This window comes from Streptomyces sp. NPDC102278, assembly GCF_044766345.1.
Taxonomy (GTDB): Bacteria; Actinomycetota; Actinomycetes; order Streptomycetales; family Streptomycetaceae; genus Streptomyces.
In genome coordinates this window covers 239,684-296,232 of the sequence record NZ_JBIWLV010000006.1, presented here as the reverse complement: position 1 = coordinate 296,232, position 56,549 = coordinate 239,684, and the positions used below count along the sequence as shown (strand labels likewise).

The 56,549-nt window shown below is 72.9% G+C and carries 51 protein-coding genes, 1 tRNA gene and 2 pseudogenes (1 of these 54 cut by a window edge); 32 read left to right on the top strand and 22 right to left on the bottom strand.

Annotated features, from left to right (window positions below):
- A protein-coding gene (hmgA, locus tag ACIRO3_RS18200) for a homogentisate 1,2-dioxygenase (RefSeq protein ID WP_366148553.1) crosses the window boundary here: on the bottom strand, positions 1-175 show its 5' end (the start). Its footprint begins 1,154 nt before the window's first position; the window shows 175 of its 1,329 coding nt (coding positions 1-175); it begins with the start codon at positions 173-175; the stop codon falls past the left edge of the window.
- Positions 176-436: 261 nt separating this feature from the next.
- Between hmgA and ACIRO3_RS18195 the strand changes: the two genes are divergently transcribed.
- The 8 genes from ACIRO3_RS18195 to ACIRO3_RS18160 all read left to right on the top strand — a co-directional run bounded on the left by ACIRO3_RS18195 (position 437) and on the right by ACIRO3_RS18160 (position 12,861).
- Complete coding sequence (locus ACIRO3_RS18195; protein WP_404137624.1) at positions 437-2,890, top strand: right-handed parallel beta-helix repeat-containing protein; 2,454 nt, start codon at positions 437-439, stop codon at positions 2,888-2,890.
- A 107-nt stretch (positions 2,891-2,997) separates the two neighbouring features.
- Positions 2,998-3,870, top strand: coding sequence for a hypothetical protein (locus tag ACIRO3_RS18190; protein WP_404137799.1), 873 nt, complete (start codon positions 2,998-3,000; stop codon positions 3,868-3,870).
- Entirely contained in the window at positions 3,867-5,489 is a 1,623-nt protein-coding gene (locus ACIRO3_RS18185) for a hypothetical protein (RefSeq protein ID WP_404137622.1), read from the top strand. The genes ACIRO3_RS18190 and ACIRO3_RS18185 overlap by 4 nt, the downstream gene beginning before the upstream one ends.
- 35 nt (positions 5,490-5,524) lie before the next feature.
- Entirely contained in the window at positions 5,525-6,145 is a 621-nt protein-coding gene (locus ACIRO3_RS18180) for a TetR family transcriptional regulator (RefSeq protein ID WP_404137796.1), read from the top strand.
- 113 nt (positions 6,146-6,258) lie between these two features.
- Positions 6,259-8,457, top strand: a complete 2,199-nt coding sequence (locus ACIRO3_RS18175) for a molybdopterin oxidoreductase family protein (protein ID WP_404137619.1) — start codon at positions 6,259-6,261, stop codon at positions 8,455-8,457.
- 73 nt (positions 8,458-8,530) lie between these two features.
- On the top strand, positions 8,531-10,147 hold the full coding sequence (locus tag ACIRO3_RS18170) for a citrate:proton symporter (RefSeq protein ID WP_404137616.1): 1,617 nt from the start codon (positions 8,531-8,533) through the stop codon (positions 10,145-10,147).
- Between the two features lie 108 nt (positions 10,148-10,255).
- Entirely contained in the window at positions 10,256-11,668 is a 1,413-nt protein-coding gene (locus ACIRO3_RS18165; RefSeq protein WP_404137613.1) for an aldehyde dehydrogenase family protein, read from the top strand.
- A 113-nt stretch (positions 11,669-11,781) separates the two neighbouring features.
- A complete protein-coding gene (locus tag ACIRO3_RS18160; protein ID WP_404137610.1) occupies positions 11,782-12,861 on the top strand; it encodes a Zn-dependent alcohol dehydrogenase in 1,080 nt (359 codons plus the stop codon).
- Here the strand turns inward: ACIRO3_RS18160 and ACIRO3_RS18155 are convergent.
- Positions 12,851-14,326 (bottom strand): HEAT repeat domain-containing protein, encoded by a 1,476-nt coding sequence (locus ACIRO3_RS18155; protein ID WP_404137607.1) that lies wholly within the window; start codon positions 14,324-14,326, stop codon positions 12,851-12,853. The genes ACIRO3_RS18160 and ACIRO3_RS18155 overlap by 11 nt on opposite strands.
- A 182-nt stretch (positions 14,327-14,508) precedes the next feature.
- The gene (locus ACIRO3_RS18150) at positions 14,509-15,156 is read right to left on the bottom strand and encodes a TetR/AcrR family transcriptional regulator (RefSeq protein WP_365999487.1); all 648 of its coding nucleotides are present in this window, start codon (positions 15,154-15,156) and stop codon (positions 14,509-14,511) included.
- 76 nt (positions 15,157-15,232) lie between these two features.
- Between ACIRO3_RS18150 and ACIRO3_RS18145 the strand changes: the two genes are divergently transcribed.
- The 3 genes from ACIRO3_RS18145 to ACIRO3_RS18135 all read left to right on the top strand — a co-directional run bounded on the left by ACIRO3_RS18145 (position 15,233) and on the right by ACIRO3_RS18135 (position 17,622).
- On the top strand, positions 15,233-16,384 hold the full coding sequence (locus ACIRO3_RS18145; protein ID WP_404137603.1) for an acyl-CoA dehydrogenase family protein: 1,152 nt from the start codon (positions 15,233-15,235) through the stop codon (positions 16,382-16,384).
- A 95-nt stretch (positions 16,385-16,479) separates the two neighbouring features.
- Positions 16,480-16,797 (top strand): YiaA/YiaB family inner membrane protein, encoded by a 318-nt coding sequence (locus tag ACIRO3_RS18140; RefSeq protein ID WP_404137600.1) that lies wholly within the window; start codon positions 16,480-16,482, stop codon positions 16,795-16,797.
- 186 nt (positions 16,798-16,983) lie between these two features.
- Positions 16,984-17,622, top strand: coding sequence for a TetR/AcrR family transcriptional regulator (locus ACIRO3_RS18135; protein WP_404137597.1), 639 nt, complete (start codon positions 16,984-16,986; stop codon positions 17,620-17,622).
- A gap of 177 nt (positions 17,623-17,799) precedes the next feature.
- Here ACIRO3_RS18135 and ACIRO3_RS18130 read toward each other — a convergent pair whose 3' ends face one another.
- Positions 17,800-18,261 (bottom strand): MaoC family dehydratase, encoded by a 462-nt coding sequence (locus ACIRO3_RS18130; protein ID WP_361775345.1) that lies wholly within the window; start codon positions 18,259-18,261, stop codon positions 17,800-17,802.
- 106 nt (positions 18,262-18,367) lie between these two features.
- Between ACIRO3_RS18130 and soxR the strand changes: the two genes are divergently transcribed.
- Positions 18,368-18,817 (top strand): redox-sensitive transcriptional activator SoxR, encoded by a 450-nt coding sequence (soxR, locus tag ACIRO3_RS18125; RefSeq protein ID WP_361775342.1) that lies wholly within the window; start codon positions 18,368-18,370, stop codon positions 18,815-18,817.
- Here soxR and ACIRO3_RS18120 read toward each other — a convergent pair.
- From ACIRO3_RS18120 to ACIRO3_RS18105, 4 genes are all read right to left on the bottom strand, one after another.
- Entirely contained in the window at positions 18,792-19,715 is a 924-nt protein-coding gene (locus ACIRO3_RS18120; RefSeq protein WP_404137593.1) for a 3-keto-5-aminohexanoate cleavage protein, read from the bottom strand. The genes soxR and ACIRO3_RS18120 overlap by 26 nt on opposite strands.
- On the bottom strand, positions 19,712-20,311 hold the full coding sequence (locus ACIRO3_RS18115; RefSeq protein ID WP_053679312.1) for a hypothetical protein: 600 nt from the start codon (positions 20,309-20,311) through the stop codon (positions 19,712-19,714). The genes ACIRO3_RS18120 and ACIRO3_RS18115 overlap by 4 nt, the downstream gene beginning before the upstream one ends.
- Positions 20,312-20,460: 149 nt before the next feature.
- Entirely contained in the window at positions 20,461-21,765 is a 1,305-nt protein-coding gene (locus ACIRO3_RS18110; RefSeq protein ID WP_404137590.1) for a serine-threonine protein kinase, read from the bottom strand.
- 325 nt (positions 21,766-22,090) lie between these two features.
- Complete coding sequence (locus ACIRO3_RS18105; RefSeq protein WP_404137588.1) at positions 22,091-23,356, bottom strand: exo-beta-N-acetylmuramidase NamZ domain-containing protein; 1,266 nt, start codon at positions 23,354-23,356, stop codon at positions 22,091-22,093.
- A gap of 179 nt (positions 23,357-23,535) precedes the next feature.
- Here ACIRO3_RS18105 and ACIRO3_RS18100 point away from each other — a divergent pair, with 179 nt between their 5' ends.
- The 4 genes and pseudogenes from ACIRO3_RS18100 to ACIRO3_RS18085 all read left to right on the top strand — a co-directional run bounded on the left by ACIRO3_RS18100 (position 23,536) and on the right by ACIRO3_RS18085 (position 26,916).
- Entirely contained in the window at positions 23,536-24,300 is a 765-nt protein-coding gene (locus ACIRO3_RS18100; protein WP_404137585.1) for an SDR family oxidoreductase, read from the top strand.
- Positions 24,301-24,405: 105 nt separating this feature from the next.
- A pseudogene (locus ACIRO3_RS18095) lies at positions 24,406-24,474 on the top strand (hypothetical protein); the annotation flags it as partial.
- Positions 24,471-26,240: a class I adenylate-forming enzyme family protein gene (locus ACIRO3_RS18090; protein ID WP_404137794.1), complete on the top strand. Its 1,770-nt coding sequence runs from the start codon at positions 24,471-24,473 to the stop codon at positions 26,238-26,240. The pseudogene ACIRO3_RS18095 and the gene ACIRO3_RS18090, both read left to right, overlap by 4 nt.
- A 67-nt stretch (positions 26,241-26,307) precedes the next feature.
- Positions 26,308-26,916 (top strand): TetR/AcrR family transcriptional regulator, encoded by a 609-nt coding sequence (locus ACIRO3_RS18085; RefSeq protein ID WP_404137582.1) that lies wholly within the window; start codon positions 26,308-26,310, stop codon positions 26,914-26,916.
- A 167-nt stretch (positions 26,917-27,083) separates the two neighbouring features.
- On the opposite strand, the gene ACIRO3_RS18080 is transcribed toward ACIRO3_RS18085, so the two are convergent.
- The 8 genes from ACIRO3_RS18080 to ACIRO3_RS18045 all read right to left on the bottom strand — a co-directional run bounded on the left by ACIRO3_RS18080 (position 27,084) and on the right by ACIRO3_RS18045 (position 33,761).
- A complete protein-coding gene (locus ACIRO3_RS18080) occupies positions 27,084-28,283 on the bottom strand; it encodes a S8 family serine peptidase (RefSeq protein WP_361775320.1) in 1,200 nt (399 codons plus the stop codon).
- Between the two features lie 189 nt (positions 28,284-28,472).
- The gene (locus ACIRO3_RS18075; protein ID WP_404137578.1) at positions 28,473-29,702 is read right to left on the bottom strand and encodes an acyl-CoA dehydrogenase family protein; all 1,230 of its coding nucleotides are present in this window, start codon (positions 29,700-29,702) and stop codon (positions 28,473-28,475) included.
- Between the two features lie 11 nt (positions 29,703-29,713).
- Positions 29,714-30,757: a phosphotransferase family protein gene (locus tag ACIRO3_RS18070; protein ID WP_404137575.1), complete on the bottom strand. Its 1,044-nt coding sequence runs from the start codon at positions 30,755-30,757 to the stop codon at positions 29,714-29,716.
- A 202-nt stretch (positions 30,758-30,959) separates the two neighbouring features.
- On the bottom strand, positions 30,960-31,871 hold the full coding sequence (locus tag ACIRO3_RS18065) for an MBL fold metallo-hydrolase (RefSeq protein ID WP_404137572.1): 912 nt from the start codon (positions 31,869-31,871) through the stop codon (positions 30,960-30,962).
- Between the two features lie 223 nt (positions 31,872-32,094).
- On the bottom strand, positions 32,095-32,391 hold the full coding sequence (locus ACIRO3_RS18060) for a hypothetical protein (protein ID WP_361775308.1): 297 nt from the start codon (positions 32,389-32,391) through the stop codon (positions 32,095-32,097).
- A 105-nt stretch (positions 32,392-32,496) separates the two neighbouring features.
- Positions 32,497-32,835 carry a DUF202 domain-containing protein gene (locus ACIRO3_RS18055; protein WP_365999497.1) on the bottom strand — a complete coding sequence of 113 codons (339 nt, stop codon included), beginning with the start codon at positions 32,833-32,835 and terminating at the stop codon, positions 32,497-32,499.
- Positions 32,832-33,230, bottom strand: a complete 399-nt coding sequence (locus tag ACIRO3_RS18050; RefSeq protein ID WP_365999498.1) for a DUF202 domain-containing protein — start codon at positions 33,228-33,230, stop codon at positions 32,832-32,834. The genes ACIRO3_RS18055 and ACIRO3_RS18050 overlap by 4 nt, the downstream gene beginning before the upstream one ends.
- A gap of 9 nt (positions 33,231-33,239) precedes the next feature.
- A complete protein-coding gene (locus tag ACIRO3_RS18045; protein ID WP_404137567.1) occupies positions 33,240-33,761 on the bottom strand; it encodes an NUDIX hydrolase in 522 nt (173 codons plus the stop codon).
- Between the two features lie 84 nt (positions 33,762-33,845).
- Between ACIRO3_RS18045 and ACIRO3_RS18040 the strand changes: the two genes are divergently transcribed.
- Positions 33,846-35,501, top strand: coding sequence for an FAD-binding dehydrogenase (locus ACIRO3_RS18040; RefSeq protein ID WP_404137564.1), 1,656 nt, complete (start codon positions 33,846-33,848; stop codon positions 35,499-35,501).
- A 1-nt stretch (position 35,502) separates the two neighbouring features.
- On the opposite strand, the pseudogene ACIRO3_RS18035 reads toward ACIRO3_RS18040, so the two are convergent.
- Positions 35,503-35,859: pseudogene (locus ACIRO3_RS18035) on the bottom strand (ASCH domain-containing protein); the annotation flags it as partial.
- A gap of 221 nt (positions 35,860-36,080) precedes the next feature.
- Between ACIRO3_RS18035 and ACIRO3_RS18030 the strand changes: the two are divergent.
- The 5 genes from ACIRO3_RS18030 to ACIRO3_RS18010 all read left to right on the top strand — a co-directional run bounded on the left by ACIRO3_RS18030 (position 36,081) and on the right by ACIRO3_RS18010 (position 42,411).
- Entirely contained in the window at positions 36,081-37,022 is a 942-nt protein-coding gene (locus ACIRO3_RS18030; RefSeq protein ID WP_404137561.1) for a hypothetical protein, read from the top strand.
- A 37-nt stretch (positions 37,023-37,059) separates the two neighbouring features.
- The gene (locus tag ACIRO3_RS18025; protein WP_404137558.1) at positions 37,060-38,604 is read left to right on the top strand and encodes an APC family permease; all 1,545 of its coding nucleotides are present in this window, start codon (positions 37,060-37,062) and stop codon (positions 38,602-38,604) included.
- Positions 38,605-38,821: 217 nt separating this feature from the next.
- Complete coding sequence (locus tag ACIRO3_RS18020; RefSeq protein ID WP_361775285.1) at positions 38,822-40,261, top strand: amino acid permease; 1,440 nt, start codon at positions 38,822-38,824, stop codon at positions 40,259-40,261.
- A 148-nt stretch (positions 40,262-40,409) separates the two neighbouring features.
- Positions 40,410-41,150, top strand: a complete 741-nt coding sequence (locus ACIRO3_RS18015; RefSeq protein WP_404137554.1) for a FadR/GntR family transcriptional regulator — start codon at positions 40,410-40,412, stop codon at positions 41,148-41,150.
- Positions 41,143-42,411: a CynX/NimT family MFS transporter gene (locus ACIRO3_RS18010; RefSeq protein WP_404137551.1), complete on the top strand. Its 1,269-nt coding sequence runs from the start codon at positions 41,143-41,145 to the stop codon at positions 42,409-42,411. Before ACIRO3_RS18015 ends, ACIRO3_RS18010 begins: the two co-directional genes overlap by 8 nt.
- Before the next feature lie 94 nt (positions 42,412-42,505).
- Here ACIRO3_RS18010 and ACIRO3_RS18005 read toward each other — a convergent pair.
- Positions 42,506-42,593 (bottom strand) — tRNA-Leu (locus ACIRO3_RS18005).
- A 171-nt stretch (positions 42,594-42,764) separates the two neighbouring features.
- On the opposite strand from ACIRO3_RS18005, the gene ACIRO3_RS18000 reads away from it, so the two are divergent.
- From ACIRO3_RS18000 to ACIRO3_RS17990, 3 genes are all read left to right on the top strand, one after another.
- Positions 42,765-44,090, top strand: coding sequence for a M20/M25/M40 family metallo-hydrolase (locus ACIRO3_RS18000; protein ID WP_266951209.1), 1,326 nt, complete (start codon positions 42,765-42,767; stop codon positions 44,088-44,090).
- A 137-nt stretch (positions 44,091-44,227) separates the two neighbouring features.
- Positions 44,228-44,461: a chaplin ChpH gene (gene chpH / locus ACIRO3_RS17995; RefSeq protein ID WP_053678804.1), complete on the top strand. Its 234-nt coding sequence runs from the start codon at positions 44,228-44,230 to the stop codon at positions 44,459-44,461.
- Between the two features lie 171 nt (positions 44,462-44,632).
- Entirely contained in the window at positions 44,633-45,421 is a 789-nt protein-coding gene (locus tag ACIRO3_RS17990; RefSeq protein ID WP_404137548.1) for a chaplin family protein, read from the top strand.
- 39 nt (positions 45,422-45,460) lie between these two features.
- On the opposite strand, the gene ACIRO3_RS17985 is transcribed toward ACIRO3_RS17990, so the two are convergent.
- Positions 45,461-45,649 (bottom strand): DUF5703 family protein, encoded by a 189-nt coding sequence (locus ACIRO3_RS17985; RefSeq protein WP_361775272.1) that lies wholly within the window; start codon positions 45,647-45,649, stop codon positions 45,461-45,463.
- 47 nt (positions 45,650-45,696) lie between these two features.
- Between ACIRO3_RS17985 and ACIRO3_RS17980 the strand changes: the two genes are divergently transcribed.
- Entirely contained in the window at positions 45,697-46,353 is a 657-nt protein-coding gene (locus ACIRO3_RS17980) for a hypothetical protein (RefSeq protein ID WP_361775269.1), read from the top strand.
- 75 nt (positions 46,354-46,428) lie between these two features.
- Here ACIRO3_RS17980 and ACIRO3_RS17975 read toward each other — a convergent pair whose 3' ends face one another.
- A complete protein-coding gene (locus ACIRO3_RS17975) occupies positions 46,429-48,681 on the bottom strand; it encodes an ATP-dependent RecD-like DNA helicase (protein ID WP_404137545.1) in 2,253 nt (750 codons plus the stop codon).
- Positions 48,678-49,670, bottom strand: coding sequence for an aldo/keto reductase (locus ACIRO3_RS17970; RefSeq protein WP_366148526.1), 993 nt, complete (start codon positions 49,668-49,670; stop codon positions 48,678-48,680). The genes ACIRO3_RS17975 and ACIRO3_RS17970 overlap by 4 nt, the downstream gene beginning before the upstream one ends.
- 101 nt (positions 49,671-49,771) lie before the next feature.
- On the opposite strand from ACIRO3_RS17970, the gene ACIRO3_RS17965 reads away from it, so the two are divergent.
- Both ACIRO3_RS17965 and ACIRO3_RS17960 read left to right on the top strand, forming a co-directional pair.
- Complete coding sequence (locus tag ACIRO3_RS17965) at positions 49,772-50,821, top strand: LLM class F420-dependent oxidoreductase (RefSeq protein ID WP_361775259.1); 1,050 nt, start codon at positions 49,772-49,774, stop codon at positions 50,819-50,821.
- Between the two features lie 191 nt (positions 50,822-51,012).
- Positions 51,013-51,801 carry a ferritin-like domain-containing protein gene (locus ACIRO3_RS17960; protein WP_404137541.1) on the top strand — a complete coding sequence of 263 codons (789 nt, stop codon included), beginning with the start codon at positions 51,013-51,015 and terminating at the stop codon, positions 51,799-51,801.
- 39 nt (positions 51,802-51,840) lie between these two features.
- On the opposite strand, the gene ACIRO3_RS17955 is transcribed toward ACIRO3_RS17960, so the two are convergent.
- Positions 51,841-52,833 (bottom strand): magnesium and cobalt transport protein CorA, encoded by a 993-nt coding sequence (locus ACIRO3_RS17955; protein WP_361775253.1) that lies wholly within the window; start codon positions 52,831-52,833, stop codon positions 51,841-51,843.
- A 54-nt stretch (positions 52,834-52,887) separates the two neighbouring features.
- On the opposite strand from ACIRO3_RS17955, the gene ACIRO3_RS17950 reads away from it, so the two are divergent.
- The 4 genes from ACIRO3_RS17950 (at position 52,888) to mshC (ending at position 56,409) form a co-directional block, all read left to right on the top strand.
- Entirely contained in the window at positions 52,888-53,595 is a 708-nt protein-coding gene (locus ACIRO3_RS17950; RefSeq protein WP_361775250.1) for a histidine phosphatase family protein, read from the top strand.
- An 83-nt stretch (positions 53,596-53,678) separates the two neighbouring features.
- The gene (locus tag ACIRO3_RS17945; RefSeq protein WP_361775247.1) at positions 53,679-54,269 is read left to right on the top strand and encodes a DUF3090 domain-containing protein; all 591 of its coding nucleotides are present in this window, start codon (positions 53,679-53,681) and stop codon (positions 54,267-54,269) included.
- Positions 54,270-54,274: 5 nt separating this feature from the next.
- Positions 54,275-55,069, top strand: coding sequence for an SCO1664 family protein (locus ACIRO3_RS17940; protein ID WP_404137537.1), 795 nt, complete (start codon positions 54,275-54,277; stop codon positions 55,067-55,069).
- A 110-nt stretch (positions 55,070-55,179) separates the two neighbouring features.
- On the top strand, positions 55,180-56,409 hold the full coding sequence (gene mshC, locus ACIRO3_RS17935; RefSeq protein WP_361775241.1) for a cysteine--1-D-myo-inosityl 2-amino-2-deoxy-alpha-D-glucopyranoside ligase: 1,230 nt from the start codon (positions 55,180-55,182) through the stop codon (positions 56,407-56,409).
- Positions 56,410-56,549 lie beyond the last annotated feature (140 nt).

Genomic DNA, 56,549 nt, shown 5'->3' with positions numbered 1-56,549 from the left:
CGCTGCCGCTGAGCTGCTCGGCGTAGAGGCCGAGGGGCGCGCGCTGGGGCGAGTTCCGGCCATGGGGCAGCGCACCCGGAACGGCCTCGGAGCTGTGCTCGTTGCCGAAGCCGGTGAGGTACTCCAGCGCCTCCGCGGTCTTCCTGGCCTGCTCGCTGGTGTCGCCGTCACTCATGGAACGCTCCCGGTCTGCCGTAGGAATCCTATGGGTGACAGTAGGATTCCCGGGTCCCCGCGTCAACGGTGACCTTCCGGCCGGCCCGCGCGCCCCGCCGAACAGCTCCCTTTCGGCCTCCTTCGGCCCCGTTCGGTCCTGCTCGGCCATGCCCCCGCGTCACCCCCTTGTCGCGGGCGGACCGACGGGTTCCGGCGACCGGCGCACCGATTCCCGCCGAGGGGGATCCCAAAAGGTGAACATTGCTCTACTCTCTCGCGCATGTCGTGGACCCGCAGGTTTCCTGCCGTGCCGGCGGCGCTCCTCGCCGCCCTCCTCGCGTTCCTGTCCCTCCTCGCCGCCGCGCCCGCCGCCCGCGCGCACGAGGAGCGCCCCGTCACCCTCCCCGACGGCAGCGGCTCCGTACCCGAGTACCGCAAGGCCGCGCCCGACCTCCTGGTGTGCAAGACCGACCGGCCCGCCTTCGAGCGCCGGATATCGGCCTTCCCGCAGGAACTCAGAGAGCGCAACCTCGCCCTCTACGCACAGTGCGAGAAGACCGGCTTCCGCCACCTCCAGGAGGCCGTGGACGCGGTGGACCGACCGGGGATGAACATCGCGATCCTGCCCGGCCTGTACGAGGAGGAGCCCTCGCTCCCCAAGCCCACGGGGGAGTGCGCCACGCTGAAGGCGCCCAACTCCTCGCTCGGCTACCAGATCCTGTCCTACGAGCAGCAGGAGCGGTGCCGGCACAACCAGAACCTCGTCGCGATCCTCGGCAAGACCAACCTCCAGATCGAGGGGACCGGCGCGTCCCGCCAGGACGTGGTCATCGACGCCAAGTACCAGAAGCTGAACGCCATCCGGGCCGACAAGTCCAACGGCATCTACTTCCGCAACTTCACCGCCCAGCGCACCACCTTCAACTCGCTGTACGTGCTGGCCGGCGACGGCTTCGTCATCGACGACGTACTGACCCGCTGGAACGACGAGTACGGCTTCCTGACCTTCGCGAGCGACCACGGGCTCTACAAGAACTGCGAGTCCTACGGCAACGGGGACTCCGGCATCTACCCCGGCAGCGCCTCCGACATCAACGACGGCCGCGGCTACGACGTCCCCCGGTACTCCATCGAGATCACCGGCTGCCGCAGCCACCACAACATGGTCGGATACTCGGGCACGGCCGGCGACTCCGTCTGGGTCCACGACAACGAGTTCGACCAGAACATGGGCGGCGCCTCGATGGACAGCGCCTTCCCCGGACACCCCGGACTCCCACAGAACCACGCCAGGTTCGAGCGGAACCTGATCCACGACAACAACCAGGACTACTACCGCCACGTCGCCGACGGCACCTGCGCCAAACCACCCATCGAGCGGGGCTACGAGCAAGGCGTGGTCTGCCCGCAGATCTCGATGCCCCCGGGCACCGGCATCATCACCGCCGGCGGGAACTGGAACCTGTACGAGGGCAACTGGGTGTACGGACACCAGCGCGCGGGATTCTTCCTGAGCGCCGTGCCCGCCTTCATCCGCGGCGAGGAGGCGTGGGCCAAGCAGGCCGACACCTCCCACCACAACCGTTACGCCGCCAACATCCTCGGCAAGGACAAGTCCGGGGCCTCCCGCCCCAACGGCATGGACGTCTGGTGGGACGGGCAGGGCAGGGGCAACTGCTGGCAGGACGGCCCGGACGGTTCCACCCCCGGCACCCTGCCCGAGTGCGGAGAGCGCCGAGGCGCCGTCTCCGGCGGCTCCGCACGGCTGGCCGGCGAACCGGTCAAGCTCGTCCAACTGCTGGTCTGCGCCGACTACAACGTCCAGGCGCGCAAACTCCCGGCGGGCTGCGACTGGTACGGCGCCCGAGGCCTGGAGCGGGTCGAGACCCAGATCGCGCTGGCCGTCGCGGCCGTGCTGCTGCTGGTCGGCGGAGTCCTGTGGTGGCGCCGACTGCGCGCCTCCCGGTGGGGAACGATCGCCACGCTGTCGGGCCTGGCCGGGCTGGTCCTGGACGTGGCCGGTTCCACCATGTCCCTCACCCCCACCCTCGTACCGGCCCTGGCCCTGCTCCTCCTGGGGCTGTGGTGGACCGGGGTCGGGCTGGTCCTGCGCGCCGACCGGCCGTGGCTCGCCCGGCTCACCCTGCTGCTGGCCGCCCTGACCCTGCTCGACGCCTTCGACCGGGCCGTCGTGATGATCCCTTGGATCCCCCTCGGCCCCGCCTGGGCACGGGGCCTCATCGCGGTGGTGTGGGTGCTCTGGGCGGTCATCGCCTCGGCCCGCCCGGGCGCGCCGACCCACCCGACCGCCCCCGCCGGCCCCCCGGACCCACACCGCGCCCCGGCCCTGGACGGCCCGACCCCGGCTCCGGCAGCGGACGGCCCGACCCGGGCCCCGGACGGCCCGGCCCCGACCCCGGGCGGCCCGGCTCCGACCCCGGCTCCGGACGGCCCGACCCCGGCCCCGAGCACGGCAGCCACCACCAAGCCCCCGGCCGGGAGCGGGGGCCCGGTTGCGAACGGGGGCACGGTCGCCACCGAACGCCCGGCCGGGAGCGGGGGCCCGGCCGCCACCGAACGCCCGGTTACGACCGAACCCCCGGCCGTGAACGGGGGACCGGTCACGACCGAACCCCCGGCCGCCACGGAACCGTCGCCCCGGAACAGAGGGGCGAGGGAGACCGAAGGCCCGGCCGCCACCGAACCCCCGGCCGCGAACGGAGGCCCGCGGTGAGCCGAGACCACGCCGACCGCGTCCGCTGCGACGTCTGCGCCGCGCCGCCCCGCGCGACCCACCCCCGCCCTGCCCACCCGCGCCGCCGTACTGCCCGCACCGCGGGCCTGGTCGCCCTCCTCCTGTTGCTCGCCGGCGGCACGGCGACGGGTTGCGGTGGCCGGCCCACCACCCACCACAAGCCCGGCACCACCCACGAACAGGCCTCGGGCGACGTGGGCGCCCTGCTCGACACCACGGACGGCGCCGGCCACCGCCTCCGGCAGGTCCCGGCCCGGGGTGCGCCGGAGGTACGGCTCACCACCCGCCCCGACTCGGAGGACGGCTGGAACCTCCAACTGGTCGTGAAGAACTTCCGCTTCACGCCCGACAGCGCCGGCGGCGCGGCCCTCCCCGGCGCCGGCCACGCCCACCTGGAACTGGACGGGCGCAAGCTGGCCCGGGTGTACGGCCCCTGGTACCACCTGCCCGCGGCGCAGGTGCCCCAGGGCACGCACACCCTGACCGTCCGCCTGTACGCCGACGACCACACCGTCTGGGCCGTCGGCGGAAAGGCGGTCGAGGCCACCGCCGAGCTGACCGGTGGTCCCCCGGGCCAGGGGTCCCACAGTCACGCCACCCCCACACCGACGGCGCCACCCCAGGGGTCCCAGGCGCCCCGGACGCCGCAGAGCTCCGAGAGCGCCCAAGGCCCGGAGGCCACCCGGACCGCGGAGGTCGACCGGACGGTCACCGTCGCCGTCCGGGACGGCAAGGTCGTTCCCGCCCCCGGCCGCGTCGAGGTGGGACGTGGCGAGCGGGTGGCCCTGCGCGTCACCAGCGACCGCGCGGACACCTTGCACGTCCACGGCTACGACAAGGAACTCGCCCTGCCCGCAGGCCAGGAGGCCACCCTGATCCTTACGGTCGACCGCAGTGGGCTCTTCGAGGTCGAGACCCATGGGAGCGACCTCGTCCTCACCCAACTCCTCGTCCGATGACCCCACTCCGACTCGCCCCGGACCTGCCCCTCGCCTCCGGGCCGGGCCTGCCCTTCACCCAGGGCCTGCCCCTGGGCTCCGGGTCGGATCTGCCCTTCGCCCCGGACCTGCCCCTCGCCCCAGGCCCGCCCCTCGCCCCGGGTGTCAGCGTCGGCGCCGGCGTCGGCCTCGGCGCCTGCCCGGGCCCGTGCGCGGGGGGCGGCCACTCCGGCCAGGACGTGGTCCCGTACCTGGCCGATCCGTCGACCACCCTGCTCGCACACGGGATCGGGTCGCAGCACGATCTGCCGATCTCGCCCTTCTACGCCTTCGCGGGCGCCTTCGCCGCGCTGTTCGTCTCCTTTCTCGCGCTCGGTCTGCTCTGGTCCACGTCCCGCTTCCGGGGCGACCGCTCGGGCCTCGCCCTGCCCGCCCGGTTCCAGCGGGTGGCCGACGCGCCGGCCACCCGCACCACCCTGCGCGGCCTCGGTCTCGTCGCCGCCCTCGCCGTGCTGCTCCACCTCCTCCTCGGTCCCGACGACCCCGCCCGGAACCCCGCTCCTGGCGCCGTCTACGTCCTGCTCTGGGTGGGACTCGTCCCGGCCTCCCTCCTCCTCGGCCCCGTATGGCGCCTCCTCAACCCGCTCCGCACCCTGCATCGCCTCCTCGCTGTCGTCCTGCGCCGCCGCGCCCCCGACCGGCTGCGGCACGACCGCCGGCCTTCGCCCGACCGGCCCCCGCCCGACCGGCTGCGGCACGACCGCCGGCCTTCGCCCGACCGGCCCCCGCCCGACCGTCCACTGCCCCCATGGCTCGGCCAATGGCCCGCCGCGGTCGGGCTGTTCGGCTTCACCTGGCTTGAGCTCGTCTCCCCTGATCCCGCATCCACCACCACCCTCCTGATCGCCCTCGGCTGCTTTGCCGCCGTCCAACTGGCCCTCGCCGCCCGCTTCGGCGAGAACTGGTTCGCCGACGCGGACCCCTTCGAGGCCTACTCCGATCTCCTGGCCAGACTCTCCCCCCTCGGCCGCCGCGCCGACGGCCGACTCGTCCTCCGCAACCCGTTCCACGGACTCGACGCGACGCCCGAGCGGCCCGGACTCGTCGCCATCGTCTGTGTCCTGCTCGGCTCCACCGCCTATGACGGCTACTCCGACAACCCTTCCTGGATCAACGCCATTCAGACCTCCCCTCTCGGCCGCATCCCCACGGCCACCCTCGGACTCCTCGGTTCCATCGCCCTCGTCGCCGCCCTGTACTGCCTGTGCGCTGCGGCCACCCGCCTCGTCAGCGGACCGCACCCCGGACCGCTGACGGCCTTCGCGCACTCACTGGTGCCGATCGCGCTCGGCTATCTCGTCGCCCACTACTTCTCCCTTCTCGTCACCGAAGGACCACGCACAGTAATCATGGCAGCGGGCACTGACAACGCCCCCGAACCCTTGCCGCCACTGGGTCCCGGCGCTCTCGCGGCCCTCCAGGTGATCGCCGTCGTCACCGGACACGTACTCGGAGTGATCGCGGCACACGACCGGTCCGTGCGCCTCTTCCCGCCCACCAAGGCCGTGGCCGGCCAGCTGCCCCTGCTCGCCCTGATGATCACGTACACCATCGGTGGTCTCAGCCTCCTGCTGAACTGAGTCCGCCGGACCGAGCGGAAGCCAGGAACGGCATGATGGACCCCGTGCCTCCCGCCCACCCCATGCGCCGGACCCCGATCCAGCAGCGCAGCGCCGACCGGCTCGCCCGGATCCTCGACGCCTGCGCGGAACTCCTGGACGAGACCGGGTACGAGAACCTCAGCACCAGGGCCGTCGCCCTGCGCGCCGGAGTGCCCATCGGCTCGGTCTACCGCTTCTTCGGCAACAAGCGCGCCCTGGCCATCGCCCTGGCCCACCGCAACCTCGACCGCTACGCCGACGGCATCGAGGAACGGCTGGCCGGCCTGCCGGCCACCGATTGGCGGCCCGTCGTCGACGCCGTCCTGGACGAGTACCTGGCGATGAAGCGCAGCGTGCCCGGGTTCGCGCTCGTCGACTTCGGCGTGCCCGCGCCGCCTCCCGATGGCCCGGCCGCCGACCCCAACCACCTGGTCGCCGCACGGCTCACCGAACTGCTGTCCCGCCACCTCGGCCGCACCCGCGACGCCGCTCTCGAACGGGCCGTCCTGGTGGCCGTCGAGGCCACCGACGCGCTCATCCAGTTGGCCTTCCGCGTCGATCCCGCCGGGGACCCCGGGATCGTCGCCGAAACGCGGGCGATGATGCAGGCCTACCTGGCCCGCGTACTGGACTGAACTCCCTCAGCCCGCAATCCTCCGCGAACGCACCCCTCCCCAACCTCCCTACCGGTCGGTATGCTCGACCCGCCCGTGTGCCCGCACCGCAGCCTGCCGTCCCAGGAGCGACCATGCCCCGCACCGCCCTGCGCATCTGCCCCCTCTGTGAAGCCACCTGCGGCCTCACGCTCGCCATCGAGGGCACCACCGTCACCGGCGCCCGCGGCGACCGGGACGACGTGTTCAGTCGTGGCTTCATCTGCCCCAAGGGAGCGGCCTTCGGGGCGCTCGACGCCGATCCGGACCGGCTGCGGACCCCTCTCGTGCGCCGCGACGGCCGGCTGCGCGAAGCGAGTTGGGACGAGGCGTACGAGGCGATCGCAGCCGCCGTGCCCGCCCTCGTGCGGGAACACGGAGCCCAGTCCGTCGGCGTCGTCCTCGGCAACCCGAACGTCCACACCATGGCCGGAGCCCTCTACCCGCCGCTCCTCCTCAAGGCCCTCGGCACCCGGAACCTCTACACCGCCAGCACCCTGGACCAGATGCCCAAGCACGTGTCCAGCGGGCTGCTCTTCGGCGACCCCTTCGCCATCCCGGTCCCCGATCTCGACCGCACCGACTTCCTCCTGCTCCTCGGCGCGAACCCGGTCGAGTCCAACGGCTCCCTGTGCACCGCCCCGGACTTTCCCGGCCGGCTCAAAGCCCTGCGCGCCCGCGGCGGCACCCTGGTCGTCGTCGATCCGCGGCGTACGCGCACCGCCGCGCTGGCCGACCGACACCTCGCACCGCGCCCCGGCAGTGACGCCCTGCTGCTGGCCGCACTCGCGCAAACCCTGCTCGCGGAGGGACTCGCGGCCCCCGGGATGCCAGGGGAGTGGAGCGAAGGGATCGGGGAACTCACCGACGCGCTGGCGCGTTTCACTCCCGAGGCCGTCGCCCCGGCCTGTGACCTGACCGCCGTCGAGATCCGTTCGCTCGCCCGAGAACTGGCGGACGCACCCACCGCCGCCGTCTACGGACGGATCGGCAGCTGCACAGCCGAGTACGGCACCCTCGCCAGCTGGCTGGTCGACGTCCTGAACATCCTCACGGGCAACCTCGACCGCCCGGGCGGGGCGCTCTTCCCCCTCTCGGCGACCGACCGCGCTCCCCGACCCGCCCGTCCGGGCAAGGGGTTCGCTCTCGGTCGCTGGCACAGTCGGGTCAGCGGCCACCCGGAGGCGAAGGGCGAACTGCCCACCGCCGCCCTGGCCGAGGAGATCGAGACGCCGGGCGAGGGGCGCATCCGAGCCCTCATCGCCATCGCCGCCAATCCCGTGCTGTCCGCCCCCGACGGCCGGCGCCTCGACGCGGCCCTGGCCGGGCTCGACTTCATGATCAGCGTCGATCCGTACCTCAACGAGACCTCGCGCCACGCCCACGTCGTCCTGCCCCCGCCGCCGCCCTCGCAGTCCGCCCACTTCGACTTCGCGTTCAACGCGTTCGCCGTACGCAACCAGGCCCGCTACTCGCCGCCCGCCGTGCCCCTCGAAGAAGGCCGCATGGACGAGTGCGAGGTCCACGCGCGCCTGATCCTCGCGGTGTCCGGGCTGCACGGGGCATCACCGGACGTCCTCGACGACCGCGTCATCGCCGACACCCTCGCCCGCGAGGTCACCGACCCCCACTCGCCACTCTTCGGCGGCGACCCGCAGCGGGAGGCGCGGGCGCTGACGGGCCACACCGGACCCGAACGGCGACTCGACATGATGTTGCGACTCGGACCGTACGACCTCACCCTCGACGAGCTGCGGAAGCGGCCGCACGGCATCGACCTGGGCCCCCTGAGCCCCAGGCTCCCGGGCGTACTGAAGACCCGCACCGGCCGGATCGAACTGCTCCCGGACCCGATCGCGGCCGAACTGCCCAGGCTGCGCGCGGCGCTCGCCGAACGCCCCGCCGCCCTGGTGCTCGTGGGCCGCCGCCATCTGCGGTCGAACAACAGCTGGTTGCACAACGTCCCGGCCCTGGTCGGAGGTTCCAACCGGTGCACCCTCCAGGTCCATCCGCAGGACGCGGACCGACTGGGCCTCACCGACGGCGGCCGGGCTCGGATCACCGCCGACGGCGGCAGCCTGGAGGTCCCGGTCGAGATCACCGACGCCGTCCGCACTGGGGTCGTCAGCCTCCCGCACGGGTGGGGCCACGACCGGGCCGGCACTCGACTCTCGGTGGCCACGACCGTGCCCGGAGCCAACGTGAACCAGCTGCTCGACGGCAGCCGACTCGACCCGCTGTCCGGTACAGCCGTGCTCAACGGCTTCCCCGTCGAACTGGCACCTCTGCCCTGAGCTGGGGTTTTGCTCGTATTGCTCACGCGTCGACGTCTTGTTGGCACGTCGGGACGCCCCCTACGTTCCCAGCATGCTGACCTTCCTCGGCTTCGCCATGATCGCGACCTTCCTGGTTCTGATCATGCTGAAGAAAATGTCGCCCATCGCGGCGCTCGTGCTCATCCCCGCGCTCTTCTGCGTCTTCGCCGGACAGGGCGCGCAGTTGGGCGACTACGTCATCGACGGAGTCGGCAAACTCGCGCCGACGGCCGCGATGCTGATGTTCGCCATCGTCTATTTCGGGGTGATGATCGACGTCGGGCTCTTCGATCCGATCGTGCGAGGCATCCTGCGCTTCTGCAAGGCGGACCCGATGCGGGTGGTGGTCGGTACGGCGGTGCTCGCCGCGATCGTGTCGCTCGACGGTGACGGTTCCACCACCTTCATGATCACGGTCTCGGCCATGTACCCGCTGTACAAGCGCCTCGGCATGAGCCTGGTGGTCATGACCGGCGTCGCGGCCACGGCCAACGGCGTCATGAACACGCTCCCCTGGGGCGGCCCCACCGCCCGCGCCGCCACGGCCCTCAAGCTCGACGCCGGCGACGTCTTCGTCCCGATGATCCCCGCGCTGGCCACCGGGCTGGTCTTCGTGTTCGTCCTCGCGTACGTCCTCGGCGTGAAGGAGCGACGTCGGGTCGGGCTGCTCGTCATGCCCGGCGCGGAGGGAAAGACCGGGGAGCCGGCGGGGGAGTCGGCCGGGGAGCCCGCCACCGTCACGGCGGGGGTGGGAGCCGGAGGCACCTCCGTCGCGCAGGCCTCGGACACTTCCGGCACCTCGGCCGCCGGCACCTCGGGCACCTCGGGCGCCGGGGGCCCGGGCGCGGGCGGCTCCGCAGGGGCACCGGCGCTCGCCCCCACGGCCCCGCTCGTCCGCACGGGCACGCTCGCCCCCACCGGCCCGGACGCCTCCACAGGCCCGCTCGCCCCCGCCGGGCCGGACGCCCCCACGGGCACACTCGCCCCCACCGGCCCGCTCGCACCGACCGCCCCTGACGGTGACGGTTTCCAGGGCCTCGATCCGCACCGTGCGACGCTTCGCCCCCGCCTCTACTGGTTCAACGCCGGACTGACCGTCGCCCTTCTCACCGCGATGATCATGGAGTTGCTGCCCATCCCGGTGCTCTTCCTCCTGGGCGCGGCCCTCGCCCTCACGGTCAACTTCCCCCACATGCCCGACCAGAAGGCCCGCATCGCCGCCCACGCCGACAACGTTCTCAACGTCGCAGGCATGGTCTTCGCCGCCGCGGTCTTCACCGGGGTCCTCACCGGGACCGGCATGGTCAAGCACATGGCCGACTGGCTGGTCGGCGCGATTCCCGAGGGAATGGGCCCGCACATGGCCCTGGTCACGGGCCTGCTCAGCCTGCCCCTGACCTACTTCATGTCCAACGACGGCTTCTACTTCGGGGTCCTGCCGGTACTGGCCGAAGCCGGCGCCGCGCACGGGGTGTCGCCGCTGGAGATCGCCCGCGCGTCCCTGGTCGGCCAGGCCCTGCACATGTCCAGCCCACTGGTTCCGGCCGTCTACGTCCTCGTCGGCATGGCCAAGGTCGAGTTCGGCGATCACACCCGATTCACCGTGAAATGGGCGGCCCTGACCTCCTTGGTGGTGCTGGCGGCGGGGATGCTTTTCGGCATCATCTGATCCCGGCCACCTCTGGCGCCCGCAAAACTACCGACGCTAGTTTGTAGGGTGTTGGCGAGGCCAGCTCAGGTCAGGTCTACGCGCTCGTGCGTGTTCGGGAGGAAAGCCATGAAGGCCCACGACGGGATGTACATCGGCGGCGCCTGGCGACCGGCCGTCGGACGTGATCGGATCGAGGTCGTCAACCCTGCCGATGAACAGGTCCTCGCGTCGGTCCCGGCCGGTACCGCCGAGGACGTGGACGAAGCCGTACGTGCGGCACGCGCGGCCTTCCCCGGCTGGGCGGCCACGCCGCCGGCCGAGCGGGCGGCCCTCGTCGGAGCCCTGCGCGACGTGCTGGTCCGGCGCAAGAAGGAGATCGCGGAGACGATCTCCGCGGAACTCGGTGCCCCGCTCGGCTTCGCGGAGGCCGTCCACGTGGGGTCGCCGATCGCCGTCGCGGGCTCGTTCGCCGAGCTAGCCGCCTCGTACGCCTTCGAGGAACGGCTCGGGAACAGCACGGTCCTGATGGAACCGGTCGGCGTGGTCGGGGCCATCACGCCCTGGAACTACCCGCTGCACCAAGTCGTTGCCAAGGTGGCACCCGCTCTCGCCGCCGGCTGCACCCTCGTCCTGAAGCCGGCGGAGGACACCCCGCTGACCGCACAGCTCTTCGCCGAGGTCGTGCACGAGGCCGGCATCCCGGCCGGGGTCTTCAACCTGGTGACCGGCACCGGACCGGTCGCCGGCCAGGCGCTGGCCGCGCACGAGGGAGTCGATCTCGTCTCCTTCACCGGCTCGACCGCCGTCGGCCGGCAGATCGGTGCCACCGCCGGCGCGGCGATCAAGCGCGTCGCCCTCGAACTGGGCGGCAAATCGGCCAACGTCATCCTGCCCGGCGCCGATCTCGCCAAGGCCGTCGCCGTGGGCGTCGGCCACGTCATGAACAACTCCGGTCAGAGCTGCAACGCGCTCACCCGCATGCTCGTCCACCGGGACCAGTACGAGGAAGCCGTCACGCTCGCGGCCGACGCCATCGCCAAGTACCCCACCGGCGACCCCCGCGAGGAGGGCACCCGCCTCGGCCCGGTGGTCAACGCCAAGCAGCGCGACCGCGTCCGCGCGTACATCGTCAAGGGCGTCGAGGAGGGGGCGCGCCTCGTCGCGGGCGGGCCCGACGCGCCCCACGAGCAGGGCTACTTCATCGCCCCGACGGTCTTCGCCGACGTCACCCCCGAGATGACCATCGCCCAGGAGGAGATCTTCGGCCCCGTGCTGTCGATCCTCCCGTACGAGGACGAGGACGACGCCCTGCGCATCGCCAACGACACCGTCTACGGCCTCGGCGGAGCCGTCTGGGCGGCGGACGCGGAGACCGCGACGGCCTTCGCCCGCCGCATGGACACCGGCCAGGTGGACATCAACGGCGGTCGCTTCAACGTGCTCGCGCCCTTCGGTGGCTACAAGCAGTCGGGCGTGGGGCGCGAGTTGGGCCCGCACGGCCTGGGCGAGTACCTCCAGACCAAGTCACTGCAGTTCTGAATCCTTGAGCTTTGAATCCCCATCTCTGAATCCCCCAGCCCTGAATCCCCAGCTCGGAATCCTTGAGCTCTGAATCCCGAGTGCTGAATCCCGGAAGTACGGAGACGACGACCATGGTCCGCGCCGCCATCCTGCCCGCCGTCGGAGCCCCGCTGGAGATCCGGGAGATCGTGCTGCCCGATCCCGGCCCCGGGCAGGTCCGGGTGCGGCTCGCCGCAGCCGGGGTCTGCCACTCCGACCTCTCCCTCACGAACGGCACCATGCGGGTTCCCGTTCCCGCCGTCCTCGGTCACGAGGGCGCGGGCACGGTCCTCGCCGTCGGGGAGGGTGTCACCCACGTGGCCCCCGGCGACGGGGTGGTGCTCAACTGGGCCCCCTCCTGCGGGGCGTGTCACCACTGTCTGACGGGTGAGGTCTGGCTCTGCGTCCAGGCGCTGGCCGGGGTCGGCGCGATCCACGCCCACGACGCCGAAGGCACCGAGCTGCACCCCGGCCTGAACGTCGCCGCCTTCGCGGAGGAGACCGTGGTCGCGGCGAACTGCGTGTTGCCCGCACCCGCCGGGATCCCGCTCGCCGAGGCCGCCCTGCTCGGCTGCGCCGTCCTCACCGGCTACGGAGCCGTCCACCACAGCGCCCAGGTTCGCCCGGGGGAGTCGGTGGCCGTCTTCGGTGTCGGCGGGGTCGGTCTGGCCACCCTCCAGGCGGCCCGGATCGCGCAGGCGGGCCCGATCATCGCCGTCGACGTCTCCCCGGCGAAGGAGGAGTTGGCGCGGGCGGCCGGTGCGACGGGGTTCGTCCTCGCCTCGGAGACCACCGCCAAGCAGATTCGGGCGCTGACCGAGGGCCGGGGTGTGGACGTGGCGATCGAGTGCGTCGGCCGGGCGGAGACCATTCGCGGCGCGTGGGACTCGACCCGTCGCGGCGGTCGCACCACGGTCGTCGGCATCGGCGGCAAGGAACAGCAGGTCACCTTCCACGCCCTGGAGATCTTCCACTTCGCCCGAACCCTCACGGGCTGCGTCTACGGCAACAGCGACCCGGCCCGCGACCTCCCGGTGATCGCCGACCACGTCCGGGCCGGCCGGCTGGACCTGGGCGCGCTCGTCACCGACCGGATCACCCTCGACGGCATCCCGGCCGCCTTCGACGCGATGCTCGCGGGCAAGGGCGGCCGCTCGCTGGTCATCTTCTAGCCGCAGCCGCAGCCGCAGCCGCAGCCGGAGCCGGAGCCGGAGCCGGAGCGGAGTCGGAGTCGGGGTCGGGGTCGGGGTCGGAACCGGGGTCCGGGTCGGAACCGGGGCCGGACTCGGAGCCGGTGACCGGGCCGGCCGCCGTTCTCCGGTGCGCCAGATGCCGTGCCGCGTCGTAGAACCGCCAGTGGAAGGGGGAGTCCTCGCCGTCGCCCGCGCTCCGGCGCAGCCGGGCAACCACCGGTTCACCCCGCGGGTCGTCGAGCAGGACCAGGGCCACAGCGGACTCGACCCGTACGGCGACGTCCGGATCCGTCAGCAGCCCGGCCAGGGCGTCCCGTATGTCGCCGGCCCGCTCTCCCCGCTCGGCCAGGGCCGCGCAGGCACCCGTCCGTACCTGGGGGTCGGGGTCGCGCAGGTACGTCAACAGGGCCGGGCGGACCACGGCCGGGTCCCCGTCCGCCGCTCCGTGGCGCCCGTGGATCCCGTGGAGCCCCGCGACGACCGCCCGTCTCACGACGGCGGCCGGGTGGGTGACGTGGGGAACGAGCACAGCGGAGAAGTCGGGTACGGCGCAGTCCGTCAGGCCCCGGAGCACGAGCGCGAGCACCTCGGGGTCGGATTCCCCCGGGAGCCCGGCGAGCAGCAGTTCCCGGGTGGGCGGCACGAGGCAGCGTGGTCCGTCGACGCAGTCGCCGTCTCCGCCGCACGCGTCGAAGAGGGCGAGACAGCGTGCCACGTCCACGCCGAAGTGCCGTACGGAGGGGCGCGGATGGCCGATCAGCGCGGCGGCCTCGACCCACGTCGCGCGGTCCCCGCGTTCGTACAGCACGGCTACGGCCTCGGCGCGCACCGCATGGAACGGGTCCTCCTCCGCCTCGGCCCGTGCGAGCAGCGTGCCGAAGGGCGTACGCATCCCCGACGAGGCCTCCAGCCGGGTGAGGATCGCCGCGTGACCGGTGCGGACCCGGCGGCCGCCGATCCGTAGCAGCTCCGTGAAGGAGTCCTCGTCGTCCGCGACGCGGTGGCGCTCGACCGGTTCGGTGGAAGCGGAACCCGCCCGGAGGCGCAATTCGGTCTCCGCGCCCGTCGCGTGCCAGTGGCGGGCGAGTTCCAGGGCGGTGAGGCCGACGGGATTCTTCCGCCACAGGGCGGCAGCTCCCGACCCGACGAGCCGGATCGCCGCTCCGGAAGCGCCCGCGTCCACCGCCCGCAACAGGGGGGTCCAGCCGTCCGGCGCCACACGGTCCACCCGCGCCTCGTGCGTGACGAGGGCGTCGACCACCCCGTGGCTCCCGTCGTCCGCCGCGAGGTCCAGCGCGGACAGGCCGTTCGGACCGGTGGCGTCGGGGTCGGCGCCCGCGTCCAGGAGCGCCCTGACGCGCGTCTCGTCCCCGGCCCGCGCCGCGTGGAGCAGCCGCACGCTCTCCCCGCTGCCGCTGCCGCTGCCCACGCCGGTGCCGCTCACGCCCCCGGGGCCGGCTGTACCTCCCACGCCGGCTGTACCTCCCACGCCTGCTGTACGTCCCACGCCTGCCCTACCTCCCCGCCTGCCGTACGGGCCACGCCGCCCCGCCCCTTCACGCCGCCCCCGGCGTCCCCGCCGGCCCCTTTCTCCGTCGCGTCCCAGTCGCCCCGGCCGGCCGGCCGTCAAGCCGTGGTCTTCAGTGCCTCGTACTGGATGGCCAGTCCGTCCAGCAGGGCCGCCAGCCCGGTCTCGAACGCGCCCTCGTCCACCTCATGCTGCCGCTCGGCCAGCAGGTGGGCCTGGCCCAGGTGGGGGTAGTCCGACGGGTCGTACGCGGCGCGGTCGTCGACGAAACCGCGGGCGAAGGACCCCACCGCCGAGCCCAGGATGAAGTACCGCATCAGCGCGCCGATCCGGGTCGCGTGGGCGGGCGGCCACCCGGCCTCCGTCATCGCGCCGAAGACGGCGTCCGCCACCCGAAGGCCCGCCGGGCGGCGGCCCGGCCCCCGCGCCAGCACCGGAACGATGTTCGGATGGTCGGACAGCGCGTCCCGGTACGAGTGGGCCCAGTCGTGCAGCGCGAGCCGCCAGCCTCGACCGTCCTCGGCGTCGAACATCGACAAGTCGACGCGGGCGCTCACCGCGTCCGCCACCGCGTCCAGGATCTCGTCCTTGGTGCGGAAGTGGTTGTACAGGGACGGCCCGCTGACTCCGAGCGCGGCCGCCAGTCGGCGGGTGGACACCGCCTCCAGGCCCTCCGCGTCCACCAGTGCGCCCGCCGCCTCGACGATGCGGTCTCTGCTGAGGAGGGGCTTGCGCGGTCTGGCCATGCGCCACATAGTAGGGCCTGCCCGCAATAAACTACCGGTGCTAGTTAACTGGCGCCGGACCGCCCGGAGGTGCCCGGTGAACCTGGAGCTGAGCGAGGAGCAGGAGGCCGTACGGCGGCTCGCCCGCGAGTTCACCGAGCGCGAGATCGCCCCGTACGCCGCCGCGTGGGACCGCGCCGAGAACGTCGACCGCTCCATGGTCAAGAAGCTCGGCGACGTCGGCTTCCTCGGACTGACCGTCCCCGAGGAATACGGCGGTTCCGGCGGCGACCACCTCGCCTACGTGCTCGTCACCGAGGAACTCGGCCGCGGCGACTCCGCCGTGCGCGGCATCGTCTCCGTCTCCCTCGGCCTGGTGGCGAAGACCGTCGCCGCCTGGGGCACAGAGGAGCAGAAGCGGGCCTGGCTGCCGCGCCTGTGCTCGGGCGACGCGCTCGGCTGCTTCGGTCTCACCGAACCCGGCACCGGCTCCGACGCCGGCAACCTGGAGACCCGCGCCCGGCGGGAGGGCGACACGTACGTCGTCAGCGGCAGCAAGATGTTCATCACCAACGGCACCTGGGCCGACGTGGTGCTGCTCTTCGCCCGCACCAACGACGAGCCCGGCCACCGCGGGATCTCCGCCTTCCTCGTGCCGACCGACAGCCCGGGCCTGACCCGCCGCGAGATCCACGGCAAGCTCGGCCTGCGCGGCCAGGCCACCGCCGAACTCGCCCTCGACGGTGTCCGCGTGCCGGCCTCCGCGATGCTGGGACCCGAGGGCAAGGGCTTCTCCGTGGCCATGTCCGCCCTCGCCAAGGGGCGGATGTCGGTCGCCGCCGGCTGCGTCGGCATCGCCCAGGCGGCTCTGGACGCGGCCGTCTCGTACGCCGCCCAACGCGAGCAGTTCGGCAAGCCCATCGCGCACCACCAGTTGGTCCAGGAACTCATCGCCGACATCTCGGTCGACGTCGACGCGGCCCGGCTGTTGACCTGGCGGGTGGCCGACCTGATCGACCGCGGGAAGCCCTTCGCCACGGAGTCCTCCACCGCCAAGCTCTTCGCCTCCGAAGCGGCCGTGCGCGCCGCGAGCAACGCCCTCCAGGTCCACGGCGGCTACGGCTACATCGACGAGTACCCGGCCGGGAAGCTGCTGCGCGACGCCCGGGTGATGACCCTGTACGAGGGCACCAGCCAGATCCAGAAGCTGCTCATCGGCCGTGCCCGGACCGGGGTTTCGGCGTTCTGAACGGTTTCGGCGTTCTGGGCAGTCGTTCCGGCTGAGTACGTACGTGAGTACGCGCACGGATGTGGCGCGGGCCACAGGTCCCCGAAGCTGGACCCATGAACGAGACACCGGTCAAGCAGCAGAACACGGGGGCCTACTACGGCCAGGCCGTCGCCTCCTTCGGCGTCGCCATGGCGGCCGTGGCCCTGGGGATCTACAACCTCGACGCGAACGGCTGGGTGCGCGCCTTCCTCGGCATCGCCGTCCTCTACCTGACCACCTCGGCCTTCACCCTCGCCAAGGTGATCCGGGACCGGCAGGAGGTCACCCAGATCGTCACCCGTGTCGACCAGGCCCGGATGGAGAAGCTCATGACGGGTTACGACCCCTTCGCGCCGAAGGGCACGCCCGGATCGGCCGGCCAGGACCGCTGAGCGTCCCCGGGCGGGCCGGCCAGGACCGCCGAGCGCTCGCGGATCGGCCGGTCAGAACCGCTGGGCGTCCCCGGGCGGGCCGGCCAGGACCGCTAAGCGCTTGCTCACCTCTCCGGTAGGGTGTCCCTTCCCATACGACGGATCCCCGCGAGACGGATCCCGCGAGGCGAAGAGGGTGAGCGAGCGATGGACAGCCCGGCGGACACCGGTGGCTACCAGCCGTGGTCGGAGGTCACCCCCGACGCCGCGCGGCGGCTGCTCGTCGCCGCCGTGGAGGCCTTCGCGGAGCGCGGCTACCACGCCACCACCACCCGGGACATCGCCGGGCGGGCCGGCATGAGTCCGGCCGCGCTCTACATCCACTACAAGACCAAGGAAGAGCTGCTCCACCGGATCAGCCGGATCGGGCACGACAAGGCGCTGGAGATCCTGGAGACGGCCGCGTCCGGCCCGGGGACCGCCGCCGACCGGCTCGACGAGGCCGTGCGGTCCTTCGTCCGCTGGCACGCGGCGCACCACACCACCGCGCGCGTGGTCCAGTACGAGCTCGATGCTCTCGCCCTGGAGCACCGCTCCGAAATCGTGGCACTGCGCCGGCAGAGCGACGCCGCCGTACGCCGGATCATCTCCGAGGGGGTGGCGGCGGGGGAGTTCGAGGTCCCCGACGTGCCCGGCACCACCCTCGCCGTCCTGTCCCTGTGCATCGACGTGGCCCGCTGGTTCAACGTGACCGGCTCGCGCACGCCCGACGAGGTCGGCGCGCTGTACGCCGACCTCGTGCTCCGCATGGTCGGCACGCGCCCCGCCGGCGGAACGACGCGCTGACGCACGCCGGGCGGTGACACCCGCCGCGCGGTGACGGCTGCCTGGCGCCGACGGCCGCCTGGGCCTCCGGCCGTCGGCCCGACCCCGGCCGCCGCCCCCGGCCATCGACTCCGACCCCGGCCCGGCCGCTGGCCCGCACCCCGACCCGCGCCCGGCCGCCGGCCCCGCCACCCCCTGTCAGAAGTAGTACCGGGACACCGACTCCGCGACGCACACCGGCTTTTCGCCGCCCTCGCGCTCGACCGTCACGGTCGCCGCGACCTGTACGCCGCCACCCGCCTCGGTGACCTCCGTGATCACGGCGGTGGCGCGCAGCCGCGAGCCGACCGGCACCGTCGCCGGGAATCGCACCTTGTTCGTGCCGTAGTTGATGCCCATCCGCATGCCCTCCACCCGCATGATCTGCGGCACCAGGCTCGGCAGCAGCGACAGCGTGAGATAGCCGTGCGCGATGGTCGAACCGAAGGGGCCGGAGGCCGCCCGCTCGGGATCGACGTGGATCCACTGGTGATCGCCCGTCGCGTCGGCGAAGAGGTCGATCCGCTTCTGATCCACCTCCAGCCACTCGCTCGGGCCGAGCGGAGCGCCGATCCCGGCGCGCAGCTCCTCGGCGGACGTGAAGATCCTCGGTTCGGCCATGCCTTGCCCCTGCCTCTCACTGACCAGCGAATAAGCGCTTGCTCAGCATGCTGGGGTCACATGTATCTGTCAACGGATTCCGATCGCGCCGACTACGCTCGGCCGAGTGCCGCAGATTCCCGAGAAAGTCCATGAACTCACCGTCGGTCAGCTGTCCGCGCGCAGCGGCGCGGCGGTTTCGGCGCTGCACTTCTACGAGGCCAAGGGCCTGATCAGCAGCCGTCGCACCTCCGGCAACCAGCGCCGCTACACCCGTGACGCACTGCGCCGGGTCGCCTTCGTACGGGCCGCCCAACGCGTGGGCATCCCGCTCGCCAGCATCCGCGACGCGCTGTCCCAACTCCCTGAAGGCCGTACGCCGACCCGCGAGGACTGGGCCGGCCTGTCCGAGGCCTGGCGCGCCGAACTCGACCACCGGATCAAACAACTCGGCCGGTTGCGCGACCACTTGACCGACTGCATCGGCTGCGGCTGCCTGTCCCTGGAGACCTGCGCGCTGTCCAACCCGGACGACGTCTTCGGCGAACGCCTCACCGGCTCCCGACTGTCGCTCTAGCCGCGCGGGACGCCTCCGCCTCCGCTTCGACCAAGGCCGCCGTGACCAGCTCGGCGTTGGACCGCGCCGGACGCCCGTCCGGGAGGACGAGTACGTCGCCCACGCCGACCCGCGCCCCCGCACCACAGCGCGCCGCGAGCCGCAGCACCGGCCAGGCGGCGGCCTCCCGTCCGAACAGCACCACCTCCACGGGCGGCAGCCAGCACAACCCCGCCACCAGCGCCGGGTCGGCCTCCGGCAGCTCCACCACGAGGCGGACCCGGCCGTGATCGGGCGCGGCCCACGCCAGGAACCTGCCCAGCGGCTCGGGCCCGGCCGTCCCGCCCAGCGGAACCACCGCGTCCACCGCCACCCCGCGTTCCAGCAGGGCCAGCCCCAACTCCTCGGCCCCGGGGTCCGCGAATCGCACCGCCGCGCGGTCCGGCAGCACGTCCCACGACCGGACCCGCCCGAGCCGCGCGGCGGGATCCGGCTCCGCCGCGATGCTCGCCGGCACCGACAGCGGTACGGAGACCCCCACGCCCCGCAGCGCCTCCAGCAGCGGCCCGACCACCCGGGGCGAGAGGCTCTCACGCCCGCACGGGGTCCGCGGGTGCACCAGTACCTCGCGGGCCCCGGCGGCGACCGAGGCCACCGCCGACCGCGCCAGGTCCTCCGGGGACATCGGTACCGCGGCCCCCTCGGCGGCCTCCCGGCCGCCGTTCAACGAGACCTGGAGCGGCACCCGCGCCGCCGCGCCCCCGCCACCGTCCCCACACACCCCACCCGAGCCCACCGCACCCGAGCCCACCGACCCCGAGCCCACCGTCCCCGAGCCGACCGATCCCGAGCCCACCGACCCCGCACCGACCGATCCCGAGCCCACCGCACCCGCGCCGCTCGCCTCCGTCCCGCTCACGCCGCGCCCGCCGACGCCGGGTCCACCGTCCCCGCGTCGGCGAGGGCCGGTCTGGGAACCACGATTCCGCAGCCCCCGCACACCGGCCCGTCCCAGGACCACGCGCCGGCCCACGCCTCGTGGCCCACCCCGATGGGCGGCCAGCTCAGCTCGCGTTCACCACAGATCGGGCACCCGGTACCCGGCTCCGACTCCAAGGCCCGCACCAACCGTCTCAACACCTCACCGAGCGTGCCGTCCGGCCGGATCCCCGGGTCCGCGCACCGCACGACCGCGTCCCCGCTCCCGCCCCACGCCCAGTCCGGCCGGCGCAGTCCGTGGTGCTTCTCACGCCGCCGCCGCTCCGCGAACTGGCGCTCGTACTCCAGCCAGACGGCGCGGGCCTCCTCCAGCTCCTCCAGCGCGGCGACCAGCCGCTGCGGATCGGCACCCCGGTCCTCGGGGGCGATCCCGTGCCGATCGCACAGATGCCACCACGTCGCCCGGTGCCCGTAGGGCGCGAATCTCTCCAGACAACGGCGCAGCGAATGACGCCGCAACGCCCGGTCATTGCGTGCATCGCGCACCTGGTAGGCCAGACTTCGGAATCCCGCCATCGCACCTTCACCTCCGCCGCGCCCCGCGCCCACGTCGAGGCGTCGTACTAGTCGAACGTCGTCGTACGTCTCGACGTGCCCAACATGCCCGGCGGAATGTGGGCGCATGCGGGGGCGGTCGAGGCGTACGGGTGGCACATGGCCGGAACTCAGCGCCCCATGCGCCCCGCGGCCACCACGACCCGGGCGAGTTCCTCGTGGCAGATGTCACTGTGCGCCCCCGACGGTGCCCCGCCCCGCCGGACCACGGAGCCCGCGTCCACGCTGACGCAGCCCGCCCCGGGCAGCCCGCCGCGCAGCACCGTCTCGAGGCTCAGCCGGGGCGTGCCCGGCACGGCCCGTACCCCGTCGTGCCCGATCGCGCCCCAGCGCTCGTCGAAGCCCAGCAGTCCGGCCGAATCCCCGGCCATCCGGGAGGCCAGCGGATAGAACAGCCCGAGCGAGGTGTCGTACGGGGAGTGGCAGGCGACCACCGGCCCGTCCACCCGGTGCTGGAGCCCCCGCAGGTCGCCGCCGCGGTCCCCGTCGTGAGGGAGCCGGTCGGTGAAGGCGTAATGGGAGAAGGCTCCTTGGAGCAGGGTCAGGGACTTCACGTACCGGGACGAGTCCGGCACCGCCCGCAGGGAGAAGGCCGCCACCCGCGCCCCGAAGCTGTGGCCGATCAGGTGGATCCGCAACGCCGGCCGGCGGTGTGCGAGCTCCGCGAGCACCGGCCCCAATCCGTGTTCGCCGACCACTGCGGCCCGTTTCTTCATCTGATAGTAGGTGGCCTGGCGCAACACCTCTTTCGCGCCGCCCCACAGGGCGCGCAACCCGCCGCCGAGTGCCAGACCCGCGCCCCCGACTCCGCCACCGGCCCCGACGCCGGCCCCGTCCCCGTCCCGCCTCCGCGTCGCGTCCGCCTCGGCGAGCACCTCGGTGAACGCCCGGCACACCTCCAGGACGTCCCGGGCGAACATGGCCGGCACGTCGAGGGCGGCCGGCGTGGCGACCGCGTCCACCCCGACGATCTCCCGCACCAGCGCGCCGAACTCGACGAACGCGGCCGCCGAATCGGGCCGTTCCTCCAGCAGTTCGGCGATTCGCTCCAACTCGGCCGCGCGGTCCGGCCAGAACTCCCCGAGCGCCTGCCGGGTGGCGGGGTCGAGTGCCGTGCCGAAGCCCGGTTCCGCGAGCGCGCCGGGCGGGTCGAAGTCCGGTATCGGCTCGTCGGAGAACCGGATCGAGGGCCAGACGACCCCCACGTACCCCAGCCGCACCCCTGCCCCCACGAGCCCGGGGAACGGGGCGAAGAAGCGGTCGTACAGGCGGGTCGAGGTCGACCGGTCGCTGTTCCAGCCGTGGGCGAAGACCAGCAGGTCGGTGGCATCGATCCGGGCGACGGCCTCCCGGGTGCCCCGGTCCACGTCGCCGTCGGCGTCGAAGGTGAGTTCCGCGTAAGGCCGCACCCCCACCCCGGCCGCGCCGCCCGCAACCCCCACCCCGGCCGCGCCGCCCGCAACCCCCACCCCGGCCGCGCCGCCCGCAACCCCCACCCCGGCCGCGCCGCCCGCAACCCCCAGCCTGGCCGCGCCGTCCGCAATGCGCACTCCAGCCGTATCACTCGTATCACCTGTACCACCCGCAACGGCCGCACTGCCCGCCCCGGCCCCGCTCCCGTCGCCGCCCCCGACCACCCTGCCGATGTCCGCCATGACGCCCCCCTCCACGCCGCGCCCCCGGCGGGCCCGGCGTCATCCCGCTGCCGCGTCCGCCGGCCGGCCCCGCGGCCGGCCCGGGTCACCGGTAGAGGAGGTACCCCTCCCGCAGCGCGGCGAAGCGCGCCAACCCGGCCGCCCAGTCGCCCACGATCTCCTCCACCCCGGCCCCCGCGTCCACCATCACGCGGACCCGGTCGGATCCCGTCAGCCGGTCGATCCAGTGGTCGGCCCGCCAGCCGAAGCCGCTCCACGTCCGCCGCGCGGTGACCAGCAGCCCGATTCCGGCCCGTACCGGGTCGAAGGCCTCGCGGTCGTGCACGATCAGCCGGACGCCGCCGCACACCTTCCCGACGTGCTTGGAGAAGGACGGGGTGAAGTACGTCTCCCGGAACCAGACCCCGGGCAGCCCCAGCGCGTTCGCGGCCTCCGCCCACCGCCGGTCGACGCCCTCGGCGCCGACCACCTCGAAGGGGGTCGTCGTACCCCGTCCCTCGGACAGGTTCGTCCCCTCGAACAGGCAGGTGCCGGCGTACGCGAGGGCCGTGTCCGCGGTGGGCATGTTCGGGCTCGGCGGCACCCAGGGCAGCCCGGTCGCCCCGAAGAACGACTCCCGGCGCCATCCCGTCATCCGTACCGTCCTGAGCGCGACCGGCTTGTCCTTCAGGAACTCGCCGTTGAACAGGAGGGCCAGTTCCGCCGCCGTCATCCCGTGCGCGAGGGCGATCGGCTCCCGCCCCACGAAGCTCGCGTACGGCCGCAGGAGCACCGGTCCGGCCGCCCGCACCCCGCCCACCGGGTTGGGCCGGTCCAGCACCACCACCGCCTTGCCCGCCAGGGCGGCCGCGCGCATGCAGTCGTAGAGGGTCCAGATGTAGGTGTAGAAGCGCGCCCCGACGTCCTGGATGTCGAAGACCACCGTGTCGACGCCGGCCGCCGTGAACACGTCCGCGAGCTGCCGGCCGCTCTTGTCGTACGTGTCGTACACGGGCAGTCCCGTCGCCGGGTCCCGGCCGGCGCCCTCCGAACCGCCCGCCTGCGCCGTGCCGCGGAACCCGTGCTCCGGCCCGAACACCGCCACCAGGTCGACCCGTTCGTCCGCGTGCAGGACATCCACCAGATGGCGCGCGTCGGCGGTGATCCCGGTCGGGTTGGTGACCACCCCGATCCGCTGTCCGGCCAGCGCCCCGTAACCGTCGGCGGCGAGCTGCTCGCATCCCGTCCGCACCCGCGCGGTCGCGCCGACCGCCTTCGGGGAGTCCGGCATCACCGCGCCCAGACTTCCCGTGGCCCCCGCGGCCCCCACGGCTCCGGCCAGTCCCAGTACCCCGCGTCGCGACAGCGTCATCCGGACACGCTAGGCCGCCGACCCCTTCCGTCCCGACATACCGACTGGTTAGTCTGCCCTCGATCCGTCCGGAGGGGATGGGATCGGATCGGGTCGGATCCACGCAGGTCCGTCCGGGTCCGCCGGGTCCGCCCGCATCCGTCATCCGTCATCCGTCGTCAGCGTCGAAAGGTGATCCCGTGAGCGCGTACCAGGACCAGCGAGTCGTCGTCACCGGAGCCGGCGGCGGCATCGGCGCCGCCCTCGCGCGCCGCTTCGCCGCCGAGGGGGCCACGGTCGTGGTCAACGACCTCGACCCGGTGAAGGCGGCGACCGTCGCCGACGGGATCGGCGCCCGCACGATCGCGGTCCCCGGCGACGCCTCGACGATCGTCGAGCGGGCCCGCGAGGCCCTCGGCGGCAGGGTGGACGTCTACTGCGCCAACGCCGGCCTGGCCTCGGGCGGTGACGCCTTCGTGGACGAGGCCGTCTGGGAAGCGGCATGGGACGTCAACGTCATGGCGCACGTCCGTGCCGCCCGCGCCCTGCTGCCGGACTGGTTGGAGCGGGGGAGCGGCCGATTCGTGTCCACCGTCTCCGCCGCCGGACTCCTCACCATGATCGGGGCCGCGCCGTACAGTGTCACCAAGCACGGTGCCCTCGCCTTCGCGGAATGGCTGTCGCTGACCTACCGCCACCGCGGCGTCCGGGTCCACGCCGTCTGCCCGCAAGGGGTCCGCACCGACATGCTGACCGCTGCGGGCTCGGCGGGCGAACTCGTCCTGGCACCGACGGCGATCGAGCCGGAAGCGGTCGCGGACGCCCTGTTCGACGGCATGGAGAAGGACCGGTTCCTGATCCTCCCGCACCCCGAGGTGGCCGACTACCACGTCGCCCGGGCCACCGACCCGGACCGCTGGCTGACGAACATGAACCACCTCCAGCAGAAGTGGGAGACACGATGACCGGGCCCGCCCGCGAGACGACGACGCCCGCCACCGAAGACGCGAGGCCCGACGCGAAGCCCGACGCGAAGCCCGACGCGAGGCCCGACGCGAGGCCCGACGCGAGGCCCGACGCGAGGCCCGACGCGAGGCCCGACGCGAGGCCCGACGCGACGCCCGCCACCGAAGACGTGACGCCCGACGCCACGCCCCGGACCGTCCGTTATGCCGACCGGCCCTGGCTGGCTCGCCTCAGCGCCGCCCAACGCGCGCCGATCACGCCCCCGGTGAGCGTGCCCGCCGCCTTCCGGGCGGCCGTCGCCCGCGCCCCCGGACGCACCGCCATCGCCTACTTCGACGGCCGCTTGGACTACGCCGAGGTCGACGCGCTCTCCGACTCGGTCGCCGGCCACCTCGCCGCGCGGGGCGTGGGGCGCGGCGATCGGGTCGCCGTGATGCTGCAGAACACCCCGCACTTCGTGCTCGCCGTGCTGGCGGCCTGGAAGGCGGGCGCGGTCGTCGTCCCGCTCAACCCCATGTACAAGTCCGGCGAGGTCGGCCACATCCTGCGCGACTCCGGCGCCGTCGCCCTGGTCTGCGACGCCCGCGCCTGGACCGGTTACCTCCGCGAGAGCGTCCGCGACACCGGCGTACGCGTCGCGCTCACCGCGCGCGACCGGGACTTCCAGACGCGGAACGACCCCCGGGTCCTGGCCCCCGCCCCCGGAGAGGTACCCGTCCCCGCCCCGGAACCGGCCCCCGCCCCCGCCCCGCCGGCGATCCCCGCCCCCGCCACGGAACCGGCCCCCGCCTCCGTCCCGGACCTGCCGTCCGCCGGTGTCGCCGACCTCGCCACCGTCGCCCGCCGGGGTCACCCCGCGCCGGCCGACCCGTGCTTCACCGCTTCCGACACCGCCCTCATCAGCTACACCTCCGGGACCTCCGGCACCCCCAAGGGCGCCCTGAACCCGCACGGCGCCCTCACCCACAACGCCACCCGCCAGGTCACCGGCCATCCCCTCCCCGAGGGCGCCGGCTACTTCGCCCTCGCCCCGCTCTTCCACATCACCGGGCTGGTCTGCGAGCTCGCCGCCTGCCTCGTCAACGCCGGCACCCTCGTCCTCGCCCACCGCTTCGAAGCCGGCGCCGTCCTCGACGCCTTCCTCGAACACCGCCCCGCCTACACCGTCGGCCCGGCCACCGCCTTCATGGCCCTGGCGGCCCACCCCGCCGCGACCCCCGACCACTTCGCCTCGTTCCGCGTGGTCTCCTCCGGCGGCGCCCCGCTCCCGCCCGCCCTCGTCGAGCGGCTGCGCGCCCGCTTCGGTTTCTACCTGCGCAACGGCTACGGGCTCACCGAGTGCACCGCGCCCTGCGCCTCCGTGCCCGTCCACCTCGAAGCCCCCGTGGACCCGGTCTCCGGCACCCTCTCCGTCGGTCTGCCGGGCGCGGACACCCTCGTACGCATCCTCGACGAGCGCGGCGCCGAGGTCCCGATCGGCGAGAGCGGGGAGATAGCCGTCCGCGGACCGCAGGTCGTTCCCGGCTACTGGGGACTGCCCGAGGAGACCGCGAAGGCCTTCCCGGACGGCGAACTGCGTACCGGGGACGTCGGTTTCATGGACGCCGACGGGTGGCTCTACGTGGTCGACCGGAAGAAGGACATGATCAACGCGTCCGGCTTCAAGGTCTGGCCCCGCGAGGTCGAGGACGTGCTGTACACCCATCCCGACGTGCGCGAGGCGGCCGTGGTCGGGGTCCCCGATCCGTACCGGGGCGAAAGCGTGAAGGCCTACGTGAGCCTGCGCCCCGGCGCCCGCGTCGAGCCCGCCGAGCTGTCCGCGTACTGCGCCGAGCGGATCGCCGCGTACAAGTACCCGAGGCAGGTGGAGATCCTGCCTGTCCTTCCCAAGACGAGCAGTGGCAAGATCCTGCGACGGGAACTGCGCGAACGCGGCTGAAAACAGTCGGACGGTCGCACGACGTCGCCCCACGACGGGCGAGGGATCAGGAAGGAAGGCGAGAGCCATGGCCGCCAAGACCACCACGGAGTCCGAGGGCACCGGCGACGCACCGGTGCCGCAGCGACTGCTGGCCGTCGCCACCCGGCTGTTCGCCGAACGCGGCTACGACCGCACCTCCGTACAGGAGATCGTCGAGGCGGCCGGGGTCACCAAGGGCGCGCTGTACCACTACTTCGGGTCCAAGGACGACCTGCTGCACGAGGTGTACGCGCGGATGCTGCGGCTCCAGCAGCAACGTCTGGACGCGGTGGCCGGGTCCGACGCGCCCGTGGAGGAGCGGCTGCGGGCCGCCGCCGCCGACGTGGTGGTCACCACGATCGAGAACCTCGACGACGCGATGATCTTCTTCCGGTCGATGCACCAGCTCAGCCCCGAGAAGTTCAAGCAGGTGCGGGCCGAGCGCCGGCGCTATCACGAGCGCTTCCGGGCACTGGTCGAGGAGGGGCAGCGCGCGGGGGTCTTCTCCACCGCCACTCCCGCGGACCTGGTGGTGGACTACCACTTCGGCTCCGTGCACCACCTGTCCACCTGGTACCGGGAGGACGGCCCGCTCACGCCGCAGCAGGTCGCCGATCACCTCGCGGACCTGCTGCTGCGCGCGCTGCGCCCCTGAGGGGTCGGGAGCCGGCCCTCACGGCCGCACCAGCCCCGCACGCGAGGAACGGGCCCGCACGCGAGGAACCGGCCCGCCCCCGACGCGCCCCTGGAGGGGGCGGCCGAGGGGCGGGCCGGTTCAGGTCTGCCGGTCACCCGTTACGGGGTCACCTTGAGCGGCTTCCGTTACGGGGCCACCTTCAGCAGCTTGTTCGCGGTGCCGGCCGACGGGTTGGTCACCGCGTCCGCGGTGGCCGCACCGGTCAGCGCGGCAGCCGTCTCGGCCGGCGTCGCCGACGGGTGTCCCGCCAGGTAGACGGCCGCGGCACCGACCACGTGCGGAGTGGCCATGGAGGTGCCGGAGATCGTCTTGGTGCCGCTGTCACTGTCGTTCCAGTCGGACGTGATGTCCGAGCCCGGCGCGTACAGGTCCACCACGGAGCCGAAGTTGGAGAAGTCCGACTGCGCGTCGTCGATGGTGCTCGACGCCACGGTGATCGCCTCCGGGACCCGGGCGGGGGAGCCCTGCCCGGCGTCCGTCGACTCGTTGCCCGCCGCGACCGCGAACGTGACGCCCGAGGCGATCGAGCGCTTCACGGCCTCGTCGAGCGCCTCGTCCGCACCGCCGCCGAGGCTCATGTTGGCCACGGAGGGACCCTTGTGGTTCTTGGTGACCCAGTCGATGCCGGCGACGACCTGCTCCGTGGAACCGGAGCCGTTGTCGTCGAGCACCCGCACCGCGACCAGCTTCGCCTTCTTGGCGACGCCGTGCTCCGTACCGGCGATGGTGCCGGCCACGTGCGTGCCGTGGCCGTTGCCGTCGTCGGCGCTGTCGTCGTTGTCCACGGCGTCGAAGCCGTGCGTGGCGCGGCCGCCGAAGTCCTTGTGGCTCACGCGTATGCCCGTGTCGATGACGTACGCGGTCACCCCTTCACCGGCGGTGTCGGGGTAGTCGTACTTCTTGTCTCCCGCCGTCTTGGCCTGGTCGATCCGGTCGAGCCCCCATGAAGGCGGGTTGTCCTGCGTGGCGTTGATGTGGAACTTCTTGTTCTGCACGACCTTGCCGACGGCGGGATCCGCCGCGAGTCGCTTGGCCTCGGTCTCGCTGAGGCCGGAGGCCGAGAAGCCGTTGACCCCGGAGGTGTAGGTGCGTTGCAGTTCGCCGCCGTACTTGTCGGCGAGCTGCTGCTTGTCCGCGGACGCGTCGAGAATGACCACGTAACTTCCGCTGATCGCGCCGGGCGCGCCCAGTCCGTAGACCGTGCCCTCGGCCGGTGTCGCCGCCCCCGCGAAGGGGGTCGCGAGCAGGGTCACGGCGGCCGCGGTGGCGGCTCCCGTGGCGACTGCCGCGTACCGGAAACCGCGCGAACGCTTGTGAGTTGCCATGTGGAGGGTTCTCCTCGTGTTGACGTGTGGGGCGTCAAACCTTCTGGAGAACCCTGTTCCGATTGACAGGCGCAAATCAAGATCGCACCGGCCTTCCGGCCTTGTTCAACAAGGTTTCTTAATAGGCCCCCCGCATCGCCTTCACTGCGCACACATGTTCGCCAGAACTCCCGCACGAACACGTCACGTTCACCCCCGACCCGCGTGCTTCCTCAACTCCCGGTGGGCCAGCGACCGCTGATGGACCTCGTCCGGACCGTCCGCCAGGCGCAGCGTCCGCGCCGCCGCCCACAACTCGGCCAACGGGAAGTCCTGGCTGACGCCGCCCGCCCCGTGCAGTTGCACCGCCTGGTCCAGGATCCCCACGACCGCCCGCGGCGTCGCGATCTTGATCGCCTGGATCTCGGTGTGCGCGCCCCGGTTGCCCACGGTGTCCATCAGCCAGGCCGTCTTCAACACCAGCAGCCGCAGCTGCTCGACGGTGACCCGGGCGTCCGCGATCCAGTTCTGCACGACGCCCTGCGAGGCCAGGTCCTTGCCGAAGGCGGTCCGTCCGACGGCGCGCTCGCACATCGCCTCGATGGCCCGCTCCGCCATGCCGATGAGCCGCATGCAGTGGTGGATCCGCCCGGGGCCGAGCCGGGCTTGGGCGATGGCGAAGCCCGAACCCTCCTCGCCGATCAGGTTCGCGGCCGGCACCCGCGCCCCGTGGAAGACCACCTCGGCGTGTCCGCCGTGGTCGTGGTCGGCGTACCCGTACACCGTCATCGCGCGGCGGACCTCCACGCCCGGGGTGTCGCGCGGGACCAGGATCATCGACTGCCGGCGGCGGGGGTCGGCGCCGTCGGGGTCGGTCTTGCCCATGACGATGAAGATCGCGCAGTCCGGGTTCATCGCCCCGGAGATGTACCACTTGCGGCCCGTGACCACGTACTCGTCGCCGTCGGCGGAGCGCTCGATGAGAGTCTCGATGTTCGTGGCGTCCGAGGAGGCCACGTCGGGCTCGGTCATGGCGAACGCCGAACGGATCTCGCCTTCCAACAGCGGCTCCAACCACCGCTTGCGCTGCTCCTCGTCGCCGAACTGCGCGAGCAGCTCCATGTTCCCGGTGTCCGGGGCGGCGCAGTTCGTCGCCATCGGCGCCAGGTGCGGACTGCGGCCGGTGATCTCGGCGAGCGGGGCGTACTGGAGGTTGGTCAGTCCGGCGCCGTGCTCCTCGCCGGGGAAGAAGAGGTTCCACAGACCTTGGCGACGTGCCTCGGTCTTCAGTTCACCGAAGACGGCCGGGGTGTCCCAGGGCGAGGCCAGCCGCGCGCGCTGCTCGGCGGCGACGGCCTCCGCCGGGTACACGTACTCCTCCATGAACGCGTGCAGCCGTTGGCGGAGTTCCTCGGTCCGGGAGTCGAATGCGAAGTCCATGCGGGGGTTCCTCAGCCTTCCTGGAGGGTGTGCAGACCGTGCTCGACGAAGACCGGGACCAGCTCGCCGATCCGGTCGAAGCCCGCTCCGACGGTCTGCCCGAGCGTGAAGCGGTAGTGGATGCCTTCGAGGATCACCGCGAGCTTGAACCAGGCGAAGGCGGTGTACCAGGAGATCGCGGAGGTGTCCCGACCCGAACGGGCGGCGTACCGCTCGACCAGTTCCGCGGGGGAGGGGTGGCCGGGCGCCCCGCTGGTCGTACTGACCGGAGAGGCGGTCAGGCCCAGGTCCGAGCTGTACATCACCAACAGCCCGAGGTCGGTCAGCGGATCGCCGAGCGTGGACATCTCCCAGTCCAGCACCGCCCGGATCGTGTCCTGCGGTCCGCCGATCAGCACGTTGTCGAGCCGGAAGTCCCCGTGCACCACGGTGGGGGCGGGGGAGTCGGGCAGGGCCCGACCGAGCGCGCCGTGCAGCTCGTCGATCCCTGCGAGCTCCCGGCCGCGGGAGGCCGCGAGCTGCTTGCCCCACCGGCGCAACTGCCGGTCGAGGAAGCCCTCGGGGCGGCCGAAGTCACCCAGCCCCACGGCCTGCGGGTCCACGGCGTGCAGGTCGACCAGGGTGTCCACCAGGCCGAGCACGGCCCGTCGGGTGCGGTCGGGGCCCAGGGCCGACAACTGCTCGGCCGTCCGGTACGGGATGCCGTCCACGTGCTCCATCACGTAGAACGGCGCACCCAGCACCGACTCGTCCTCGCACAGCAGCACCGGCTCGGGCACCGGCACGGCCGTTCCGTGCAGGGCCGCGATGACCCGGTACTCGCGCCGCATGTCGTGGGCGGTCGCCAGGACGTGGCCGAGCGGCGGGCGGCGCACCACCCAGCGGGCGGACCCGTCGGTGACCGCGTACGTGAGGTTCGACCGGCCCCCCTCGATGAGGCGGCCGGTGAGCGGCCCGGCCACCAGGCCGGGGAGCGCGGCGTCGAGATGGCCGCGCAGCCGCTCCGGATCGAGGCCCGGCGGGCCGGTCGGGGTCGCTTCTGGTGCTGGGGTCATGGTGCGCACCTCCGTACGGGATGGACGGTGACGGGACGGACGAGAGTCATCATGCCGACCAGTCGGTATGCCGTCCAGAGGGTACGCCGAAACAAGCCCCCCGCGCCCGAGCCCCCCGCGCCCGAGCCCCGCCGGAGTCGCCCGTGCCAGGGCCCCGCCGCGCCCGAGCCGCGTCGCGGCGGCCCGACCCGGCCCGACCGGATCAGGCGTGACAGAGGATCGGGACGCCGCCGTTCATCACCGTCATGTCCCGCAGCACGGCCACGATGTCCAACGGGGCCCCCTCCGGCTCCCCGGCCAGTTCCGCGTACGCCCGGTGCAGGTTCGCCACCAGCCGCTCGCTCTCCCGCCAGGCCGCGAACTCGCCCAGGTCCGCCCCCAGCGCGGTCTCCAGCGGGGTCAGCCCCTTCGCCCGGCCCTCCAGGGCGAGTTCGGCGACATGGCGCAGGTACCGTTCGGTGGACTCGTACGCCGAGGCGTCGGTGAGCGGCCCGTGCCCCGGGACGACGGTCTCCGCGTCGAGTGAGCGCAGCAGCTCCATGGCGCGCAACGAACCGGACAGCGAGCCCATCGCGAGGAACGGGGTGCCGCCCGCGAAGACCAGGTCGCCGGTGAACACCACCCGCTGCCGGGGCAGCCACACGAGCGAGTCCCCGGTGGTGTGCGCGACGCCCGGATGGATGACCCGTACCTCGATGTCGCCCACGTGCAGGGTCGTCCGGTCGTTGTACGTGAGGTCGGGAGGGGTGATCTCCACGGCGCCGAAGTCGGTCGCGGGCCAGATCATCTCCAACTGGTGCCCGGCGGCGAGCTGCTCGGTCCGCGCGTTGTCGTGCCCCAGGATCAGCGCCTCGGGGGCGAAGACCCCGTTGCCGTAGGTGTGATCGCCGTGGTGATGGGTGTTGACGACGGTGCGCGGCATGGGGGACCCGGTGGCGGCGACGGCCTCCCGCAGGGCCAGCGCCCGGCGTCGGGTGGCCGCGGTGTCGACGAGGAGCGTCCGGCCGCCGTCGCTCACGAAGCCGGCGTTGTTCAGGCACCAGCCGCCGTCCGGTTGGACGTAGGCGTGGACACCGGGCGCGGGCTGGACGAGGTACGGCTCTTCGACGGTCATCTGCGGGCTCCCCGGATCGCGTTGACGGGCGGTGGGAATCCTGCCGGCCGCGGCGGCGCCCGGGGAGGGCGGGGTGGGGGAGGTGCGGGGTGTGGGGCGGGGAGCGCGGGCGGCGTGCGCACCGGGGACGCGACCCCGCCCCCGACCGGGAACCGGGCCGGGGGCGGGCGGATCGGAGGACGGGCCGGGGACGGCCGGGGGCCGGGCCGGGGGCGGGGGCCGGTCAGTGGTCGTCGTAGTGGCCGTCGTGCTCGGCGTGCCGGTGCCCGTCGTGCAGGTAGTCGACGTGGTCGCCGTGCCGGACGCTGCGGTGGCCGCAGTCCGCGCCGTGCGCGTGCGGGTGGCCCTCGTGGGTGGTGTGACGGTCCGTCTCGCACTCGTCCCAGTGGCCGGAGTGCTCCCGGTGCAGGTGGCCGTCGTGCGCGTAGTCGACGTGATCGCCGTGCTCGACCTCGGTGTGACCGCAGCCGGGGCCGTGCGCGTGCTCGTGCGTGGGGTGCTCGTGGTGCAGGGTCGTCATGGCGCCGAGGCTAGTGCGGAACATCCCGTATTGACCCTTTTGTGCCGTCTGTGTCCCTCGCGTGTCCGAGCGGAAGCGCACAAGGCAGACCATCCGTTCATCCGCTCAGAGGATCACCGCCACCGCGAAGGCCGCCAGTGCCAGCGTGCACAGCGCCGCCCCCACCGCCGCGCGCGGCGCCAACCGCGCCGGCCGGTGGGCCGCCAGCGCGCGGATCCGTCGGTGTGCCACACCCAGGAACGCCAGCCACAACAGCACGATCACCGCGACCCCGACCACCTCCACCGGGGAGCCGGATCCACGCAGCGCCTGGCGCAGCGCCAGGACCGCCGTCACCGAGCACGCCAGCGTCGTACGCCGCCACGCGAGCCGGGTCCGCTCCGGCTGGAGCCCGGCGTCGCGGCCCCCGGCCGGGCCGGGCCCTGTCGGGCCCGCGAAGCTCACCGCGGGGCCGTCCAGCCCAGCAGGACGACCACCATCATCACCACGGCCACCAGCCCCACCCCCAGGCTGAGCACGACCGGGAACCGCGACAGCGGCAGGTCCTCGCCCCGCCGCATCGCCCGTTCGCACCGCGCCCAGTGGTTCACCGCCCGCAGGGCGCAGGCCGCGCCCACCGCCAGGAGCGCGAGAGCCATCCCGACCCGCACGCCCCACCGCAGGTCCGGCAGGAACTGGTCCACCGCGAATCCGCCGCCCACCAGCGCCAGCGCGGTGCGGATCCAGGCCAGGAAGGTCCGCTCGTTGGCGAGCGAGAACCGGTAGTCGGGGGTCTCGCCCTCGTCCCCCAGCCTCTCGGGTGCGAACCAGAGGCGCACGTCCTTGACGAAGTCGATCACCTGATCAATCTACTGGCGGGACTCCCGGTGCGCGCGCAGCCGCCGGTAGGCCTCCAACCCGTCCGGCACCCACGCCCACCCGTCGTCCGCCACCCGCTCGGCCAGTTCCTCCTCGGACAGCCAGGCGTGCCAGGCCACCTCCGACTCCTGCGGCCGCACCGCGACCTCGCACCGCACCTCGTGCACGTACGACCACCAGGCCCCGCCCGGACCCTCGTACAGGAACTTGAACAGCGGCGTCGGCTGCGCCAACGTCGTCACCCCGAGTTCCTCCTCGGCCTCGCGCAGCGCCGCCTGCCGGTAACTCTCCCCGGCGCCCAGCACCCCGCCCACGAACATGTCGTGGTGCGAGGGGAACACCAGCTTCGAGTCGGTCCTGCGGTGCACGAAGATCCGCCCCTGCCCATCTCTGACCTGCACGAACACACACCGGTGGAGGAGCCCGCGGGCGTACACCTCCCCGCGCGGGGCACTGCCCGTCACCCGGTCCTCCCGGTCCACCACGTCCAGTACTTCATCGGAGGCGCTCACGGGTTCGTCCCCTCTTCGCTGTTGACTGGTTACCGCTCCGTAGCAAAGGATCTGCCCCACCACCGACCGGAGGACGGGCAGCGCATGACGTACGACGCAGACGTGATCGTGATCGGAGCGGGGCTCGCGGGCCTCGTCGCCACCGCCGAGCTCGTCGACGCGGGCCGCAAGGTCATCCTCGTGGACCAGGAGCCGGAGCAGTCCATCGGGGGGCAGGCGCACTGGTCCTTCGGTGGTCTCTTCTTCGTCGACTCGCCCGAACAGCGCCGGATGCGGATCAAGGACCACCGCGACCTCGCCCTCCAGGACTGGCACGGCACGGCCGGCTTCGACCGGGAGGACGACGCCTGGCCGCGCCGCTGGGCCGAGGCCTACGTCGACTTCGCGGCCGGCGAGAAGCGGCCCTGGTTGCACGCCCAGGGGGTCCGCTTCTTCCCCGTCGTCGGCTGGGCGGAACGCGGTGGCTACGACGCGAACGGCCACGGCAACTCCGTGCCCCGCTTCCACATCACCTGGGGCACCGGCCCCGGCCTGGTCGAACCCTTCGAGCGACGGGTCCGCGCCGGCGTCGCCCGGGGCCTGGTCCAGCTGAGGTTCCGGCACAAGGTCACCGGACTCTCCCGCACCGCCGGCGTCGTGGACACCGTCACGGGGGAGGTCCTGGAACCCTCGGACGCCGTACGGGGCGCCGCGAGCGGCCGCGAGGGCGTCGGCGAGTTCTCCCTGCGGGCCCAGGCGGTCATCGTGACCAGCGGCGGGATCGGCGGCAACCACGACCTCGTGCGCAAGCAGTGGCCGGCGCGCCTCGGCACCCCGCCCGAGCGGCTGCTGTCCGGGGTGCCGGCCCACGTGGACGGCCTGATGCTCGGCATCGCCGAGGACGCCGGCGCCCGCCACATCAACAAGGACCGGATGTGGCACTACACCGAGGGCATCCAGAACTGGGACCCCATCTGGAACAAGCACGGCATCCGCATCCTGCCCGGGCCGTCCTCGCTCTGGCTCGACGCGACCGGCAAGCGGCTCCCCGTACCCCTCTTCCCGGGCTTCGACACGCTCGGCACCCTCGACCACATCATGAAGACGGGCCACGACCACACCTGGTTCGTCCTCAACCAGCGCATCATCGGCAAGGAGTTCGGCCTCTCCGGCTCCGAGCAGAACCCCGACCTGACCGGCAAGTCGGTCCGCCAGGTCATCGACCGTGCCCGGCAGGCCGTGCCCGGCCCGGTCAAGGCCTTCATGGACAAGGGCGCCGACTTCGTGGTCGAGCGCGACCTGGCCGCCCTGGTGCGCGGCATGAACGCCGTGACCGGGCAGGACCTGCTCGACGAGGCCACCGTCCGGCGCGAGGTGGTGGCCCGGGACCGCGAGATCCTCAACCCCTTCACCAAGGACCTCCAGGTGATGTCCCTCCACGGAGCGCGCAAGTACCTGGGCGACAAGCTGATCCGCACCGCGGCGCCGCACCGGATCCTGGACCCCAAGGCGGGCCCGCTGGTGGCCGTCCGGCTCTCCATCCTGACCCGCAAGTCCCTCGGCGGCCTGGAGACCGACCTCTCCTCCCGCGTCCTGGGCGCCTCCGGCGACCCGCTCCCCGGCGTGTACGCGGCCGGCGAGGCGGCCGGGTTCGGCGGCGGCGGGGTACACGGCTACCGCGCCCTGGAGGGCACCTTCCTCGGCGGCTGCATCTTCTCCGGCCGCGCGGCGGGCCGCGCCGCCGCCGCGGCGGTCGGCTGACCGGCCCGCCGATCGCCTCCCGGATCGGCGCGCCGTGCCAGAACCCCTCGTGCGAGGAGCGCCATTCGGCCACCGTCGCGTATCCCTCGCCCTCGTCCGGCGCGTGCCCCGGGTCCACCTCGGCGAGCGGCACCACCCGCACCTCGGTCACCTCCACCAACGCCACCGGACGCTCCGGCGAATCCACCAACACCGAGCGCCCGCCCGGCACGGGCAAGGGCTCGCCCTCGGCCTCGTACTGCCGCAGCAGACCCGTGGTCGTGGTCTTCGCCCCGCTCAGCACCGCGGCCACCAGCCCGTCCCGCAGCGGCCCCGGGAAGCCCAGGAGGTACGCGGGGAGATCGTCGTGCGTCGTCATGTGCCCCACCCCACGCACGGCACGGCGCCGCACCGGCCGCCCCCGAACCGGAATCGGACCCTCAACTGCGGTGGTCCTCAAACCAGTTGAAACCCGCCACCGGATGGACCGGACCTTGACGCGGAGCTGCGCGTACCGCTTTGCTGTGCGTGATCATCCGGAAACACACCGGCTTGATCCCTTCACCCACCCGCTCCCGTGTCCTGGAGGGAACCCCGCGGATGTCCCCGCCTCCGCCGCCCCTCGGCCGCGCCCGCAAACGGGACGCCCAGCTCTTCGACCCCGCCCTCTGCGACACGGAACTCGTCGACGTCCGCAGCCAGTTCAGCCAGGGTCGCTGGGCCAAGGCGCGCACCCTCCTCGTCGGCACCGCCGACGACTGGGACCGCCGCGGCCACCGCGTCGTCGTCCTCGCCGAAACCCCCGCCGCCACCGCCTGGGCCCGCGAATGGCTGCTCGCCGAGCCCGACAGCGCGGACGCCGCCACCCTCCTCGCCTGCGCCACCGTCTTCAGCGCCCTGCGCCGCAAGGGCACGCCCGAGGCGGCGGAGGAGGCCTGCCGCCGCGCCGCCGCGCTGCTCCCCGCCGACCCGACCCCCTGGCTCGGGCTGCTCCTGCTCACCCGCGCCTTCGGCACCGAGGAGGAGTTCAGCCGCCACTTCGACCAGGTCCGGGCCCGCCACCGGGAACACCACCACGCCCACCACCTGATGGTCGCCCAACTGGCCGAGCGCTCGCCCGGCGGCGGCCTCGACCCGCTCCACGAGGTGTACGACTTCGCCGCCTGGGCGGCCGAGGAGTCCCCGGCCGACTCCCCGCTCGCCGTGCTCCCCGTCATCGCCCACGCCGAGCGCTACCGGGTGCTCGCCGCCCACGGCGGACACGACGGGGCCGTCACCCACTGGTCCGGCCGCCGCGCCCGCCAGGTCCTGCGCGCGGCCTTCGACTGGTGGCTCGAATGGGAGCGGGACGACCACCCCCGCAACCGGGTGGACCTCAACTTCCTCGCCCACGCCAAGCTCTCCGAGGGACGCCCCGCCGAGGCCGCCGCCCTCTTCCACCGGATCGGCCGCCACGCGACCCCCGCGCCCTGGTCGTATCCGGACCTCGATCCGCACAAGGCGTTCCTCGCCGCGCGCAGTGCGGCGCTGGGCACCGCTTAGCAGGACCACCCAGTTCCCTCCCCGAAAGGACGCCACCATGGCGACGGGCAGATCCGCCACGCTCACCGACCCCGCCGAGATACGCACGTACAAGGGCCAGGACCGGGCCCTGCGCGCCGGCCGCCTCGGCACCGCCGGCCTGCTGCTCTCCGTACTCGCCGCCAGCGGCCCCCTGATGGTGGTCGCCGGAGTCATGCCCACCATCTTCGGCGTCATGGGCATCGTCGGTCAGCCGCTGCTGTTCGTCGTGCTCGGAGCCGTCCTCGCGCTGTTCAGCGTCGGCTACGCCGAGATGAGCCGACACGTCCACAACGCCGGCGCCTTCTACGCCTACATCGCGCGCGGCCTCGGTCCCACCGCCGGCGCCTGCGCCTCCTTCGTCGCCCTCATCGCCTACAGCGCCATGCAGGTCGGCGTCTTCGGCATCCTCGGCTTCGAGATCTCCGGCCTCTTCGCCACCTACCTCGACATCGAACTCGCCTGGTGGATACCGGCCCTCATCGCGGTCGCGGCCACCGGCGCGCTCGGCTGGCTCAAGATCGACCTCAACGCCAAGGTGCTCGGCGTCCTGCTCCTCATCGAATGCGCGCTCGTCGTCGTCTTCGACGTCGCCGCCCTCGGCAAGCCGGGCCCCGAGGGCCTCTCGCTGCACGCCTTCAACCCCGAGACCCTCACGGGCGCCGGCCTCGGCACCGCCCTGTGCTTCTGCATCGCCGCCTTCGTCGGCTTCGAGCAGTCCCCCGTCTACGCCGAGGAGACCAGCAAGCCGCACATCGTCGTCTCCCGGGTGATGTTCCTCGCCGTGGGCTTCGTCGCGCTGTTCTTCGCCTTCAGCGCGTGGGCGCTGTCCGTCGCCACCGGTCCCGCCGAGGTCGTCAGGACCTCCGCCGACGCCGGCCCCGGCCTGCTCTTCGAGCTCACCGAGAGCCGCCTGGGCGCCGGCTTCACCGACGTCCTGCACGTCCTCTTCGTCACCGGCATGTTCGCGGCGATGCTCAGCTTCCACAACGTGGTCGCCCGCTACGCCTTCGCCATGGGCCGCGAGGGCCTCCTCCCCGCCGCCTTCGGTCGGACCAACGCCGGCACCGGCGCCCCCGGCACCGGCTCGCTCCTGCAGACCGGCATCGCCGCGGTCGTGGTCCTCGCCTTCGCCCTCACCGACGACCTGCCGATCGGCGACCCCACGACCCCGGTGCTGCACCTGTTCACCTGGATGGGCAGCGTGGGCGCCCTCGGTGTGACGCTCCTCATGGCCACGGCCTCCTTCGCCGTGATCGCCTTCTTCGTCCGCCGCGGCACCGCCGGCGCCCAGGTCTGGCGGCTCGTCGCGGCCGGCGCCGCGGGTCTGGCGCTCCTGTTCATCGCCGTCTACACCGTCAAGGACTTCGCGGTCCTCGTCGGCGCCGAGGACGGCTCCGCGCTCAGCTGGGTGCTGCCCGGCATCATCGGACTGGCCGCCGCGGGCGGCCTCCTCCACGGGCTGTCGCTCAAGTCGCGCCGCCCCGACGCGCACGCCCGGATCGGCCTCGGCAACGAGGCCTTCCGGCTCGACCAGGCTGCGGACCCCACCCCCGGCGACTGACCTCGCCACCACGCATTCGAGCTTCCAGGAAGCCCCCGACGCTCTTTTCCAAGGTCGTCGGGGGCTTCCGCGCACATGGAACGGGTTTTGGCGGGTAGCGGAGCCGCATGGTCTCCTGGGGCGACCACACACGGACCGCGGCGCGCCCGACACCACCGAACGTCCCCGCGCGGCGGTTCTGACCTGCCTGCCCCACCCACGAAGGCGAAGTCAGTACATGAGTGACCGCACCTTGGCCGAGGCTCCCGCCGCGACGCCCTCCCCGCATGTCGACGCCGGTGACGAGGGCTACAGCAAGGACCTCAAGTCCCGCCACATCAACATGATCGCCATCGGCGGGGCGATAGGAACCGGCCTCTTCCTCGGTGCGGGCGGCCGGCTCGCCGGCGCCGGGCCCTCCCTCGCGATCGCCTACGCGGTGTGCGGCGTCTTCGCCTTCTTCGTGGTGCGGGCCCTCGGCGAGCTCGTCCTGTACCGCCCCTCCTCCGGCGCCTTCGTCTCGTACGCGCGCGAGTTCATGGGGGAGAAGGGCGCCTACACCGCGGGCTGGCTCTACTTCCTCAACTGGTCCACGACCACCGTGGCCGACATCACCGCCGCCGCGACCTACGCGCACTTCTGGGCGATGTTCACCGACGTCCCCCAGTGGGTCCTCGCCTTCGTCGCCCTCGCCGTCGTCCTCACCGCGAACCTGATCTCGGTGAAGTACTTCGGCGAGATGGAGTTCTGGTTCTCCCTGGTCAAGGTCGCCGCCCTGACGATCTTCCTGCTCGTCGGCATCTACCTCGTCGCCACCAGCCACGAGATCGACGGCCACACCCCGGGCCTGTCCTCCATCACCGACAACGGCGGCCTCTTTCCCGTCGGCATGCTCCCGATGCTCCTGGTGATCCAGGGCGTCGTCTTCGCGTACGCCTCCGTCGAGCTCTGCGGCGTCGCCGCCGGCGAGACCGAGAACCCCGAGAAGATCATGCCGAAGGCGATCAACTCGATCATGTGGCGCGTGGGCATCTTCTACGTCGGCTCGGTCGTCCTGCTCGCCCTGCTGCTCCCCTACACCTCGTACTCCGAAGGCCAGAGCCCCTTCGTCACGGTCTTCGACAAGCTCGGCATCCCCGGCGCCGCGGGCATCATGAACCTGGTCGTGCTGACCGCCGCCCTGTCCAGCCTGAACTCCGGCCTCTACTCCACCGGCCGGATCCTGCGCTCCATGGCGATGTCCGGCTCCGCGCCGAAGTTCACCGGGGTCATGAACAAGGGCAAGGTCCCCTACGGCGGCGTCCTGTTCACCGCGGCCTTCGGCATCGCGGGCGTCGGCCTGAACTACTTCATGCCCAAGGACGCCTTCGAGATCGTCCTGAACTTCGCCTCGCTCGGCATCCTGGGCACCTGGGCCATGGTCATGCTCTGCTCGCTGCACTTCTGGCGCCGCGCCCGGCAGGGCCGCGTACAGCGCCCCGCCTACCGACTGCCCTGGGCCCCTTACACCCAGATCGTCACCCTGGTCTTCCTCGTCACCGTCCTGGTCCTGATGTGGTCCGACGGCGGCGTGGGCCGCACCACCGTCATGTTCGTGCCCGTCATCGGCGCGGCCCTGGTCGGCGGCTGGTTCCTGGTCCGCCGCCGCGTGGCGGAGATCGCGGCCGCCCGCCGCTGACGCCCGACCCCGCCCGCGAGGCCCCCCGCACCGGAGTTCCGACCCGGCGCGAGGGGCCTCCCGCGCTTTGCGGAGGAGCGGCCGCGATTTGCCTCCTCAAACATGGGATGTTCCCATGTTCGAAGAAACGGAACCGAGAGGACCGGCCATGCCGCTGCGCCACACCCCCCGCGCCACCCTCGTCGACCAGGTCATCACGCAGTTGGAGAGCCTGATCGCCGACGGCGAGTGGCCGGTCGGCACCCGCATCCCGGCCGAGCCGGCCCTGGTCGAACAGCTCGGCGTCGGCCGCAACACCGTCCGCGAGGCCGTCCGGGCCCTCGTCCACACCGGACTCCTGGAACCCCTGCGCGGCGACGGCACCTACGTCCGCGCCAGCAGCGACTTCGGAGCGGCCGTCCAGCGCCGACTGCGCCGATCCGGGGAACTGGAGGCCTACGAGGTCCGCTCCGCGCTGGAACGCGACGCCGTCCGCCATGCCGCGCTGCGCCGCACCCCCGAGGACGTCGCCGCCCTGCGCGAGGCCATGGCGGAGCGCACCGGCGGCTGGGAGAGCGGAGACACGGACGCCTTCGTCGACGCGGACCTCGCCTTCCACCGCGCCGTGGTCGCCGCCGCCCACAACAGCGTGCTCAGCGACCTCTACGAACACTTCGCCGGCGCGCTCCGGGCCGGCGTCCACTCGGTCGTCAGCGCCCCGGTACCCGATTCCGTACGCCACCAGCTCGACGCGCACCAGGCGATCGCCGACGCCATCGAGGCCCAGGACCCCGACGCCGCGCAAGCGGCGGTCTCCGCCCACCTCGCCGAAGGCGTGGCCGCCCTGACCGGGCGACAGCCGGACACGCGGCCGGACACGCAGCACAGTTCAGGAGCACCACGTGAGTAACAGCGCCGCCACCCGCGCCGGCCGGCCCCCCGCCCCCGCACCCACGACCCCGCCGGAACCCGGGACCCCGCCGGCCGGCGGAGGACGCCGGACCCTCCTGCTCGCCGCGGGAGTCGTCCTGTTGGCACTCAACCTGCGCCCTGCCCTGGTCGCCGTCTCACCCCTCGCCGACACCATCCGCGCGGACAGCGGGATGTCGGCCGCCTCGGTCAGCCTGCTCACCGCGCTCCCGCTGCTCTGCTTCGGCCTGCTCGCACCCCTCGCCCCCCGGATCGGCCGCCACCTCGGCACGGAACGCGCCCTCCTCGCCACCATGGCCCTGGTCTGCGCGGGCACGGCCCTGCGCATGCTCGACAGCGTTCTCGCCCTGTTCGCCGGCACGCTCGTCATCGGCGCGGGCATAGCCGTCGCCAACGTCCTGCTCCCCGGACTGATCAAGCGCGACTTCCCCACCCGCACCGGCCTGATGACCGGCCTGTACTCCATGTCCCTCTTCGGTGGCGCCGCGCTCGCCGCCGGCATCACCCTGCCCGTCCGGCAGGCCGGCGACATGACCTGGCAGGCCACCCTCGCCTGCTGGGGCGCGCTCGCCCTGGTCGCGCTCCTCGTCTGGCTCCCGCATGTCCGCTCCCGTACCCGGACCGCCGCGGCCACCGCCCGCGTCGCGGCCCACCCCGTCCGCGGCCTGTGGCGCTCACCGCTCGCCTGGCAGGTCACCGCCTACATGGGCTTGCAGTCCCTCGGCTACTACGCGGCCGCCGCCTGGCTGCCCACCCTGCTCGCGGACGCCGGCACGACCCCGGGCAACGCCGGCTGGATGCTCTCCTTCTCCTCGCTGCTCGGCATCACGGGTTCCTTCCTCGCCCCGGTCGTCGCCGGCCGCAGGATCGGTACGGGAACCCTCGCCGTCCTCGGCGCCGTCCTGTGCGCGCTCGGCTTCACCGGGCTCCTCCTCGCCCCGGTCGCCGGCGCGTACCTCTGGATGGTCCTGCTGGGCCTCGGCCAGGGCGTGGCGATCAGCCTCGCGCTCCTGTTCATCCTGCACCGGGCACCCGACGCCCGGCACACCGCCCAGCTCTCCAGCATGGCCCAGTGCCTCGGCTACACCCTGGCCGCCACCGGCCCGGCCCTCCTCGGCGCGCTCCACGACGCCTCCCACGGCTGGACGCTGCCGCTGATCGTGCTCCTGGTCCTGCTGGTCCCGCAGATCGCCGCCGGCCTGGGTGCCTCCCGCCCCCTGCACGTGGCCGGCCGCCCCTGAACACGCTTCTGCCGGAGGCCGCGAACGGCCTCCGGCAGACGCGTTCCCCCGAGGCCGGAAACGCAAAAGAACCCCACCGAAGTGGGGTTCCTGCTGGTGTCCGAGGGGGGACTTGAACCCCCACGCCCGATAAAGGGCACTAGCACCTCAAGCTAGCGCGTCTGCCATTCCGCCACCCGGACAAGGTGTCTGTCTCGCGTCCCTCGCGGGCCGTTCCGACGTGGAAAACATTACCAAACATTCCGGGGCCCTCGATCACACCCCCCGGCGACCGGGGATCGCCCTTGGGGACGACGGCCCGTGGGGCGAGGATGGGGGGAGGAAGTCGGCACTGATCAGTGGGAGGAAGCAGCGTGAGCGAATCGAGCGCGGGCAGGACCGTCTCCGGCGAGGACGAGGTCGTCGACCTCTGCCGTGACCTCATCCGGATCGACACCAGCAACTACGGGGACCACTCCGGCCCCGGCGAGCGGAAAGCCGCCGAGTGGGTCGCGGAGCAGCTGGCCGAGGTCGGGCTGGAGCCGCAGATCTTCGAATCGCACAAGGGGCGGGCCTCCACCGTCGCGCGCATCGAGGGCGAGGACCCCTCCCGGCCGGCGCTGCTGATCCACGGGCACACGGACGTCGTACCGGCCAACGCCGCGGACTGGACGTACGACCCCTTCGCCGGCGAGATCGCCGACGGGTGCCTGTGGGGGCGCGGCGCGGTCGACATGAAGGACATGGACGCGATGACGCTGGCCGTCGTGCGCGACCGGATGCGCAGCGGCCGCAAGCCCCCGCGCGACATCGTGCTGGCCTTCCTCGCCGACGAGGAGGCGGGCGGCGTCTACGGGGCCCGGCACCTCGTCGACAAGCACCCCGGCCTCTTCGAGGGCGTCACCGAGGCCATCGGCGAGGTCGGCGGCTTCTCGTTCACCGTTAACGAGAACCTGCGCCTGTACCTGGTGGAGACCGCCCAGAAGGGCATGCACTGGATGCGGCTCACGGTGGAGGGCACCGCGGGCCACGGCTCCATGACCAACAACGACAACGCCATCACGGAGCTGTGCGAGGCCGTGGGCCGGCTCGGCCGCCACCAGTGGCCGGTGCGCGTGACCAAGACCGTCCGGTCCTTCCTGGACGAACTCTCGGACGCGCTCGGCACCCCCCTCGACCCCGACAACATGGACGCGACGCTCGCCAAGCTCGGCGGCATCGCCAAGATGGTCGGAGCCACCCTGCGCAACTCGGCGGCCCCGACCATGCTGGGGGCCGGCTACAAGGTCAACGTCATCCCCGGCCAGGCCACCGCGCACGTGGACGGACGTTTCCTGCCCGGCTACGAGGACGAGTTCTTCGCCGACCTCGACCGGATCCTGGGTCCGCGCGTGAAGCGGGAGGACGTCCACGCGGACAAGGCCCTGGAGACGGACTTCGACGGAAAGCTCGTCGACGCCATGCAGACCGCGCTGAAGGCGGAGGACCCGATCGCGCGCGCGGTTCCGTACATGCTCTCCGGCGGCACGGACGCCAAGTCCTTCGACGACCTCGGCATCCGCTGCTTCGGCTTCGCCCCGCTCCAGTTGCCCCCGGAACTGGACTTCGCCGGCATGTTCCACGGCGTGGACGAGCGGGTGCCGGTGGACGGGCTGAAGTTCGGTGTTCGGGTGCTCGACCGATTCATCGACAACGCCTGACGCGCGGAAATCGGGAAGGTGTGCGGATGCCACTGAGAAGAGTGAATGCACTCATACGCTCGTAGCCCTGGTGATCCCTCCTCGTTACAGGTGGTGCGGTCCGCGGCTGGGACCGCACTTGCCTACTAGGAGGAACAATGCTCAAGAAGGTTGTCGCCGCTGCGGCTGCCACCGGTGGTCTCATTCTCGCGGGTGCGGGCATGGCTGCCGCCGACGCGGGTGCCCAGGGTGCGGCCATCGGTTCGCCCGGTGTCCTGTCCGGCAACGTCGTCCAGGTTCCGGTCCACGTGCCGGTCAACGTCTGCGGCAACACGATCAACGTGATCGGTCTGCTGAACCCGGCCTTCGGCAACACCTGCGTCAACGCCTGACGTATCTGAAGTCCCGGGCCCCGGAGCGCGTTCCAGCGCTCCGGGGCCACCGGGCTTTCCGGGCCCGATCTCGATCACGCGGCCCGGCTTCCGACATCTCGGCGCGGCAGGCGGGGGAGCCTGCAGGGCCTGCGCGTCGACCGAAACGTGCACAACAGGGGACGAGTACAGATGCGACGACCGGTAGTACAGGTCACCAGGAAGACCCTGATCACCATGGCGGCCGCGGGAGGTGTCCTCGCGCTGGGCGGGGGTGTCGCCCACGCGGACGCCGGAGCGTCCGGCCATGCCGCGAACTCCCCGGGCCTGCTGTCCGGGAACAACCTCCAGGCGCCCGTGGACGTACCGGTGAACGCCTGCGGGAACACCGTCACCGTGGTGGGAGGCCTGAACCCCGCCTTCGGCAACCGCTGCGCCAACGTCGGCAAGCCGACCAAGCCTGGCCACCCCGGGCACCCCGGAAACCCGGGCCACCCCGGGCACCCCGGAAACCCCGGCCACCCGGGCCACCCGGAAGAGCCGTGCGACGACGACGAGCCCGGCACCCCGGGCAACCCCGGCACCCCTGGGAATCCGGGTACGCCCGGCAACCCCGGTACTCCCGGTACTCCGGGCAACCCCGGCACCCCTGGGAATCCGGGTACGCCCGGCAACCCCGGTACTCCGGGTAACCCCGGTACGCCTGGGAACCCTGGGAACCCCGGCACTCCGGGTAACCCCGGCACCCCTGGGAATCCGGGTACGCCCGGCAACCCCGGCACTCCGGGTCACCCCGGCACCCCTGGGTACCCCGGCACCCCGGGCAACCCCGGCACCCCGGGCAGCCCCGTGATGCCCGGGCAGGGCGCAGGGTTGGCCGAGACCGGTGCCGGTGGGGTCCTCAGTGCCGGCGTTCCGCTCGCGGGCGGACTGTTGCTCGCCGGCGCCGTGCTCTACCGGCGCGCCCGCAACGCCGCCTGACGGCCGTTCACGACGCGGGTCCCGCCCCCGGGGCCCGCGTCACCAGGTGGCGCGGACCTGGCGGATGATCCGGCGGCGCAGCCGTACCCGGCGGCTGCCGTCCCGGTGCAGCGTCAGTCGGTCCAGTTCCCAGTGCCCGTACTCGGCATGGTCGGTCAACAGGCGGGTGGCCTCGTGGCGAGGGACCCCGCGGGGCACGTACAGGTCGACAAATTCGTATTCCGGCATCGCATCTATTGTGCGGGCAGAGCCCTGCTACGGATAGCGTCTGCACTATGTCTGATGCCGCTCTGCCCACTGTTGCCGAGGTACGCGCCGCCGCCGAGGCGGTCAAGGCCGCTCTCGACCGCCACCTCGCCGCGGTCGAGAGCAGGATCGGGGACGAGGACCCGGCCGTCTACGCCGCCTTCAACGAACTCGCCGCAGCCGCCGAGGAGTACGACGAGCTCCTGTACGACCGGTACGACGAGGTCACCCCCTTCGAGATCCCGACGCCCGAGGACGGCGTCCCGTACACCGGCCCCGCCGAGCCCGCCGCCTTCAGCGTGCTCATCCGCCGCGACTACGCCGTCGTGGAACCCCAGCGACTGATCGCCCAGGCCGAGCGTGTCGCCGCGCACGACCGGGACGCCGAGCTGGTCGACGACGGGGGCACCGCCGGTGCTCTCGGTGTGCTCTTCGGGGAGTACGAGCCCGATGAGATCGCCTCCCGCTACAAGGAGTTCGGCCTGGAGGAAGGGGACTCCACGCTGTGGCTCGCCGCGGCGGAGGAGATCGCCGAACCCGGGGAGTGGCTGGACACCCCCTTCGGGCACACCGACCCGCAGGACGTGCTGCACCGGTTCGACGTGAGTGCCGTCTTCGACGAGGAGCCGGACGACTTCGAGGACGACGAGGTCGAGGAGTCCGCGCCGGGCCTGACCCCGGCCTGATCCCCGGGTCGTCCCGCCCCGTACGACGTGCGCCCCCGCCCGGTCCCGGGCGGGGGCGCACCGTCGTCGCCCGCGCTACTGCGGCTGCTCCCGGGCCGAGGCCGCCAGCGCCCGCAGCAGGCCCGTCAGGCGGGTCGTGCGCGGCTTCGGCAGCCCCTGGGCCACCGCGGTCGGCAGTGCCTGGTCGACGCCGTGCACCACGGACAGGTGCCGCTCGGCCCGCCCGAACGCCGTGTACACCCAGTCCCGCGACAGGGCGTCCGCCGCGTCCCCCGGCAGGACCACGACCACCGCCGGCCATCGCGTGCCCACGGCCTGGTGCGCGGTCACCGCCCAGCCGTGCCGGATCCGCGACTCCACCTGCTCCTGCGGCACGACGATCCGCTCGCCCGAGGCGTCCAGGTGCAGCCCCTGCGCGTCGGCCGACACCACCCGCGCCGGCAGGGCCCGCCCCGGCGAGGGCACGTGGACGACCCGGTCCCCGGGATCGAAGCCGTGGAACCGGCCGGGGCCGGGGTTCAGCCGCTCCTTGAGGGCCGCGTTCAGCGCCCGGGTGCCCGCCGAGCCGCCGTGGCCGGGAGTGATGACCTGTACGTCGTCCGCCGGGACGCCGAACGCGCGGGGCACCGACTCGGCCACCAGCTGAACGGTCCGGTGCACGGCCTCCCCGGCGTCGCGCACCGGGACGATGACGACCTCCTTGCCGGGGGCCTCGACCTGGTTCAGCTCGCCGATCCCGATACCCGAGACCAGCTCGCCGAGCGGCCCGGGGTCCGGGGTGCGCGAGACCGACTGCGGGCAGGCACGGGCCGCCAGCACATCGGCGAACACCCGCCCCGGCCCGGCCGAGCCGAGGACCCCGGGGTCACCGGAGAGCACCAGTCGGGCGCCGTCGGGCACCGACTCCACCAGCGCGGCGGCGGTCTCCACGTCCAACTGGGGGGCGTCCAGGACGATGAGCAGGTCCAGCGCGAACTGTCCGTCCGCGTCCCGCCCGGGCCCCTCGGCGCCCGCGAGCAGGCCCGTCACGGTGACGGCTCCCTCGTGCGGCGCGTGGGCGGCCAGGCACGCCCGCAGTCCGAACTCCCGGGCGACCGCGAGCAGGGCCGCCGGTTCGGCGCGGGCCGCCTCGCCACCGGTGTGGGTGACCAGGCCGTGCCCGGCGACCGCCCGGATCAGCTCCGCGCCGGGCCCGGTGGCGGCCTTCTCCCAATCGGCCGCCCCACCGAAGGTGTTGGCGAGCCGGGCCAGCCCGTCGGCCAGGCTCTCCTCGGCCAGCGCGCAACCCTCCAGACCCACCAGGACGCGCACCGGGGGCTCCTCGCCCTCGGCGTACTCGGTGCCCGGCGGGTCCACCGGCTCGTGGAACACCAGCACCGCGCCGTCCCCGATGGCCCGCTCCAGCGCCTGCCCCGCGTCCGGCACGCCGTACTGGGCCAGGGCCTTCTCCAGGACCGGGGCCTCCAGCGCGGTGTGTCCCTTGAGGGCGGCCTGGTCCAGCAGCCAACCCACCAGCGCGGCGCTGCGGCGCTCGTCGGCCGGGCCGGCCTCGGGACCCAGCAGCGCCCGGGCGAACCCGTCGGCCTGGGTGGGACGCACCCCGGCCACCGCCAACAGCAGCCAGGGGTCCTCGGCGAGCCGCTCGGCCGCGCCCTCGCCGAGCACGGCGGCGGCCTGCGCGGCCAGGGCCTCGGGAGCCCCGCCGCGGAGCAGGACGGCCCGCACGGCGTCCACGTCGCCGACGGCGACCGCCGCGACGGGCGCGGGGGCGCGGGGCTGCGGGGGAGCGGCGGCCGGAGCGGGGCGCGGCGCGGCCGGGGCGTCGTCGAAGTACACGGGGGCGCTCTGGGCGCCGCTCTCCACGGCCCGTACGGCGGCCAGCAGGTCGGCGGCCGTCCCGCTGAGCTTCGCGCCGGCCTCGATCGGCGCCTCGCGCTCCGCCTTGCGCCGGGCGATCCGCTCCCGCTCGACCTTCTGCGCTGCCAACTCCGCCGCCGCCTCGCTGAGCGCGGGCTTGGCGTCCTGCGCGTCGCCCGGGGCGGCGTCCCCAGTGATCGTCCCGCCCGGCTCGGCGTCACCGTCGGCGTCCTCGGAGGCCGTGTCCGTCGCCTGGGTCACCGGCGCGTCGGCGTCGTCACCATCGGCGTCCGGCCCGTCGGCGTCCGGTGCGGCCTCGGGGTCCGACGGCGGCTCGGACGGCGCGTCGGCGGCCGGCGCCGCCTGCGGCGGAGCGACGCCGTCGGAGCCGTCCGTGGGCTCGCCCTCCGGGCCGGGGGCGGCCAGTTCATCCGCGGCGGCGGGCTCGGGGGCCTGACGGTCCGTACTCACAGCGTGCTCCAGTCCTGATCGGGGTAGCGGTGCACGGGCGCCGACACGTCGTCCAGCGCACGGCAGATCTCCTCCGGAAGACTAAGGGCCTCCACCGACAGCGCCGCGCCGAGCTGCGCCGCGGTCCGCGCGCCGACGATCGGCGCGACGACCCCCGGCCGGTCCCGGACCCACGCCAGCGCCACCTGGAGCGGGGTCACCGCCAACCCCTGGGCCGCCGTCGCCACCGCGTCCACGATCCGACCCGCGGGCTCGTCCAGGTACGGGTCCACGAACGCCGACAGGGTCTGCGACGCGGCGCGGGAGTCGGCCGGGGTGCCGTCCCGGTACTTGCCCGTCAGGACCCCGCGCCCCAGCGGCGACGAGGGGAGCAGGCCCACGCCCAGGTCCAGCGCCGCCGGCAGCACCTCGCGCTCCACGCCCCGCTGGAGGAGGGAGTACTCCATCTGGGTCGACGCCAGGCGGGTCCGGGGGCCCGGCGCCGCCAGCTGCCAGGTCGCCGCCTTCGCCAACTGCCAGCCGCTGAAGCCGGCCACCCCCGCGTACCGTGCGCGGCCGCTGCTCACGGCCAGGTCCAGGGCCTGGAGGGTCTCCTCCAGCGGGGTCGCCGGGTCGAAGGCGTGCACCTGCCACAGGTCCACGTAATCGGTGCCCAGGCGGGCCAACGAATCGTCCAGCGCCGCCAACAGGTGGCCGCGCGAGCAGTCGAAGCGCCGATCCGGGTCCCGTACGGAACCCGACTTGGTCGCGATCACCAGCTCCCGCCGGGGGGCGGCCCCGCCGATCAGCTGTCCCAGGACGTACTCCGCCTCCCCGCCCCCGTACACGTCGGCGGTGTCGACGAACGTGCCGCCCGCCTCCCAGAAGGTCTTCAACTGCTCGGCCGCGCCCGCCTCGTCCGGTCCCTCGGCGGACCGTCCCCAGGTCAGGGTGCCGAGGCCGATCCGGGAGACGCGCAGTCCGGTGCGGCCGAGATGCCTCTGCTCCATGAGCGCTGAGACTACTGGGGCACTGACGACGGGCACCGTGGCGCGCTACAGTCCCCCGCAGACCTACGTTACTGATCGGTAAACCGGTAAGGGGACGACACATGCGGCTCGGCATCAATCTCGGTTACTGGGGTGCGGGCATGGACGCCGACAACCTCGCCGTCGCCCAGGAGGCCGACCGCCTCGGGTACGACGTCTGCTGGGCGGCCGAGGCGTACGGCTCGGACGCGGCCACGGTCCTGGCCTGGGTCGCGGCCCAGACCGAGCGGATCGACGTCGGCTCGGCCATCTTCCAGATCCCGGCCCGCCAGCCCGCCATGACGGCCATGACCGCCGCCACCCTGGACTCGCTCACCAAGGGCCGCTTCCGGCTCGGCCTCGGGGTCTCCGGACCGCAGGTCTCGGAGGGCTGGTACGGCGTGAAGTTCGACAAGCCGCTCGCCCGGACCCGCGAGTACGTGGAGATCGTCCGCAAGGCGATGAGCCGCGAGCGGCTGAGCTACGAAGGACAGCACTGGACCCTCCCGCTGCCCGGCGGCCCCGGCAAGCCGATCAAGCTCACCGTGCACCCCGAGCGCGAGCACATCCCGCTCTACATCGCCGCGATCGGGCCGAAGAACCTGGAGCAGACGGGCGAGATCGCCGACGGCGCCCTGCTGATCTTCCCGGCGGCCGAGCACCTGGAGGAGACGGCCCTGCGGCACATCCGCGCGGGCCGCGAGAAGGCCGGCCTGACGATGGACGGCTTCGACGTGTGTCCGACCGTGCCGCTGGCCGTCGGCGCCGACGTGGGCGGCCTCGCGGACATGTTCCGCCCGTACACCGCGCTGTACGTCGGAGGCATGGGAAGCCCCAAGCAGAACTTCTACAACCAGTTGGCCCAGCGCATGGGCTACGAGAAGGAAGCCGCCGAGATCCAGGAGAAGTACCTGGGCGGCGACAAGGCCGGCGCGGCGGCCGCCGTCCCGCACTCGCTGATCGACTCGACCACCCTGCTCGGTTCCGTGGAGCGGATCGCGGACGGCATGCGCGCCTACGCGGAGGCCGGGGTCACGACCCTGACGCTGGCCCCGGCCGGATTCACGCTGGACGAGCGGATCACCGCCCTGCGCGCCGGGACCGAGGCGCTGGAACTGGCGGGTCTCGCCTGAGGCGAGGAGTCGGAAGGTCTGCGGCCGTGGTGGGGGCTCGGGGGGTCTTCCCCGCCACGGCCGACACCGCCAACAACGCGATCGACGGCCCCCGGGTTACGCCCTGGGGCCACCGCCTTCGGTTCGTTCATTCGGCCGAGCGGCGCGGCGCATCGGTTGCCCGTCCGCTCCATCCGCATTTGACTCGTTCCATGCTCTCTGCCCGCAGCCTGTTCCAGGAGATCGTCGACCACGACGAGTCCTTCCAGCTGTTCTGTTCCATCGCCGCCAGCGGGGAGTCCCAGGGCGGCTGGGAGAACGCCCGGATCGCGGCCCTCGTGCCGGCCGGCATGCGCGATCTCGCACCCAAGATCACCCGTCACGGCGCCGACGAGGACAAGCACGGCCGGATCTTCCGGGCCCTGCTCCGCAAACGCGGGCTGCCGGCCGTCCCCGTCCCGCCCGAGACCGACTACACGATGCTGCTGGAGCGGCGCGGCATCGGGCTCGCCCACGACAAGCTGCGCCGCGACGAACCGCTGACCGAGGCGGACATCGTCGTCTACCTCGCGCACAGCCGGGTCACCGAACAGCGCGCCGCGGACCAGATGGAGATGCTGGTCAACTGCTTCGGGGACCACCCCGAGCTCGGCAAGGCCATCCGCATGATCAGCAACGACGAGGACAACCACCTCGCCTACTGCCACGAGGAACTCCTGCGCCTCGCCCGCGAGGGTCACGCCCGGACCATCCAGCGGACCCTGCGCACCAGCGCGCTCGCCGAGATCGGCGTCTACCGCGACGTGAGCCTCGCCGTGATGGCGCACATGGGCCGGATCCTGCGCTGGCCCGCGCCCAAGTCCGCCGCGCTCGCCGTCGGCATCCGCGGCATGTACGCCTACGAGCGCTTCAGCGGCTGGCACCGCATGATCGACCTGAAGCAGCCCGCGCGCCGCGACGCGCTGGGCGGCGAACCCGTCACCGCCCCCGAGTTCGCCTGAGCGGCCCGGCGGGATCGGAGGGGATCGGGGGCAGCGGGCCTACAGCCAGCCGCGGCGCTTGAACATCCGGTGCAGGCCCAGGCACAGCGCCGCCATGACCACCAGCAACACCGGATAGCCCCAGCGCTGCCGCAGCTCCCACATGTGGTCGAAGTTCATGCCGTAGATCCCCGCGACCATCGTCGGGACGGCCGCCATCGCCGCCCAGGCGGAGATCTTGCGCATGTCGTCGTTCTGCCGGACGCCCATCTGCGCCAGGTGCGCCGCCAGCGCGTCCGACAGCAGCCGGTCCAACCCCTCGATGTACTCGTTCGCCTTCGTCAGGTGGTCGGCCACGTCGCGGAAGAAGGGCTGCGCGTGGTCGTGCACGAACGGCACGCTGCCGAAGGCGAGGCGGTCCATCGGCTGGAGCAGAGGGCTGGTCGCCCGCCGGAACTCCAACACCTGCCGCTTGAAGCCGTAGATCCGGGCGGCGGTGTTCTTCGTGTCCGCGACGTTCGGCGCGAACACCTCCGCCTCCAACTCCTCCAGGTCCGACTGGAGCTCGGCCGCCACCTCGATGTAGTGGTCCACCACCGCGTCGGACACCGCGTACAACACCGCCGTCGGCCCGTGCCTGAGCACGTCCGGCTCGTGCTCCAGCCGGTGCCGGACGGCGGCCAGCGCGGCCCCCTCGCCGTGCCGGACGGTGACCACGAACGAGTCCCCGATGAAGACCATCAGCTCACCGGTGGTCACGGTGTCCGTCGCCTCGTCGTACACCACCGGCTTGAGGACCACGAAGAGCGAGTCGTCGTACACCTCCAGCTTCGGCCGCTGGTGCGCCCCCAGCGCGTCCTCCACCGCCAGGGGATGCAGGCCGAACTCCCGGCTGACATGGTCGAATTCCTCCGCCGTCGGCTCGTGCATGCCGACCCAGACGAAGGCGTCACCAACGGCCCGGGCCTCCTCCAGGGCGTCCGAGAAGTCCTTCGGGGCCTGGGAACGGCGGCCGTCCCGGTACATCGCGCAGTCGACAATCACCCGGGGCATTCTTCCCTGAGCCCACCCCGCCCGCACACGGGCGACACCGCTTAGGCTGGGCGCATGGCCACGCTGATCCTCGTACGACACGGGCGGTCCACCGCCAACACCGCAGGCTTGCTCGCCGGATGGACCCCGGGAGTGGCCCTCGACGAACGCGGCGCCGAACAGGCCGCCGCGCTGCCCGGGCGACTCGCCGGGGTGCCCCTCGCGGCCGTCGTCAGCAGCCCGCTCCAGCGCTGCCGGGAAACGCTGGCCCCGCTGCTCGCCGCCCGGCCCGAGCTGACCGAGCACACCGACGACCGGATCGGCGAGTGCCACTACGGCGACTGGTCCGGCCGCAAGCTCTCCGAGCTCGCCGACGAACCCCTGATGAAGATCGTCCAGCAGCACCCCTCGGCGGCGTCCTTCCCCGGCGGCGAGTCCATGCGGGCCATGCAGGCCCGCGCCGTGGACGCCGTACGCGAATGGGACGCGCGGATCGAGGAAGAGCACGGCGGCGACGCCGTCTTCCTCATGTGCTCGCACGGGGACATCATCAAGTCCCTTGTGGCGGACGCCCTCGGCATGCACCTCGACCTCTTCCAGCGGATCCACGTCGACCCCTGCTCGGTCACCGCGATCCGCTACACCGCGACCCGACCGTTCGTCTTCCGGCTCGGTGACACCGGGGACTTCGGGTCGCTCGTCCCGCACGCGTCCCCCGAAACCCCGCGGGATCCCGAAGCCGACGGGAACGCCGTCGTGGGGGGCGGTGCGGGCGCGGCCTGATCGAACGGCGCAGTAGGGTGGACGGGCCAACACAACCGCACAGCACCGCCCCTCCCCCCGCCGCCGAAACTTGGAGACTGGACGTGCCCCGTCAGGTTTTCCTTTACGACCCGCCGGACCGCTTCGTGGCCGGCACGGTCGGTCTGCCTGGACGTCGTACGTTCTTCCTGCAGGCCTCCTCGGGCCCCCGGGTCACGAGCGTCTCCCTGGAGAAGACGCAGGTCGCGGCCCTGGCCGAGCGGATGGACGAACTGCTGGACGAGGTCGTGCGGCGCACCGGCGGCAACGCCCCCGTCCCCGCCGTCGCCTCCACCGAGGCGGCCGACACCGCGCCGCTGGACGTTCCCGTCGAGGAGGAGTTCCGCGTCGGGACCATGGCGCTCGCCTGGGACGGCGAGGAACAGCGCATGATCGTCGAGGCCCAGGCGCTCGTCGAACTCGACGCAGACTCGGACGAGGATCTCGCCGAGGCGGAGGAACGCCTGCTCCAGGACGAGGAGAACGGGCCCCCGATGCTCCGCGTCCGCCTCTCCGGCACCCAGGCACGGGCCTTCGCCAAACGCGCCCTGGACGTCGTCAACGCGGGCCGCCCGCCGTGCCCGCTGTGCAGCCTTCCGCTCGACCCGGAAGGGCACGTGTGTCCGCGCCAGAACGGCTACCGGCGCCAGGCGTGAGCGGCGTGCCCCCGATCGAAGAGCTGCTCACACGAGGTGAGCTGACCGTCCGCGGCCGCATCGCCGAGGCCTCCAACGCCGTCCTGCTCTGCACGGTGACGCACGAGGGCGAGAGCGCCGACTGCGTCTACAAGCCGGTCAAGGGCGAGCGGCCGCTGTGGGACTTCCCCGACGGCAACCTCGCCCAGCGCGAGCGCGCCGCCTACCTGGTCTCCGAGGCCACGGGCTGGGGGCTCGTACCGACGACCGTGCTGCGCGACGGCCCGTACGGCGAGGGCATGGTCCAGCACTGGATCGACGCCGGCGAATCACCCGAGAGCGGGCTCCTCGCGCTCGTCGAGGGCGAGGAGGCGGGCGAGGGCTGGAAACCGGTCGCCTTCGCCGAGGTCGGCGAGGGCCGCACCGCGCTGCTCGTGCACGCCGACGACCCCCGGTTGCGCCGGCTCGCCGTCCTCGACGCCGTGATCAACAACGGCGACCGCAAGGGCGGCCACCTGCTGCCCGCGCCCGACGGACGGCTCTACGGCATCGACCACGGAGTGACCTTCCACACGGAGGACAAGCTGCGCACCCTGCTCTGGGGGTGGGCGGGGGAGCCGCTGACGGACGAGGCCCGGTCGGCGCTGGCCTCGCTGACCGGGCAGCTGGCCGACGCGGGCCCGCTCGCCACCCGGCTGGCCGAATTGATCACCGCCGTCGAGTTGGACGCCGTACGGGCCCGTGTGGCCCATCTGGTGCGCACCGGGACGCACCCGAAGCCCTCCGGACAGTGGCCCGCGATCCCCTGGCCGCCGGTCTGAACCGGGCAGACCCGACATGCATGGAACCGGCCAGATCGCAAGAGTGTCGATCAAGCCAACAGTGCAGGTCCGGTTCGTTTCCGGAACACCAGTCCGGTTAGTCTCGATGCATGCATGCCTGGCCCGCTTCTGAGGTCCCCGCCCTGCCCGGCAAGGGCCGCGACCTCCAGATCCACGACACCGCGACCCAAGGGACGATCACCCTCGACCCCGGTCCCGTCGCCCGTATCTACGTCTGCGGCATCACTCCGTACGACGCGACCCACATCGGTCACGCGGCGACCTACAACGCGTTCGACCTCGTCCAGCGCGTGTGGCTCGACAACAAGCGGCAGGTTCACTACGTCCAGAACGTCACCGACGTGGACGACCCGCTGCTGGAGCGGGCGCTGCGTGACGGCCAGGACTGGACCGAGCTCGCCGAACGCGAGACGGCCCTCTTCCGCGAGGACATGACCGCCCTGCGGATGCTGCCGCCCCGCCACTACATCGGCGCCGTCGAGGCCATACCCGGCATCGTGCCGCTGGTCGAACGGCTCCGGGAGGCCGGCGCCGCCTACGAGCTCGACGGCGACGTCTACTTCTCCGTGGAGTCCGACCCCCACTTCGGTCAGGTCTCCCACCTCGACGCCGAGGCGATGCGGCTGCTGTCCGCCGAGCGCGGCGGCGACCCCGAGCGCCCCGGCAAGAAGAACCCGCTCGACCCGATGCTCTGGATGGCCGCCCGCCCGGGCGACCCGAGCTGGGACGGCGGCTCGCTGGGCCGCGGTCGGCCCGGCTGGCACATCGAGTGCGTGGCCATCGCGCTCGACCACCTCGGCATGGGCTTCGACATCCAGGGCGGCGGTTCCGACCTGGCCTTCCCGCACCACGAGATGGGCGCCTCGCACGCACAGGCCCTGACGGGCGAGTTCCCGATGGCCAAGGCGTACGTGCACGCCGGCATGGTGGCCCTCAACGGCGAGAAGATGTCGAAGTCGAAGGGCAACCTGGTCTTCGTCTCCGCGCTGCGCCGCGCCGGCGTCGACCCGGCCGCCATCCGACTCGCCCTGCTGGCCCACCACTACCGGGCCGACTGGGAGTGGACGGACGAGGTCCTGGCCGAGGCGGTCGCCCGCCTCGAACGCTGGCGCGCGGCCGTGTCCCGACCGGACGGCATCCCCGCCGACACCCTGGTCGAGGAGGTCCGCGAGGCCCTCGCCGACGACCTCGACGCCCCGGCCGCGCTGGCGGCCGTGGACCGCTGGGTCGAACTCCAGATCGCCGCCGCCGGCGACGACGAATCGGCCCCCGGCCTGGTCTCCCGCACGGTCGACGCCCTGCTGGGCGTGGCCCTGTAGAAGGCGGGGGGCACGCCCCCCGAAGCACGAGCGCGGCCCCGCGGGCCCCCCGCGGCGGCCTCGGGGATCGGGTGCCCTGCCCCGGCCGCGGGCCGGGCCGGCGCCGGGGGGGGCCGCGTGCTGGTGCGTCGGCGCAGCGC

Excerpts from the sequence above, each read along its gene's own strand:
- ACIRO3_RS18175 (WP_404137619.1), top strand. The coding sequence starts at position 6,259 with ATGCCCCGCACCGCCCTGCGCATCTGCCCCCTCTGTGAAGCCACCTGC.
- ACIRO3_RS18130 (WP_361775345.1), bottom strand. The coding sequence starts at position 18,261 with ATGGCCGAACCGAGGATCTTCACGTCCGCCGAGGAGCTGCGCGCCGGG.
- ACIRO3_RS18115 (WP_053679312.1), bottom strand. The coding sequence starts at position 20,311 with ATGGCGGGATTCCGAAGTCTGGCCTACCAGGTGCGCGATGCACGCAAT.
- ACIRO3_RS18085 (WP_404137582.1), top strand. The coding sequence starts at position 26,308 with ATGGCCGCCAAGACCACCACGGAGTCCGAGGGCACCGGCGACGCACCG.
- ACIRO3_RS18065 (WP_404137572.1), bottom strand. The coding sequence starts at position 31,871 with ATGACCGTCGAAGAGCCGTACCTCGTCCAGCCCGCGCCCGGTGTCCAC.
- ACIRO3_RS18075 (WP_404137578.1), bottom strand. The coding sequence starts at position 29,702 with ATGGACTTCGCATTCGACTCCCGGACCGAGGAACTCCGCCAACGGCTG.
- ACIRO3_RS18135 (WP_404137597.1), top strand. The coding sequence starts at position 16,984 with ATGGACAGCCCGGCGGACACCGGTGGCTACCAGCCGTGGTCGGAGGTC.
- ACIRO3_RS17950 (WP_361775250.1), top strand. The coding sequence starts at position 52,888 with ATGGCCACGCTGATCCTCGTACGACACGGGCGGTCCACCGCCAACACC.
- ACIRO3_RS18030 (WP_404137561.1), top strand. The coding sequence starts at position 36,081 with ATGTCCCCGCCTCCGCCGCCCCTCGGCCGCGCCCGCAAACGGGACGCC.
- ACIRO3_RS18180 (WP_404137796.1), top strand. The coding sequence starts at position 5,525 with ATGGACCCCGTGCCTCCCGCCCACCCCATGCGCCGGACCCCGATCCAG.
- ACIRO3_RS18105 (WP_404137588.1), bottom strand. The coding sequence starts at position 23,356 with ATGACGCTGTCGCGACGCGGGGTACTGGGACTGGCCGGAGCCGTGGGG.
- ACIRO3_RS17970 (WP_366148526.1), bottom strand. The coding sequence starts at position 49,670 with ATGGAGCAGAGGCATCTCGGCCGCACCGGACTGCGCGTCTCCCGGATC.
- ACIRO3_RS18040 (WP_404137564.1), top strand. The coding sequence starts at position 33,846 with ATGACGTACGACGCAGACGTGATCGTGATCGGAGCGGGGCTCGCGGGC.
- ACIRO3_RS18160 (WP_404137610.1), top strand. The coding sequence starts at position 11,782 with ATGGTCCGCGCCGCCATCCTGCCCGCCGTCGGAGCCCCGCTGGAGATC.
- ACIRO3_RS18165 (WP_404137613.1), top strand. The coding sequence starts at position 10,256 with ATGAAGGCCCACGACGGGATGTACATCGGCGGCGCCTGGCGACCGGCC.
- ACIRO3_RS17965 (WP_361775259.1), top strand. The coding sequence starts at position 49,772 with ATGCGGCTCGGCATCAATCTCGGTTACTGGGGTGCGGGCATGGACGCC.
- chpH (WP_053678804.1), top strand. The coding sequence starts at position 44,228 with ATGCTCAAGAAGGTTGTCGCCGCTGCGGCTGCCACCGGTGGTCTCATT.
- ACIRO3_RS18080 (WP_361775320.1), bottom strand. The coding sequence starts at position 28,283 with ATGGCAACTCACAAGCGTTCGCGCGGTTTCCGGTACGCGGCAGTCGCC.
- ACIRO3_RS17955 (WP_361775253.1), bottom strand. The coding sequence starts at position 52,833 with ATGCCCCGGGTGATTGTCGACTGCGCGATGTACCGGGACGGCCGCCGT.
- ACIRO3_RS17985 (WP_361775272.1), bottom strand. The coding sequence starts at position 45,649 with ATGCCGGAATACGAATTTGTCGACCTGTACGTGCCCCGCGGGGTCCCT.
- ACIRO3_RS18015 (WP_404137554.1), top strand. The coding sequence starts at position 40,410 with ATGCCGCTGCGCCACACCCCCCGCGCCACCCTCGTCGACCAGGTCATC.
- mshC (WP_361775241.1), top strand. The coding sequence starts at position 55,180 with ATGCATGCCTGGCCCGCTTCTGAGGTCCCCGCCCTGCCCGGCAAGGGC.
- ACIRO3_RS17980 (WP_361775269.1), top strand. The coding sequence starts at position 45,697 with ATGTCTGATGCCGCTCTGCCCACTGTTGCCGAGGTACGCGCCGCCGCC.
- ACIRO3_RS18020 (WP_361775285.1), top strand. The coding sequence starts at position 38,822 with ATGAGTGACCGCACCTTGGCCGAGGCTCCCGCCGCGACGCCCTCCCCG.
- ACIRO3_RS18170 (WP_404137616.1), top strand. The coding sequence starts at position 8,531 with ATGCTGACCTTCCTCGGCTTCGCCATGATCGCGACCTTCCTGGTTCTG.
- ACIRO3_RS18150 (WP_365999487.1), bottom strand. The coding sequence starts at position 15,156 with ATGGCCAGACCGCGCAAGCCCCTCCTCAGCAGAGACCGCATCGTCGAG.
- ACIRO3_RS17960 (WP_404137541.1), top strand. The coding sequence starts at position 51,013 with ATGCTCTCTGCCCGCAGCCTGTTCCAGGAGATCGTCGACCACGACGAG.
- ACIRO3_RS18070 (WP_404137575.1), bottom strand. The coding sequence starts at position 30,757 with ATGACCCCAGCACCAGAAGCGACCCCGACCGGCCCGCCGGGCCTCGAT.
- ACIRO3_RS18195 (WP_404137624.1), top strand. The coding sequence starts at position 437 with ATGTCGTGGACCCGCAGGTTTCCTGCCGTGCCGGCGGCGCTCCTCGCC.
- ACIRO3_RS18060 (WP_361775308.1), bottom strand. The coding sequence starts at position 32,391 with ATGACGACCCTGCACCACGAGCACCCCACGCACGAGCACGCGCACGGC.
- ACIRO3_RS17990 (WP_404137548.1), top strand. The coding sequence starts at position 44,633 with ATGCGACGACCGGTAGTACAGGTCACCAGGAAGACCCTGATCACCATG.
- ACIRO3_RS18025 (WP_404137558.1), top strand. The coding sequence starts at position 37,060 with ATGGCGACGGGCAGATCCGCCACGCTCACCGACCCCGCCGAGATACGC.
- ACIRO3_RS18140 (WP_404137600.1), top strand. The coding sequence starts at position 16,480 with ATGAACGAGACACCGGTCAAGCAGCAGAACACGGGGGCCTACTACGGC.
- ACIRO3_RS18185 (WP_404137622.1), top strand. The coding sequence starts at position 3,867 with ATGACCCCACTCCGACTCGCCCCGGACCTGCCCCTCGCCTCCGGGCCG.